The sequence below is a fragment of the Pseudoalteromonas sp. SG43-3 genome (assembly GCF_014164385.1).
GTDB lineage: Bacteria > Pseudomonadota > Gammaproteobacteria > Enterobacterales > Alteromonadaceae > Pseudoalteromonas > Pseudoalteromonas distincta.
Map to the genome: position 1 here is coordinate 1 of NZ_JACJFC010000028.1, position 51,681 is coordinate 51,681.

Genomic DNA, 51,681 nt, shown 5'->3' on the forward strand with positions numbered 1-51,681 from the left:
TAGCGTTTTGGACCCACCTGACTCCATGCCGAACTCAGTAGTGAAACGAAACAGCGCCGATGATAGTGTAGCATTTGCTATGTGAAAGTAGGACATTACCAGGCTTCAAATTGTAGAAAGCCCGAATCTAACGATTCGGGCTTTTTTACGTCTGCAGAAAAGTAAAATGTGCGCAATTATCATCCACTCACAGCAACACCCATCTCGTAGGCCGGGCGAGCGCAGCGACTCAAGACACAAAGAGAGTGTAGCATTTCACTGTGACTCTCCACCGCTGTGGGCACTACGACATCCCGCACCGACTTCAAATTGTAGAGAGCCCGACTAGAAATAGTCGGGCTTTTTTACGTCTGAAGAAAAGTGAAATGCGCGCAATTAACACACATTCACATCAACACCATCACGTAGGTCGGGTGAGCTTAGCGACTCCTGAAGTTAATTTAATCTTTTTTATTTTTTATAAAAGCTAATTACTCTCATTTCCTTAGATAACAAATTTAATTTTGCTTTGTTACTGTCTTTGATTTAGGATCAAATCAGTTTAAAACCAAGAACTAACAGCCTGTGTATAGATTATTAATTAGCGCCATATCCATTTTATTTTGTTTTTCTGTGTCGGCAGTTGAAGTAACTGATCTATATCAAGATATTTTAAAAGTGGATGACAAAACACGAGATACTCGATTAGCTGCGAGTCGAAAAGCTTTGCTTAATGTTTTAGTGAAAGTAAGCGGTGATGAAACTGCGGATCAAAATAAGTTAGCGCAGCAACGTACTAAAGATATTTCTGATTATATGCTTAAGTTTGAATATGACGAGAGAGCAAATGGACAATTGAAACTCGTTGTTAAATTTGAAGCTCGAAAGATCAACGCGCTAATCAAAGAGTTAAACTTACCTTTATGGGGAGTACAACGTCCATTAGTCGCAATATGGTTAGGTATTGAAGACAATTGGCGCAGAGAATTAGTAACACAAGAAAGTTACCCGCAGTTAGAGCAGTTAATTTATGACAAAGCAGGGCGTCGTGGTTTACCTGTCGTTGTTCCATTACTTGATTTACAAGATCGACGTCTAGTAGGTATTCCTGAGGTATGGGGTAACTTTTCTGAACCAGTAGAAGAGGCCTCTAGACGCTACAGTGCTGAGCGAAGTATTACAGCAAGAATGTATAAAGAAGCTGATAGCGAAAATTGGATTTTAGATTGGCGTTTTACTAATGATGATCAATTTGATTCAAATAGATTAACGGGCGATAAGCAGCAAATAGTTAGCCAGATGATTGACACCTTAGCTCGAGGCCTTGCAAGTGAGTATGCAATTGACCCAAATGCTTATTATGAACAAGCAACTGCTACGCTCACGCTAAAAGGCACACAAAGTTTTGTTGATATAGAATTAGCGAAACGAAGATTATTGAGCATAAGTGTTGTTACGCAAGTCAAAATTGTTCGTAAAACACCGGAATTTGTTGAATTTAAATTAAATCATACTGGTAACTTGAGTGATCTTAAAAAAGGGTTAGGGTTAGACTCTTCATTTAAAGATTATGAGGATCCACGCGCATTTTATCATGTTGTTGATAAAAATAGCTTAGAGTATCAATGGGTAACACCATAATGCTAATGTCTGAGCCGATGCAAATGGCACTACCGGTTACTTTACCGGATGACGAAACATTTGCATCGTATTTTGGGGGAGAAGACTCTTTGGAGGTTAATCACCTAAAAGATAGCTTTTCCAAATTAGCAAAAACGTTTCAGTATACATACCTATGTGGTTTAGGTGATTCGGGCAAGTCTCATCTTTTATATGCAACCTGCATAAAAGCACAAGAGCGTGGCTTATCTAATATGTTGCTGTCTATGCGCGAAGTAATTGACTTTGGACCCATGGTATTAGACGGTTTAGAAGCGCTTGATGTTCTATGTATTGATGACGTGCATTTAGTTGCAGGGAATGATGCGTGGGAAAAAGCACTATTTAACTTCTTTAACCGGTTTAACGAACCCGGTAAAATGTTAGTAGTAACTGCTGATTTACTTCCTAGCATGCTCAATATATCTCTGCCTGACTTAGAGTCTCGTCTAACGTGGGGAACAACCTTTCAAATTCGTTCTATGAGTGATGACGATAAAGCACAAGCGCTTGTTAAGCGCGCTCACATGCGCGGCCTTGAATTAAGTGATGAGTGTGCACGCTTTTTATTAACCCGTTTAAGCCGTGATATGCGAGCTTTATTAGATGTACTCGACGAATTAGATCATGCATCTATGGCTGCACAGCGAAAATTAACTATTCCTTTTATAAAATCAACGTTAAAGCTGTAGTAGGTCTAGAATCTAGACCCTGCTTTCAGTTATCATAAGCTATTATCAGAGCGTGTTTACCTTTCCTGATTGGAATTTGTTTAATTTAAGAGTGCTTTAATCGCGTCGTGAGGGCTTTAGCGTAGTATTTATATGCGAAACCCGAACAACAAAGAACGTAGCCTCCGAGATAAACACTTCAAACTGCATGTGTTTGGTCTTTATTTAGCGTTATTGCATCACTTATGTAGGAAACTACAGTCCAATGCTTAACCTTATTTAATAACCAACCACACTGTTGTAAAGCAATCTTGAAAGGCCAACACGCTCTTAAGCAATCACCTTCTGTGAAAGATCAGGTATCGAATGAACTTAGAAAACATATTAGCGCAAGCACTTGAGGCGGTAGCCAGTGCCAGTGAAATAGCGCAGTTAGAAGATATCAGGGTTAATTACCTTGGTAAAAAAGGCGAAATCACTAGCTTACTTAAAACGTTAGGTAAAATAGCACCTGAAGAACGTAAAGAAGCAGGCCAAGTTATAAACCAAGCTAAACAAGATGTGCAAGTTGCTATTAACGAAAAGCGTGAATTGCTTGCAAGTAAAGCACTTGAAGAAAAGCTAGCTGCTGAAACTATAGATGTAACTCTGCCAGGACGTGTTATGCCTACCGGCGGTTTACACCCAGTTACGCGCACTATTGAGCGTATAGAAAGCTTTTTTGGTGAGTTAGGTTTTGAAGTTAAATCTGGTCCAGAAATCGAAGACGATTTTCATAACTTTGATGCGCTAAATATCCCTGAGCACCATCCAGCACGTGCTGATCATGATACCTTTTATTTCAATCCTAAATTAGTACTACGCACACAAACTAGTGGCGTGCAAATTCGTACTATGGAAACTGAGCAGCCACCACTGCGCATTATTTCACCTGGACGTGTATACCGTAACGATTACGACCAAACACATACACCAATGTTCCACCAGGTTGAAGGTTTAATGGTTGATACCGATGTTAGCTTTACGGAGTTAAAAGGTATTTTGCATGATTTTTTACGTAACTTCTTTGAAGAGGATATGGAAATTCGTTTCCGTCCTTCATTCTTCCCATTTACAGAACCTTCAGCTGAAGTAGATGTTATGGGTAAAGACGGTAAGTGGTTAGAAGTACTAGGCTGCGGCATGGTACATCCCAATGTACTTAAGTCTGTGGGCATTGACCCAGAAAAATACACCGGCTTTGCCTTTGGCATGGGTGTAGAGCGTTTAACAATGTTGCGCTATGGCGTAAACGATTTGCGTGCATTTTTCGAAAATGACTTAAAATTCCTGAACCAGTTCCGTTAAGAGTGAAACAATAAAATGAAATTTAGTGAAAAGTGGTTAAGAGAGTGGGTTAATCCTGCTATTGATACGCAAGCTCTTTCGGAACAGCTTTCAATGGCTGGTCTAGAAGTTGATGGTGTTGAGCCTGCTGCTGCCAAATTTAATGGCGTAGTTGTTGGTGAAGTTGTTGAATGTGGTCAACACCCTGATGCAGATAAACTTCGTGTTACCAAAATTAACGTAGGTGGCGATGAGCTACTTGATATCGTGTGTGGTGCACCAAATTGTCGTTTAGGTATTAAAGTTGCTGTTGCAACTGTGGGCGCTGTACTTCCTGGTGACTTTAAAATTAAAAAAGCCAAACTACGCGGCCAACCTTCAAACGGAATGCTATGTGCTTTTGTTGAGCTAGGTATTAGCGAAGAAGGCGACGGCATTATGGAATTGCCAAGTGATGCACCAGTAGGCACTGATTTACGTGACTACCTAGGTCTTGATGACAATATTATAGATGTTGATTTAACACCAAACCGTGGTGATTGTTTAGGTATTAAAGGCCTTGCTCGTGAAGTAGGTGTTTTAAATAGCATTGACGTAAATGTATTAGGTATCCCAGCGGTTACGCCAACAATTGATGACAAAGTATCAATTGAGCTAGTTAACGAAGATGCATGTCCTCGTTACCTTGGCCGTGTGATAAAGGGCATTAACCTTGGTGCTGAAACACCACTTTGGATGGTTGAAAAATTACGTCGTAGTGGCGTACGTTCTATCGATCCTGTAGTTGATGTTACTAACTATGTATTACTTGAACTTGGTCACCCAATGCACGCGTTTGATTTAAATGCGATTGAAGGTGGTATTAAAGTTCGTAGTGCAAACGCAGGCGAAGAACTTGTTTTATTAGACGGTAATACCGCTAAATTAAACGACACAACACTTGTGATAGCCGATCATAATAAAGCACTTGCAATTGCGGGTATTTTTGGTGGGGAGCAATCAGGTGTTACAGATAAAACATCTGATATATTACTTGAAAGCGCATTTTTTAATCCTGTAGCAATTGCAGGACAAGCACGTAGCTACGGTTTACACACTGATGCTTCACACCGTTATGAACGCGGTGTTGATTTTGCTCTACAACACGATGCAATGGAACGTGCAACAGCACTTCTTCTCGAGATTGTAGGTGGTCAAGCAGGCCCTGTAGTTGAAGCTGTTGCGGCTGATAAACTACCAAAAGTGACTGAAGTACGTCTTCGTCGTGCACGTTTAGACCGTGTTATTGGTCATCATATTGAAGATGCTAAAGTAACAGATATTCTTACGCGTTTAGGTCTTGATGTTAAAGTAGAAAATGAAAGCTGGAGTGCGGACGTACCAAGCTACCGTTTTGATATTCGCATCGAAGAAGATTTAATTGAAGAAGTAGCACGTGTTTACGGTTACAACAGCATTCCAAATGTTGCACCAACTGCAAAACTTAAAATGACGACACATAACGAAGCAACTATTGCGCTTAGCAAGTTCCGCAATACGTTAGTGACTCGTGGTTACCAAGAAGCAATTACGTACAGCTTTGTAGACCCTAAAGCACAAGCTATTTTACACCCAGAGTGTAAAGCAATGGTATTACCGCATCCTATTTCAATTGAAATGTCAGCAATGCGTGTAAGTTTAATGCCGGGTTTATTAGCGTCTGTAGCGTATAACCAAAATCGCCAACAGCCTCGTATTCGTTTATTCGAACATGGTCTTAAATTTATAAGCGACGAAAGTGCAGAAAATGGTGTTTACCAAGTACCGGTTATTGGCGGTGTTATTACGGGTCTTGTAAATGGTGAACATTGGGTTGAAGAAAAACGCAATGTTGATTTTTACGATTTAAAAGGTGATGTTGAAGCCTTACTTGCAATTACCAATGACATTACTCGCTTTGAAATTAAAGCCGAGCAGTCAGATGGACTTCACCCTGGTCAATCAGCAGTAATATATGTTGATGGTAAAAAGGTTGGTTTTTTTGGTGCTTTACATCCTCAAGCTCAAAAGTCGTTAGATATCAACAACGCAACTTTTGTTTTTGAAATTGAAATGTCAGCAATAGAAAAAAGAAATTTACCGCAAGCCGAAGGGGTGTCTAAATTCCCTTCAAATCGCCGCGACATCGCGATTTTAGTGGCAGACAGCGTTAAATCTGGCGACATTTTAAGCGTGATCGAAAAAGTTGGCGGAAATCAATTGGTTGACCTAAACTTATTCGATGTGTATAAGGGCAAAGGTATTGAGCCAAATTATAAGAGTTTGGCGATTGCTCTAACACTGCAAGCGGTTGATAGAACACTCGAAGAGAAAGATATCAATCTAGTAGTTGATAACGTGGTGGCCGAATTGGCCGAACAGTTTAATGCATCGTTGAGGGACTAGATATGGCGCTTACTAAAGCCGACATAGCTGAACACCTATTTGAAAAGCTCGGGATCAATAAAAAAGATGCCAAAGATTTAGTTGAAGCGTTTTTTGAAGAAATCCGCTCAGCGCTAGAAAAAGGCGAGCAGGTTAAGCTCTCTGGATTTGGTAACTTTGATCTTCGAGACAAAAAAGAAAGACCAGGCCGCAACCCGAAAACAGGCGAAGATATTCCTATTTCGGCACGTCGCGTGGTGACTTTTCGACCAGGTCAAAAGCTTAAAACCCGCGTAGAAGTGGGCACAAGCAAAGCAAAATAAAAAAAGGCAGCGTAAGCTGCCTTTTTATTTGCCTGAATAACCTAGTTATTAAATTATACCAACCTGCATAAATCTTTGATCAATTTAACGAATTAAATAACACTATAACGTCGTTAAAATATTTTTATCTAGAACAACTAGATACAAAATTTTTGCCTAGTTCTAGTGTAATTTCCTTAACGTTAAATAGACCCCATACATAAGCAGATTGGTATTAGGTTATTTTTGCGATTATAAATTAAAACTCTCGAGGAGATACAAAATCACCTGCCATTATTTGCTGAAATGTTTGCTCTACAAGTACATCTAGGCTATCTAAGCTTTTACCATTTGCGACTAATTTCTGCTCAATTTCAAATACATCAATATTTTCAATCCCCGACATTTGCGCTACTTTAGAAAATATATATGCGTGCTTAAACTTATCATGTTTATAAAAAAGACTAATAAGTGATGTATACACTTCCGGATTCGGTATGTTGTCTTTTTTATTGAGCTCTAGAGTTTTATAAAGTAAATCAATGGTTTTTTCATCATCAAATTTAATATAGTACGATGCTAAAAAAAATTGCATTTCGGCACTTTGCGTTACACTTTTATCATTTTCTATAGCCAATAATTTAGTCAACGCACTTTGGTTGTTATTTCGTGACCATTGGTAGTAGAGCAAACCTGGGTGGTTTGTATTTTGGGTATCTTGATATAACCGAGTCATTTCTTTAATACTCGTTAATTGACCATCAATACGTGACGTTTTTTTAGCTTTTAACTTAATATGTTCAATTTTAGCGGCCAAAGTTATGCATTGGTTATAAGATTCAAAGTCCTTGAGTAATTGATATTTATTTTCATCAGTAGGGTCTTTGTATTCTATGTAGCGTTTGATAATTACATCAGAACGCTCATCCTTGCAGTGACTGTCTTTGTTTAAGTCGCTACAAAAGCCAGGTGTTTCTTTGCACACTTGTGCGAGTGTTAACGGCTCTTCACACCCTGCCAATGTTAGCAAACCCAATAGTACACTTGCTTTTTTAAGCATTCCTTAACCCCAAATGAATATTTACTTTGTTATTCTAACGCAATCATTTAATGCCTAACAGTAGAGAATAACTTCAGTTTAAATTAGAATAGCCCTGCCTGAAGTGCATTACTCTCAAAATATAGTGCATTTTTAAAGGCTATCCGTTCAAAATGATAAACTTAGGTAAATAAAATGACCTCATCTCACGAGTTAGAATACACAAATAGTTGGCAAGAGCGCCAAGATTACGCAGAAAGCATGCAACCAATTATTGGTAAGCTTTACCGTAATCGTGGTATCGAAATCGCTGTATATGGCCGTCCTCTCGTAAATGCCAGTACTATCGATATTATCAAATCTCACAAAACCGTTGCTCAGTTTGAAGGCACTAAATTACGTTTGCGCGAAAGCTTCCCATTTTTAGAAGCTATCAGCAAAATGGAATTAAACTCAGCACGTATTGATATTGGTAAGCTTGCATATAGTTATTTGTTCACTGAAGCCGCAAAAGGTCGTTCAGTAGAAGAGTTTGTAAAAGATGAACTTGCAGAAATAACAGACTCACCAGCGAAAGAGCCACGCGATGTAGTATTGTATGGTTTTGGTCGTATCGGTCGTTTATTAGCGCGTTTATTAATTGAAAAATCAGGTCCATATTCAGATTTACGTTTGCGCGCTATTGTTGTGCGTGGTGGTAAAGATGGGGATCTTGAAAAGCGTGCAAGCTTACTGCGTCGTGATTCAATTCACGGTCCATTCAATGGCTCAATCACGATTGATAAAGAACGCAATGCAATTAAAGCTAACGGTAGCTACATTCAAGTTATTTACGCTAACTCTCCTAGCGAAATTGATTACACTCAATACGGTATCGACAATGCATTAATTGTTGATAACACCGGTATTTGGAAAGACGAAGCGGGCCTTGGCCAGCACCTAGAGTGTAAGGGCGCTGCAAAAGTATTATTAACAGCTCCTGCAAAAGGCAATATCAAAAACATCGTATATGGTGTTAATAACAAAGATATTTTACCTGAAGATAAAATTGTTTGTGCAGCAAGCTGTACAACCAATGCAATTACACCAACGCTTAAAGCATTAAATGATAAGTTTGGTATCAATAATGGCCATGTTGAAACTGTACACTCGTACACGAACGATCAAAACCTTATTGATAACTACCACAAAGCAGAGCGCCGTGGCCGTGCCGCAGCACTCAATATGGTAATTACTGAAACAGGTGCTGCAAAAGCGGTTTCAAAAGCATTACCAGAGCTTGAAGGCAAGTTAACAGGTAACGCAATCCGCGTACCTACACCTAATGTGTCGCTAGCTATTTTAAATCTTAACTTAGCAACAAGCACATCAGTTGAAGAGCTAAACGCATTTTTACGCGATACAGCACTTCATTCAGACTTACGTGATCAAATTGATTACACTGCATCAACGGAAATTGTATCTACCGATTTAGTAGGTAGCCGTTACGCAGGTGTTGTTGATTCACAAGCAACAATTGTTGAAGATAACCGTATTGTTTTATATGTATGGTACGACAATGAGTTTGGTTACAGCTGCCAAGTAGTTCGTTGTATGCGCGATATGGCCGAAGTGTCATTCCCAAGCTTACCTCGCTAATTTATTTGCAGTGACTTAAAAGCCAGCATGTTGCTGGCTTTTTTGGTCGTGTATTATTTTTAAAGCGTATGCCTTGTGATAGGCTTTAATTAAGAAGATGCACATTCGTTTTACTATTTATAAAATAATGTCAGTTCTGTGAATTAATAAGCAGATAAACTTATTCAACCTAAAGGTTTTTTCATGAAAATCAGCAGCAATTTCGACAGTGGTAATATCAAAGTTATTGAAGCCACCGATCCTTTAAATATTCAATTAGAAATTAATAAAGATCACCAGTCTGAATTTTATCAGTGGTTTCACTTTCGTCTTGAAACAACACCTTACCAATTGCATAAGTTAAATATTAATGAGCTTGATAAATCAGCTTACCCAGATGGTTGGGAAGGGTACCAAGCCGTTGCATCATATGACCGCCAAACATGGTTTCGTGTACCATCAAGCTATGAAAATGGCACATTAAGCTTTGAAATTGAACCAGAGTGCGGCAGCGTATATTTTGCTTACTTTGCGCCATACAGTTACGACCGCCATTTAGATTTATTATCTTGGGCACAAAGCCAAGGCGCTTGCCAATTAATAACGCTTGGTGAAACACTCGATGGCCGCGATATGAGTGTGCTTAAAATTGGTGAGCCAAGTGAAGACAAGAAAACCATTTGGATCACAGCACGTCAACACCCAGGTGAAACAATGGCGCAGTGGTATGTTGAAGGTCTACTGCACAAACTTCTTGATGACGAAGACCCACATGCAGCTGCGCTTCTATCAAAAGCAGTTTTTTACGTTGTGCCTAATATGAATCCAGACGGTAGCGCACGCGGACATCTTCGTACTAACGCTAAAGGTGTTAACTTAAACCGTGAATGGCAAACACCAAGCATGGAAAATAGCCCTGAGGTTTACTTAGTGCTTAATAAAATGCGCGAAGCTGGCTTAGATATGCACTTAGACATACACGGCGATGAAGCTATCCCATATAACTTTGTGGCAGGCAGTGAAGGTATTCCAAGTTACGATGAACGCTTAAAAGGTTTAGAAGATAGCTTTAAAGCTGCGCTTTTAACTATTACACCTGAGTTTCAAGATGAGCATGGCTATCCAAAAGATGAGCCAGGTCAAGCTAACCTAACGGTAGGTTCATCAGCTACGGCTGAAGAATTCAAAGCATTAACGTACACAATTGAAATGCCATTTAAAGACAACAACGATTTACCTGATCCAGATTACGGCTGGTCAGATCGTCGTTCGTATCAATTTGGTCAAGATACATTAGCGGCTATTGTTAATGTTGTTGATGATTTAAGATAAAACGTTTATCTAAAAGGGTATCAATGTTTTGATACCCTTTTTGCTTTTAATAAAACCCCTTGTATAAAAAAATAATAATCATATAGCAGCTTTATTCTTAAAACGTTTTCAACGCTTCTTCGCTGCGTATCATCACCGTATCGGTACAAATCAATCTACTTTCATTTAAATACTACAGATGTAGTGCCTTTCGCCAAGCGTGTAATTATATATTTTGAAAATTAAGTGTTAACAAAGTTAGGTTACTTAAGTTAAGATTAATTAAATCATGAGTCGGGACGGGAGAGGTAAAACCTTATTTCGTAAAGCTTATGTAGCGTAGTAGCTAAAGCAGAGTCTCGTAATTAAAAATAATAAATATAACTATAGAGGATATCCATGGAAGCTTTTGTAAGTGCTGTTAATGATGTTGTTTGGAGTAATGCACTCATCTATTTATGCCTAGGCGCAGGCTTGTTTTATTCAGTATTAACTCGATTTGCTCAAGTTAGACATTTTAAAGAAATGTGTAAGTTATTATTTAGTCCTAACACGTCTGATAAAGGTATCTCATCTTTTCAAGCCCTTGCAGTATCGTTGTCTGGACGAGTAGGCGTTGGTAATATCGCTGGCGTTGCTGCCGCTATCGGCTTTGGTGGGCCAGGCGCAATTTTTTGGATGTGGGTTGTTGCATTTTTAGGTGCAAGCACTGCATACGCAGAGTCTACTTTAGGCCAAATTTATAAAACAGAAGAAGATGGGCAATACCGTGGTGGCCCAGCGTACTATTTTGACCGTTGTTTAGGGCAAAAGTGGCTAGCTGTTTTATTTGCTGTTTCGGCGATTATTGCCTGTGGTGTTTTTCTACCTGGTGTACAAGCAAATGCAGTAGGTAATGCGTTTACCCAAGTGTTTGGCAGTGGCAACATGGTTACTACTAGCTTTGGTGACGTAGGTAGCTTTAAGTTAGTCGCTTTAGCAATCATCCTTATTGTTTTAGCGTTTATTATTTTTGGCGGTATAAAGCGTATTGCAAACTTTACGCAAGTAGTAGTGCCATTTATGGCACTGGGTTACATAGTACTGGCATTAATCGTGGTATTTTTAAATTTAGATAAAGTAGCTGATATATTCTATTTAATTATTAGTGATGCATTTACTGCACAGGCTGGTTTTGGTGCCGCTATTGGTTGGGGCGTAAAGCGTGGTATATATTCTAATGAAGCTGGCCAAGGTAGTGGGCCTCATGCTGCAGCCGCTGCAGAGGTTGATCACCCAGCTCAACAGGGTTTAGTACAAGCTTTTTCGGTTTATGTTGATACCATTTTTGTGTGTACTGCAACAGCATTAATGATTTTAATAACGCAGCAATATAATGTTGTGGGTGATTTACCAGCAGGACAGTTTATTGTACAAAATGTCGATGCAGCGACTGAAGTTGGCTCAGCAGCCTTTACTCAAATGGCTTTATTTAGTGTATTTGGCAGCTTTGGACAAGCATTTGTCGGTATTGCATTATTCTTCTTTGCCTTTACCACAATACTTGCTTATTACTTCATTGCAGAGACAAATATTGCTTACTTAAATCGTTACTTTAAAGGCAATATCCCGCTTGTCCTTGTGAAATTTGTGATTATGTTCATGGTTGCATACGGTATGGTTAATAATTCAGGTTATATCTGGACTATTGGAGATATTGGCGTTGGCTTAATGGCTTGGATTAACATATTGGGTATTTTAGCTATTTTCTTTGTAGCTAAGCCAGCTTTGTTATGTTTGAGCGATTATGAGGATCAGAAGAAAAAAGGCGGAAAAATCACATTTGACCCAGTTAAATTAGGGATTAAAAACGCCTCGTTTTGGGAAAAGCGTTTAGAGAAACAGTCAAAAGACGCTGAGTAATTAAACTTAGTGGGCAACTTAGAAAATTATAGCCCCTAAATCAGTTGTTGGTTTGAATTCAAAAAAGACAACGAGAAATAAAACAAGTACAATAAAGGCGCCGAAAGGCGCTTTTTTTATGCGTAGTATGGAGAGAAGTATGGCGATTATTCGTTGCCCAAAATGTGCAAAATCAATTTCAGATAAACATAAGCAATGTCCGCATTGCGAAAGCAACATTGCAGAGCTAAACGACGAGCAAGTTTTACAACTTCAGCGCGAACAGCGAATTAAAAAAAAGCAGATGTTTATAAATCACTCCTTTTTGGCGCTTATCTTATTTTTAGGTGGTTTTTTCTGCTTGTACTTTTTACAACCGCAAGAAGAAACACTTCAGTGGTATGCTTACACTGCCGCAATAGGCATAGGCTGTATCTGGTACCTTATAAATCGTATTATTTTAGTGACTCTAAAAAAGAAAAAATGACATGAACATCGACAATCTTGTACAAAATATTACTCCCGAATTATTCGAACGCTTACAATACGGTGCTTCTACTGGCAAGTGGCCAGACGGTACCGTTTTATCAGATGAACAAAAGCAACAAACAGTGCAGTTGGTTATGTTGTATCAAGCAAAGGTGGCTCAATCAAACGAGCAATTTACGATTGGTGCTAATGGTGAAATGATCCAAAAGACAAAAGCTCAACTACAAAAAGAATTCAAATCAGACAACGAAATAGCTAGGTTTAGTGAACATGATCTTTAAGCACCTTTTTACACCTAAGTGGAAACACCCAAAGCAACAAGTACGTCTTGATGCTATCGAAAAATTAGACATTGAACGTGATGCAACCATATTAAACACGTTAGCACTTGAAGATAGCTCAGCTGAAATTCGCCGTAAAGCGCTGCAAAAGGTAAACAATTTGCCGCTATGGTGGAAAGCATATAAACAAGATCAAGCATTAAAAGATATAGCAGAGCTGCAAATATCTAATGCTGTTTTAAATAGCGAAAGTACACTAACAGCGCAAATCAAAAGTGAATACATAGAGCGTTTTGCACCTGTTAAAACACTCGAAAAGTTAGCATTTGCAGAAAAAGAACTGCAAGTACGCGTTAAATTATTAAAACGTTTAGCAAATCCAAAATTAGTAGAAAAAGCATTTAAAGAAGGTAGCGAAGAGCTACAAACTCAGTTAGTTGAACTTGTTATTACCCATCAATTAATTAAGCCATTAGTAAAACATGCAAAAGGTGATGCAAAAGCAGCACTTGAAACGCATATTGAAAATGAGCGTTTAGCAATTGAAATGCCACTTCAGGTTGAAAGTGCAACACGTGTTATTTTAGCTAAGTTAAATGCTTTACGTGAAAAAACAGATTTTGGTGTTGTAAATTCACAAGCCGGCGAATTAATGGCCCAGTGGCAAGCACTTGAGCTCAAATGGTTAAGTGATGAACGTGTAAAGCTTCTTGATGAAAAATATATTTCTATTACTACTAAGTTAGATGCACACATTGAACAGCTAAAAGCAGTACATGACAAAGAGCAGCAGCAATTAGCGCAACAACAGCGTCAATTATTAGCACTTGCAACACTTGAAGCTTTAGGTGAAGAAATTGAAAATGCCTTACAGCTTGGTCTTGAAACTCCAGAGCAAATTCAACAAGATTGGCTTGATGCAAAAGTAGCGCAAGCTAAGCAAGCTATTAGCGAAACAGAACTTGCTAATAATGCACAATCAAAACTCGCTGTAAGCAAGTTAGAAAAACTATTTACTCAAGTTGCTAAATTACCCGAGCTAACAACGGCTATTAAAGAGTACAAACTCGCTTTTGCAGCATTATGCGAAATTAAGCCAGCAGAAGATTTAGCACAATACGATGCAACTCTAACTAAATTTAATAATGGCTTTAAAGCAGCGCGTAATCATTTGAATGTTTTAGATGGCGCACTGCAAAGTACCTTTAAAACACAGTTAAATGGGCATAAAAAGCAATTTTTAGCACCAATGAATGAGCTAGTTAAGCCACTTGAAAAAAACCAAAGTCAAGCAAAGCGCAAAGCTCGTGATGTTAAGCGCCTAATTGAAGAAGGTCGTTTTAATGTTGCTTTTGGCGTGTTTAAAGGCTTTGAAGAGTTATTTAATACACTTACTGAGCAATATCAGCAGCCACTTGTAAACATAAAAGCAGACCTTGAAGCGCAACTTGCAGATGCGAAAGATTGGCAAAAATACGCTGCAGCACCAAAGCGTAAAGCTTTATTAGAAGAAGTAAGTGCATTAGTAAGCGAAGAGTGTACAGACCCACAACAACGCTCAGAGCAAGTAAAAGCACTACGTAAACGTTGGAATGAGTTAGGTCGTTTAGACACAGATGAAGAAAAGCTAGAAGGTGTGCAGTTTGATGAACAAATCGAGTTGTTATTTGCGCCTTGCCGTAGTTACTTCGCAGAGCAAGAAGTGCAACGCGAAGCATCAAAAGCACAGCGTGAAAGTATTATTAACGACATGCATGCGCTCCATTTACAGCCAACTGCTGAGGATGATTTTGATTGGAAACATTATGAAAGCCAATACAATCGTTTAAATAAAGCGTGGCGCAGTGTGGGTAAAGTTGACCCTAAAACATACCGTACACTAAACGATCGTTATAAAAATGAGCAACAACAAGTACTGGCTTTATTAAACGCATTTCATAAAAGTAATGCAGCACTTAAAAATGAGTTAGTAGAAAAAGCGCAGCAATTATCACAAAGCGATGATTTAGCCGCTGCCTGCCAAGAGTTGAAGCAAATGCAGCAGCAATGGCAAACCATTGGCTTTGCTGGTTTAAAAGCTGAAAATGCGTTATGGCAAAAGTTTCGTCAGTATAACGATGAAACATTTACTAAGCGTAGTAGTGAGTTTGAGCAGCAAAAACTCGAGCAAAACGAGTCAGATAAACAAGTAATTGCAGAACTTGCTGAGCTTGAAGCAGCACTTAGTGATGTTAATCAAAGAGCGCAGTTGCACGACCTAGAAACAAAAGTGAAAGGGTACACGCAATTTAGATCGTTAGCGCCAAAGGTTACAAAGCTACTAGCTGCTATTGAAGATAAACTTGCATTGCTTACAAGTAAATCTGAGCAAGCTAATTTAGATGTATTAATTACTGCACTTGAAAACAATGAAGCGTTACCAAGTCAGTATCAAGCACCGCTTAAAACAACATTAAGTAAAGAGCAACTTATTACTCGCATGGAAATACTAGCGAACGTAAGTTCAACCGATAAGTCACTTAGAATGGCAGAACAAGTAGCCATGCTAGATGACAAACATCGTGGCGATCATGCTGATTTAAACTATTATTTAAAACAGTTATTAGCGCTCAGTGACGGTTCAGTTGAACCTGACACACTAACGCGACTTAAAGCGACACTTGCAGCTTAATACACTAGGGGGTGTTGACCTTTCGAGGTTGAATTTGCAGCAGACTGTTTGGTATTTAGGCAAGGCAGAGTCTATGTAGTGTGGTTATTCCCCATAAATAGGCGATAACGCAGCATAAATGCCAAACATGCGCTGCCCTTTGGGTTCTTTCTAGGGACGATTAACTCTTTGTTGCTCGGTTTTGACTTAGCCCGCTAGGTTACAAACCTCACGCCGCGATTAAATCGACCCTAGATTGAACAAATTTCAATCCACAAAGGTCAACACTCCCTAGAACCAGCACAATATGTGCTGGTTACTATTTTACTAAGCCGCTTTAATAGCGGCTTTTTTATGTACCACTAATTTATAAACAAAAGGGTTCTCATGAGAATTTTAGTTATTATTGCAGCGTTATTTTTAACCGCCTGTAATACCACGCAAGGCATATCAGTATATTCATTTACTAACTCTGAGGTTGAGTCTGTACTGGGTAAGCAATTACCAAAGTTAAGTGAAAAAGTAAGCTTAATGGGTTTGCCGGTTCAGTTTGATGTAAACGACTTAAGTGTAAATATTGGGCCTGATAACCGCGACGTTGTTGTTCTTGGTGCTGATTCAAGCGCTGAAATTAATGCATTCGCACTTAAATACCCAGTGCGTTTAAAGCTACAAATTGAAGGTAGCCCATTTTACGACAGTGAGAAAAAAGCGGTGTTTTTACGTAATATTAAATTACTTGATTCGAGTGTTGATGCCGGTGGTTTCAAAGGTAATTTAGGTGCACTTGATAGCCAAGCAATGGATGTGATTAATGCTTTTTTAGCGGTTAACCCTGTTTATACTCTAAATATGGATGACCCTAAAATGATGCTACTTAGTAAGCTTCCACTTGATATGAAAGTGGTTGAAGGTGCAATTAAGCTAGTACCTCGTCTATAAGTAGATCTACCTACTTACAATATACGTATTGATTAGCCTGACTTTCAGGCTAATTAGGTTTTAATATTATGGCGGCTCCTCGTACTGTTCCCACTTCTAGGCTTTCTCGCTTTGCAAAATTAGGCTCACTTGCCACAGGTGTTGCTACCAACATGTTAGTTGATGGCGCTAAGAGCGCGCTAACAGGTAAAGGTTGGGACAATAAAAGCTTACTGCTACAACCTAAAAACATTGAAAAACTAGCCACACAGCTATCACATTTACGTGGTGCAGCAATGAAACTGGGGCAATTGCTTTCAATGGATGCGGGTGATCTACTTAGTCCTGAATTAGCTCAGTTACTTGCTTTACTGCGCTCAGACGCGAATCCAATGCCTCATAAGCAGCTTGTTGAAGTGTTAAAAGAGCAATGGGGGGATGAGTGGCTAGCGCGTTTTTCTCACATTGAGCTAAGGCCTTTTGCAGCGGCTTCTATAGGGCAAGTTCATTTAGCTTATAAAGAAAATGGCGATCAGCTTGCTGTTAAAATTCAATATCCTGGTATTGCAAAAAGTGTAGTAAGTGATGTCGATAACGTTATTTCGTTATTAACGATTTCTCGATTATTGCCAAAAGATCTTAATATTAAACCACTTATTGGTGAGGCTAAGGCACAGTTATTAGCTGAGGCTGATTATAAACGTGAGGCTCAGTACTTAATACGTTATAAAAATGCATTAGCAACTAATCCCCATTTTAAAGTACCCAACGTATATCCAGAGCACAGCACACAACAAGTGCTAACTATGGAGTATATAAAAGCAGAACCTATTGAGAGCATTACAGAGCTACCAGATAGTCAAAAAAGCTTTGTTGCAGAGCAACTGATTGATTTGTTTTTTAAAGAAATGTTTGAATTTAAATTAATTCAAACCGACCCTAACTTTGCCAACTTTCATTATCAGCTTGATACACAAAAAATTGTTTTATTTGATTTTGGTGCAACGCGAGAAATATCAACCGAGCTTAGCTTAGCGTACTTAGCCTTATTTAAAGCGGGTAGCGAAAACAACCGAGAAGGTGTACTTAAAGCGGCATCACACATAGGTTATTTTAAAAATGACTTAGTTGACGAGTATAAAAACAACGTCATTGATTTATTTTTAATGGCGTGCGAGCCGCTAAGAGCAGAAGGGGAATTTGATTTTAAAAATAGCGAACTCGCGCTCAAAATTAAAAATGCAGGGCTTGCCCTTAGTGCGCAATCTCAACAATGGCATACACCGCCCGTTGATGCGCTATTTATCCACCGAAAACTTGCAGGACTTTATTTAATAGCCGCAAGGCTAGGTGTAAAAATAGATGTAAAAACGTTATTTAAGCACTATTTATAGCGTTTTAACTTACGCGTAAGTGCACTTAGCGTATAAAATTGCCATAATGCTCGCGATATTTCGCGAGGTGTATTTATGATAAAACAATTTTTAAACGATCCTAAATTATTGCTAAACGCAGTAGGTGAGGGCATATACGGTTTTGACCTATCGGGTAATGCGGTATTTGTTAATCCTGCCGCTGAGCGCATGACAGGTTGGTGCGCTGAGGAACTATTAGGTAAAAAAATACACCAATATCATCACCATACTCATGCTGATGGCACACCTTATCCCGCTGATGAATGCCAAATTTACTGCACCATGTTTGATGGAAAACGTCGTGAAGTTAAAAATGAAGTTTTTTGGCGTAAAGACGGTAGCTCATTTGCAGTTCAATACACTTCAACACCGGTTTATCAAAATGATAAGTTAATTGGTGCTGTAGCGGTATTTCGCGATATATCACTGCAACAGCAAACACAAAATGCACTGCAAGAGGCACTTGAGCAAGTAAAGCATTTAAGTGAGCAGCTAAAAGATGAAAATAACTACTTAATTGCAGAACTTAACGAAGATTGGCAAGACTCAGGGCTAGTTGGACAAAGCCATATATTTCAAACCATGTTAGATCAAATAAAACTGGTGAGTGAAACCGACAGCACAGTGCTTATACTTGGCGAAAATGGCACGGGTAAAGAGTTGGTAGCCCGTAACTTGTATAGGCTAAGCAAACGTAGTGAACAAGCCTTTATAAAAGTAAATTGCGCTGCATTTACACCGAGCTTGCTAGAGTCGGAATTGTTTGGCCATGAAAAGGGCGCGTTTACAGGTGCCAATGACCGCCGTAAAGGGCGCTTTGAACTTGCTGATAAAGGCACCTTGTTTTTAGATGAAATAGCAGAGCTTCCACTTGAGGCGCAAAGTAAATTACTGAGAGTCCTGCAAGAACAAGAGTTTGAGCGTGTGGGTGGCAGCAACACGCTAAAAGTAAACATTAGAGTAATTGCAGCGACTAATCGCGACCTGTGGGAAATGGTACAAAAAGGCACGTTTAGAATTGATTTGTATTATCGGCTCAATGTATTTCCTATAAAAGTACCTGCCCTTAAAGATCGAAAAGAAGATATTCCTTATTTATGCGCTAATTTGATTGCGCAGCTAAATAAACGGCTCGGGAAAAATTTAAAAGGGCTAAGTAAAAAAGCAATTACGCAGCTGCAGGCTTACGATTGGCCAGGCAATATTAGAGAGCTGCAAAATGTACTTGAACGCGAAGCTATTTTATCTAATCAAGCGGTACTTCAGCTAAGTCAGCCTTTGCAAGCGGGTGGTGAAGTAGTTATTAATCCTTCACTTACGCTCGATGAAGCGCAAAAGCAGCATATAACCTCTGTTCTTGTGTTATCGCACTGGCAAATATCAGGTGATAAAGGAGCGGCAGTTAAATTGGGCTTACCTGAGAGTACACTACGCTCAAAAATGCGAAAGTTAGGGATTGCTAAAGATTCGTGATATATCGCGAAGTGCGTTTAATGTCGCGAATTTTATTTTATTGCTTTGAAATAAACCGTTTAATATCAATAATATAAATAAATTTTCAGCTTGGTCTGAAAGTTGCAAATGCTTGCGTAATACCCGTCATTATGAAGCAAGTACTATGAAGTTTGATATTAAAGAAGAAGACATGATCATTAAGCCCTATAACACCGAAGGGCCAATTTATATCCGCGAGCAAAAAGGATTTTTTCAGCGCATACGCCGTAATTTAGGTTGGCTGTTAATGCTAACTTTTATTGCAATACCGTGGATCCAATATAACGGTCAACAAGCTGTGCTGCTTGATGTGGCAACGCAAACCTTTACTATTTTTGGTTTAACACTCCTTCCTCAAGATTTTATGATTTTAGCCTTGCTATTCATGGTGGGGGCTTTTGCGTTATTTTTTGTAACCAACTGGCTTGGTCGGGTTTGGTGTGGATACACGTGCCCGCAAACAATATGGATGCTCATGTTTTCGTGGGTAGAGCAGCGCATAGAAGGCACGCGAAATCAGCGAATTAAATTAGATAAATCTCAGTGGACGCTAAGTACTTGGCGCAAAAAAATAACTAAGCACAGTGCGTGGATTATTATTTCAGTTTTAACCGCCACCTCGTTTATGGCGTATTTTATTCCAGCAAAAAGTTTGTATATGGAAATGCTTACATTTGAATGGTCAGGTATTACGAGCTTTTGGGTGTTTTTATTCGCTTTTTGTACTTACGGTAATGCAGGGTTTTTACGCGAAAAAATGTGCACGATTGCTTGCCCGTATTCTCGTTTTCAGGCTGTTATGTTTGATAAAGATACGTTGCTTGTTACCTATGATAGCAAGCGCGGTGAAAGTCGTGGACCGCGTAAACGCAAAGCCGATCCAAAAGAGCTTAACTTAGGTGACTGTGTAGACTGTAACTTATGTGTAGAGGTTTGCCCTGCAGGAATAGACATTCGAAATGGCTTACAATATGAATGTATAAACTGTGGCTTATGTATTGATGCTTGCGACGATACCATGGAGAAATTTGGTTATCAAAAAGGCTTAATTAAATACGCCAGCGAAAAACAAATGGAAGGCAAAAAAACCAATCCATTTAGATTAAAACTAATAGGATACGGCGCATTAACGGCTTTGTTAATCATTTCTATGTTTGCATGGATGCTGCAACGCACACCAATAGAAGCCTCAGTACTACGCGATAGGAATGCGCTTTATAGAGTGAACTACGAGGGCCTGGTAGAAAACCCTTATACACTTACTATTATTAATAAAACGCAGCAAGCACTGCATTACAGTATTGCCATAGAGGGCTTGCCAGAAGCAACACTCTCAAGTCCAAGTTCTACACTTATACAGCCAGGTGCAATGAAAAGAGTCCCCGTTACTGTAACAGCCGATGGTTACAATATTGCGCACAAAGTGAGTAAGTTACAATTTATAGTAACAGCGCAAGAAGATGCCAGCATTACTATAACCAAAGACAGCCAATTTTATAAAAATTAGTACAGTATATAAGCTCTATATAAACAACGACTTGAGCTCTACCTAGCTCAAGTCATTGTTTAATTCATTTAAAATAAAATGCTTTGCAGATTCTAGATTATCAAAAAGACAATCTTTGAAAGTAACGTCTCTTTTGGCGTTTTGCATTATTCGTTGCATTTGGCTTATAGCAATAGGTGATGTAAGCACAAACGCGCTAATTAAACAGTTGTTTTGCTGCATGCTGTGGCTTATGGCTACCATTTCTTGCTCGGCCTGTGGGGTTGCAGCTACAACGTTTGATGAGTCACTTATATAACCCCATTTTTCGCCTTTAAATGATTGAATGGTTTCAAAAAGCGCTGTTTTAAAATTACTTAAAAGCTCAAGTTCTAGGTTTCCGCTAAATTGTGCAATAACTATATTATTTTCAAGCGATAAATTAACGTGTCCGTTTTCATTTTTGTATTCCATTAATACCTCCTAAATTAGCTTTTTATCTAAATTTAGTTTAGCAGCCAATAGGGTACAAGCGGCTGCAAACTTATTAAAGTGCTTTAATATAGTTAAGGGCGCTTTTAATAACCGCTACTTGCGCCAAAATACATTCTTCATCTGTGGCTGTTGGACTATCAGGGTATACCTCTGTTGTGGTTACATAGGGTGCATCTGTAAAGCCCATACACAAACCTAAATCGCGTGCTGCGTAATTAATAACGCCAAATTGCTCTTGAGGGACGCCTATTAGCTGGTTGTTTTCATCGCTCGGGGCAATGTGCGTGACCTTTGCCACATCTTCGATAATTACTTTTTGAAATTCAGGCTCAGGCTTATTGGTATCGGCCACTAAATAAAACCCATCAGGTATGTTCCAATTAGTGTTTGTTGTGCCTTCACGGGCAGCAAGTGCGGGTCTAAATTCACTGTTATCGCTGTCGGTTGTTTCGTGTAAATCAATATGAGCAACTAAGTCTACATTGAGTGATTTTACAAACGCCATAATAGCTGCTGACTCTTGTGCTGGGCTGCCTTCGTAAAATGAGCGGTTAGGATCAATAGCATCAGGGTTCCAGCGGTTTATAGTTTCATATCCCCAAGGGCTAATGCAGGGCGCAACAACAATATTAAACTGCTCAGAGTGTTGCATAGCGGATGTTTTAGCAAATCTAAGTGCGCCATGTACGCCACTGGTTTCGTAGCCATGTACACCACCGGTGATTAAAACAGTTGGCTTATTGGCATTAAAGTTAGGCGTTTTTAATATATATAATGGGTAAGTACCAGCGGCGTAATTAAGCTCGCCGTATTGCTCTATATCTAAGGTGCTTTTAAGGTCATTAATTAGCGTTACGACTTCGTTTTGGTAACTGCGTTTAATGTTTTGGCGTGCTAACCACTGGGCTTTATCGTTGTTATTCCATTTTTTGCCTGGTGTGCCAATAGGGTATGTGCTGTTAGTCATAATAAACCTTTATATCAACTGTTATTTGTTCTCCTATAAATAAGGAGGGCAATTACAATTGGTAAAATTACTTAATAAAGGCGTAGCTTAACGCTGAGTAAATTAGCGTGCAAATTAAAACGTTAAAGTCATATTTTTAATAGCGCGTGATTGCTGGGCGTTAATATAACTTTGGTTTGCGAACTCACCCGAAATACTACCTAGTCGTTCACGCTTTACACTAACTGTTAAACTACACGTTTTACTTTGATCTACTTGCGAGCTGCTAAACATATCTAAGCTTTGCAAATCTATTTCAAGGCGCGAAGTACTAAGCGCAAAAAGCATTGATTGTAAAAGTGTTTCATTATTATTGTTAGTGCAGCTACTGCTAAGTTCTACTTGACTAGTACTATTGGGATCAGTGCCATCTAACTGAACTGTAAGGGGACTATTAATACTAAAAGTTTGGTTGTTACTCGGGGTTAAAATAATAAAATTTAAAGGTAGTTCCACACCTGAATTCGCATTTATGCCATCGTCTCGTTTAAATTTTATATCAAACTGTTGGTTATCATCAGTAGCATTTATATACGCTTGGTAATCAACGTCTAAAAAGTCGGTATCTTTTGTAAGTACAATAGCAGTGTTATTAACAACAGCTTGCAATGAGTCGCTATCGCTTAAAATAATGTTTGAGCCATTAGCATCTCCCGCATTTAGCTCTGCGTTAACACGCGTGCGGTTACCGTCAGAAATCAGTTCAAAGCCTGCCCAAATTCCTTTTGTTTTTACTAAATTCGACTCTGTTTCTGTTGTACAGGCGCATAATAATAAAATTAAAGCAGTTGTGGTAATGCACTTTTTAAGCATGTTAGCTCCTTTTAACCACTGAATTAGCTATAAGTAATTGTTTAATTGCGGATATACCTGGTAAATATATTAAGTGTATTTGTGCATTGTTACACAACACACTATCTGTAAATGTTTAAAATTGTTAATGGTTGTGAGTAAAATGATAACATTAAGTTTTAAAAGTCAGCCTGCTAAGAGGTTGCTTGATAAATGACTACTATTTAGCGTTAAATGTAATATAAAAGAGTATGTTACAATCAAGCCAAAGCATATCTTCATATTGAGTATTATGGCGCAGTATATTGCTACTCCAAGTTGGCTAGGCCGTTTTTTTACCCGTATTAAACACGTAACTATTGAACAAGAGCGCCTTGTTGTGCATTTTAGAAGTGCTCCCGCACGGACATTTTTAATTAAAGACTTTGATAATTACTCAATACTTAAAAATCGTTTATTTAGCGCCAAAATTAATTTGTGCGATAGTAGCAATACATCAATTAGCTTTTTAAACAAAGCACAAGCTAAGTCTTTAAATACCGCCCTTAATACGCAATTTTCAGCCATGCTTGAGCAAAAAGTAAATAACGCCAAGGCTTTGCTAAAGCGTTATGCTTTAGATGAGTTTTTACGTGATAGTTCCATGAAAATACTTAATAACGAAGTATTTTTACTTGCTAAACAATACGCTCAAAGTACAAATACATGGCAACAACACTTATCGCCAAGCAGTATTAAATTTTTAAATATACTGAGCTCCACACCCAATACTCACGATGCAATCGCACAGCTGCGCCATAAATATGAAAAAAAACAGCTAACTCTTAAAAATGACTTTTTTAATCAAGTAGAGTCAAATCCATTAACAACAGAGCAGCGCTTAGCGGTTATACGCGATAACGATAAAAACCTAGTATTAGCGGCAGCAGGCACAGGTAAAACATCTGTGATGGTCGCAAAATCGTTAGATCTAATAGCGTGTGATATTGCCAAACCTGAGCAAATTTTGGTGCTGGCCTATAATAAAACAGCAGCAAATGAGCTTAAAGAGCGCTTTATTAAACGCGCCACGTATGCAAAATTGCATACCAAAGCACCCACTATTTTAACGTTTCATGCGCTTGGGCTTAAATTATTACAAAGTGCTAAAAAGCCAATCGAATTGTCAAAATTTGCAACCGACCCAGTTCAATTAAATAGTTGGTTAACTGGGTGGGTAAGTAAAAAAATACAAACCGAGCCACAGTTTTTAAAAGCATTTGTAGATTTACTCCATGAGCCGATTGATATATTTAGCTTTAAAGATAATGCACAGTACGAGCGGTACGTACGCGATAACGAATACCGTAGCCTTGCGGGTCATAAAGTAAAAAGTTATCAGGAAGTGCTTATTTCAAACTGGCTACATTTGAATTGCGTGGCGCACAGTTATGAGGTGAATTATCACTTTAATCAAGGCGCAGAGCTAAGTGGGCAATACCAACCAGACTTTTATATACCTCAATACGATATTTACTTAGAGCACTTTGGCATTGATAGGCAAGGGAATACTCGTGCCGATATAGATAAAAAACACTATAACGAGCAAATTGCATTTAAGCGTAAGTTACATAAACAAAATGGCACCACTTTACTCGAAACCTTTCATTACAACTGGGTAGAAGGAAAGCTAGAGCAAACTCTCGCTAAACAATTAAAGCAGCATAATGTTGAATTAACACCTTTAAGTAACGACGAAATATTTCATACTTTAAATAACTCAGGACAGTTACAGCAAGGCATTGATAAGTACATAAAATGCTTACAAGCTATTCGAGTGGAGGAACTAAGTAATAAGCAAATAGCGCAGCGCATCAAGCAAAGTGGTATTAAAAACTATCAACAATATGCAAACTTGTTAGTGCAAATTCATGACGCTTATATAAATGAACTAAGCACGCAAAATGCCATTGATTTTGACGACATGATTATTCAAGCAACAAAGGCGATAGTAAGCGGAGATTTTAATATTCCATGGAGCCACATTTTAGTTGATGAGTTTCAAGATATATCAAGTGCGCGTATGGTTTTTTTAAATGCCACATTAAAATATGGCAAAGGAATACGCTTTACTGCGGTAGGTGATGACTGGCAAGCAATTTATCGGTTCTCGGGTGGTAATTTAGCGCTTACTACACGCTTTAATGAATTAGTGGGCAGCCACTCACTTACTATGTTGCAAAAAACATTTAGATATAACAATAGTATTAGTGATGTAGCGGGGCGCTTTGTAATGCAAAACCCTGAGCAATATAAAAAGCAGATCAGCACACATACGCAAGTAACCACACCACAAGTTATTTTGTTAGACGATTTATACCAAGGCACTAAATCGATAGAAATAAAAGTACAGCAGAGCATAAGCACTATTCAAAAAAACGATGCATCAGCGAGCATTGCCATACTTAGTCGATACCGATACATGTTAAATAGCGTGCAGCAGCATTTAAAAGATAAAAAGCATACAAACCCTCTTTATTTTTGGACATTCCATAGCGCTAAGGGGCTTGAAGCCGATTACTGTATTATTATTGGTTTTGAACAAGGTAAATTAGGGTTTCCTAGCGATAATCAAAATAACGTCCTGGTGGAGTCGTTATTACCAGTGCAAGATGAATTCACTCACTCAGAAGAAAGGCGTTTGCTTTATGTAGGTATTACGCGCGCAAAACATAAAGCGTATTTAATTGCAGACCCTTATGCATGCTCAGCGTTTGTAAAAGAACTAGTAAATGACGATTATCCTATTCAAATCGGCTCCACGTTGTTTAACAAGTCGCAACTAAAGCAAAGAGAGTGTAATACGTGCAGCGACGGATTAATTGTGCCAAAAACGGGTCAGTATGGTGATTATTATAGCTGTACTAATACGCAGATTTGCGAAACTAAACTACGAGTGTGTAAAAGCTGTAGTAGCCCATCAGTTGATAAAAGCACGTATTCACAATGTGTGAATACAGAGTGTAAAACGCAGCATCCAATTTGTGAAAAGTGTGGTCGCGAAATGCGTAAACGTAAATCTAAGCACGGTGAATTTTTAGGGTGCAGTGGTTTCGCGCTTAAAGAGGATAACTGTAAAAACACTCGAAAAATGAATGTTTAATGGCTAACGAGCAGGTTTACACCTGTCTATTTTATAGAACAATGTAAATAGAAATTATATTCATTTGATTGATTTTAACAAGTTATCAATGTCTAATAGAAGAATGAGCTTTAACTGTTGTTTATTATGCATTTTTTCAATAGGTTCTTTTTATTAAACGATCACTATTCAGCCCCTGATCAGGTTGCTAATTGGCGAGTAAGTGCACTGCGCATTATTCTATCATTAGTAATGGTGTTATGTTTTGCTGTGGTGTGCCACACGTACGCAAGCGCTATTGAGTTTAACTTAATTTATATTGTTGTATTAACAAGCAGTTTTTTTGCGACTGTATGCGGTTTGCTTATAGCAAGTAAGCGTTTTTATCACTTCAGCGCTCATGTACTTTTAGTAGCCATTGTAGCTGCTAGCGTGTCAATGAACTTATTTTTAACAGACCTAGAGCTTGCTAAAGTGGGCTCTATGTATATGTATTCCTGCCCAATAATAGCACTTATGCTACTTGGTTATAGAACAGCCCTTGCTTATGGCGTATTAAATATTGTACCGTTTTATATGATCATCAATAACGTTGATGTATCGGGCTTAACTGGCATTGCTCAGCAACTTCCCGATGCCAGCTTATACATTACAGGGCTAATATTCTTATTTTTTAACATTTGTATTCCCCTTGCTGTGGCACGCACAATTGTGGCTGCTAAGCGTTTAAACAAAACAATGATAAGCGCTAATACACACCTTAAAGATAAAAATGAGCTTTATCGAAGCCTGTTCACCGAATCAAATAAAGCCAAAATTATTGTTGACGAAAATCTTGTCATTACTGATTTTAATCAACACGCTATTGATATGTTTGGTATAAAAAAAGAATTAAAAGAAGAATGCGTTAACCTTTCTCATTTATTTCCTACTTTAGTTTTTGACGCCCCTAATGCTCAAAATAAAATTGTGAAGTACAAAAAAAGCTATTTTAAAGCCTGCTACCAACAAATAACAATGAGTACTAACTACCGTGTATACGACTTTTACGATTGCACGCAAGAACAGCTCATTAAACAAAATTTATCGATGATGGAACAAGAAAATAAACGTTTACGCTTTAGAGACTCGCAAACAAAACTACCTAATAGAGAATGGTTTGAGCTGCAATGCGACAGATTAACAAGCAAATACCAAAAAGGTTTTTTTATCGTTGTTACCCAAAGTGCAAATAGTGAATACTTAAATTTAAAGCTCACTAAAGCCGACTCTCAAGCATTACTTATTAACGCGTACAAGCGTTTAAAGGCGATGGCAGATGGGCCGTTGTTGTGTGCCCATATAGGAGTAGGAAAGCTTGCTTTTATAATTGGCGCAAACTCGCAAAACGAGCTTGAAGATAAGCTATTAATGCAAATAAAAAATACATTAGATAAAACTTATAATGTGTTTGGCACTAAGTGTCAGCAATCATTTTTATTTGGTTTTGCAAAGTATCCTGATCACGGAAAAAACAGCACAACAGTACTTAGCAATGCGTGCGAAGCACTTAAAGTTGCAAACTGTAATATGCCTCTAAGTGGTTATAACGAAAAACAATCACAAGCTTTTATCGAAAAATACGAAATTTCGATGTTGCTAGACGAAGCGCTTCAGCAGGGCGATTTGTCGGTACACTATCAACCTAAAGTAGATGCAACGGGTCAATGTATTGGGCTTGAAGCTTTAGCGCGTTGGAACAGTCCAATACTAGGTAATGTGTCGCCAGTGGTATTTATTCCTATTGCTGAAGAATACAGAATGGTTAGTAGGTTAACCGATCTGATTATTCAAAAAGTCTGCGCTCAAATTGCCAATTGGACTAAGGCGGGTTTACCGAGTGTGCCCGTGGCAATAAATATATCTCTAATTGATTTTAGCCAAACCGATTTTATGTCAAAACTGGTTAAATACCTTGCCGACTTCAACGTAAAGCCACCTCAAATAGAGTTAGAACTGACCGAAACCTCTCTTGAGGCAAACCAAGCGCATTCGCTAAAGCTTATGCAAACACTGCAATCGTGGGGTTTTACTATTTCGGTTGATGATTTTGGAGTGGGGTATTCTAATATTGCACGCCTTGCCGATTACCCTATTAACAAACTTAAGTTGGATCGCTCATTAATCAGCCAAGTAACGAGCTCTACGCGTCAAAAAAGTTTAGTTAAAGCGGTGCACGTTATGTGTGAAGAGCTTGATATTAAGTGTGTAGCCGAAGGAGTAGAAACCCAAGAGCAAGTAGCAATAATGGCGCAAATGGGGTGTAAAGAATTTCAGGGCTTTTACTTTGCGAAACCAATGCCAGCCGAAAATTTTGCAGAGCATGTTAGCCGCCATGGCTTAGTGTTTAACCCCAAAGAGATGACGGCTCAACTTTAAATGTATAGTGGGTATTTTATTACCTAATTACAGAGCTGTTGGGCGTTTATAGTTATTTCGCACTGATGAATAACTCCTGCTCCCCAATGCTGTATATCTGATTGAGCAGTACAGCCTGCATCTTCAATTAAAGCCGTATTGGCATCACATAAAAGTAGCACTGCGTTATCATCTTGTACGTTTACAATAAGCGTGTATTCCCCAAAAGGTGCAAGTTTGCTTAAATCGTTATTAACAGCGGCTTTTAATAACTCATCAGTTGTTGAATAGGATGTTTCACTAAATTTTAGTGTGCCATCAACGGCTGTAGCAATATCTTTTAATTGTGAGGCTAAGTCGGCCATCACTTCTGGATTGTTTTTTTTAGGAGTGTAGCAACCGCTAAGTAATACTATGAGGCTTATATAAAGTAAGTGTTTCATTTTATTTGCTCCATACCGTCATCGTGTTGTGTTCATCGTAGCCTGTATCTAGGTTCCAATTTTTAATTGCACTGTAATCAGGATCTAAAAATACGGCATTGGCAATAATGGTTATGTAGTGCTGAATGTTACTAACGGCAAAGTCAAAAATATCGTTGTAATGCATAGGCTCGTGCGGCGTTTTTAGATGTTCAATAAAAGTGGGGTCTACTTCGTTTGGGCGAGGATAAAACAAGCCTAAATCAGCAGCAACATGGCGTGCACAGGCAAATAATCGATAGCTTTCTTCAACATTATTTACTACAAGCTGAAAACCGTTATGCCATGAATTAAAGTTAGGAGCGTGTTGTGCTGCGTAGCTTGGGTGAACCGTTAATAAAGCATGTCGCCAAATTTTTGCAATATCGGTATCAAAATTATCGTCTTTGTTAGTACAAGATCCAATATTTTGTTGCACGCGGTCAGCATAACCTAACTCACCTAAGTTTAAACGTTGCCAAATAAACGCGTCTTGATTCATTTCGCAGGTACGGTGCGCCGTTTGGTTTTGCGCGTAAGGGCCTACTTTTAATTCAACAACCGGATGCACTGTTATATCTGCAGCAACATGGGCCATATAACCGCATAACCAGGAAAAACACTTTTCAAATGCTTCACCTTCAAGTGTTTTACAGTATTCAATCATTGCTTTAAGTAAATCGCCTGTGTGCTCATAGTGCATTAGGTCGGCCCACGCATTTTGGCTAGGCTGCGCTACAGCTAAGTAAGGATAATCGGGGGCTACACAGCCTAGTTCAAGGTATGCTTGGCGTTGGCTTAAAATAAGCTTTGCTTTTTTAGGCATATCCATTTTAGCGAGTGACTTGGTTTGCGTTGCAATATTAACAGCAGTGATGTGCGCAAAAGCACCTGGCATTGTCATATCCTTATGATTTATTAATAAGGGTACAGATTAACATTGAGAGGGGGTTAAATAAAGCCAACTAAATGCAAGTATAGCGGGGTAAACACCTATTAAATTAGCTGCTCAACTAATTGGCCATTCTCGTATAATTTAGCATGTTGACGCTTATGTTCTTCAAATAGGTAAGCTCTTAGTTGCTCTTGACCGCTATGAATTTGCGTTATTTTAGCGGCTATACCTTGCGTGCTTTGCCTTACGGGTTCTATTTCCATCGAAATACTTTGTTTGTTAGGTAAAATAAACTCCATGTGCTGTGATTTATTTAAATGGTTACCTTTTCTGAGGGGTTTTAAAAACATCCCCGTGTTTGATATTGATTCAATTTTAAACCCTTGGCTTTTAATATTTAGCTCACTCCAGCGCCAACTGCGCAGTGTGCCTTGTGTGTCTATTACTTCGGGGGCGGTTAAAATCGGTTTGATTATACCGGCGCTATCAATTTTCAAGTCCAACGGAAACCATAACTGATAGTGTGCAACCTCTGCGAGCAGGGTTAAATTAGCGCTACTAAGTAAGTGAGCAATATTGGCTGGTACTGAACTTTGTAACGTTAAAACGTGACTGTTGTGAGCATGTGACTTTGTATTGGGCTTAAATAACTCAGCAAAAAAATTTATCTCTTCATTAGAAAAGTCCATATTTCATCCCAGTTACATAAAATAATTCACCACCGTAATTTAAACAATGAAATTGGTCAATAAATGCTCCGTTTAAATTTGTTTAGATAATATTTACAAAGACAGAGGGGCAAACTAAACAATGTATTTAAATGCAGTGCTTAACCCGAACGTTTTTCAGAGACTTGAATTATTTAACATTTATAAAAATATATTTAGGCGCAAGTGGCTAGCTGTTAAACTACAACACATTAGTTTTATTATTTATATTAGAGTTTACATTATGATATGTGCATTTTTACGTGAACAACAGCCGAAGTTACTGGGTATGGTAGTGGCATTGTTCGGTGCCGGTTTTTCAATAAATGCAGTGGCTCAAGAGCAAAGCCAAACTTTAATTTTAGTGGGGTCAGAGCTTACTACCTGTACTAGCGCCAAGCTTAATAATTGCCAAAAAGAGGCTGTTATTGATGGTAAGTCACATAATTTATATACACTTAGCAGCTCTCAAATAAAAAACATCGCGCAGCATTGGCCTAATAATAATGTTGAGGCAAAAACGGCTGTATTAAAAACACTTAAAACCATACAAAGTAAATCGTCAAATAGCGTATCAAAAACAGATTTACTCTGGCAGTGGCGCGATATAAATAATCAGCAATTAGAAAGTCTAACTCAGCAAGAGTACAACTTTGTATTTGATATGCTAGAAGTACCGCTACTTAATAAAAACGGTGAGCGTTTAAAAGAGCAAGTAAATACCGATTTTAATAATGAGGTTGCGACTAATAATATTTTACAATTTGTGTCGGGCAGTTTAAAAGTTAATAACCCAAAACCAACCATGCTTGCTATTACGGCTTCGAGCCGCGACCCTTATGAGTCGGCAGATGTAGCGCAAAGTCTTTTGGCACAATCAAATATAAACACTCAATGGTTAGCACTAACGCCAGCGCTTGCTAAAGCGATTACGAGTAACTCGTGCGATGAATTACCAGCGCTTAGAAATACATTAATGAATGTGTATAACCGTGAAGTGATTTATCCCGATCGCACAAAGGCCGAATACGCTTTATGTAAAAATGGCACTAATGCACTTGTATCACTTATTAAAAATAGTACCGGTGTGATGTTTAATAGCGGTAATGCAGCATTAACTCATAAGGTATTATTTGATCAAAACAATAACCCATACCCGTGGACTCAAGCATTGCAAACTCGCCCAGTAATTGTAGGTGAAGGAGCGGGCGCAGCAATCCAAAGTAAAGTGACGCGCATGCTTACAAATACGACAAGCCTTGAGGCACTTCGTAAAAGTGAAAATAACACTAATGCTGGTGGGCTGGGCAGTTTTAACTTTGGTGTACTAGATACTCAATTTAGCGAACAAAACCGTACATTTAGGCTTGCAGCAGCGCTAAATAAAAACGAAGTGAAAAATACTAAAACAGAGATTCGACATGGTTTTGGTATTGATGAAAATACAGCCTTAGTTGTTATTAAATCGCCAGAAGGTAGCTTAATAACCGTAATAGGCAAAAGTGGTGTAGTGCATTTGGCTAACCAAGGTAAAGCCCAACCTGGGAGTAAGAGCTATAGCTATTCGTACTGGCCTACAAGCAGTGTAATTGAAATTACCAATAATACGTTTACATTAAGCGCACGCACAATAGATGAAGCTTTACCCGCTATAAAAATACCTCCACTGCCAGTGCAGCGTTTTGGCTCAATTTTAACAAATTCAAAACTGCGTTCACTTACTCAAGCGATGTGCCTAAGCCAAGAGCAAAGTGCGGTAGCCCAACAAGACGAGTTTATAATTAGCCTTACAGCAACGAGTGACACGCAGTATCATCGCGTAAATGCAAAAGAGTTTGGTTGTGCGCTAAGCAATTTAGAGTTAGCTATAAAATCGATTTAGTGACTAACCTGAGCCAAGGGTTTAAGTTTTTGGCTCTTCTATATAAAATAGCCACCATAATGATTTAAAAGCCTTACTAAAAGAGTGTTAAAATGAATAAAGAAAATGATGTAATTTCTAGTCTAGCCGAATTAGAAAGCTTTTTATTAAATGTAGAAAACGGCGGTCTTGGCCTTAAGGGTGTTTCGGGCGTTGGTATGGCAACAAACAATAGTGATGGTAGTCGTTTTGTAGCCGTGTTTGACGACCAACAAAAGCTGCTTTTAGCGCGCAGTATTACAGAAGATGTATTCCAAACAGGGCAAGATATGGTACGTAATGGTGTAGGGCGCAAGCACTAGTACTTTAATAAAAAAGCGCTTAGAGCGCTTTTTTATTTTAATTTCAATAAATTGAAATCAAATGCCTTCATATAGATTCCACAAAGGCCACTTCAAGTTAATAACAATTAAATACAACCCCCATCAAAAACCACAAAACTAGCCAGCTAAACTCAGTTTTATTAAGTGCGCTTAGTTAAATAAGATAGTGCTACGGATAAATTGTAGAATCAAAACAGATGGATTTTGGCTATATTTTGAAGAGAAGTTTAACTTATTGATATAGGTGTAGTTAATTGGTCGGTATGGAGAGATTCGAACTCTCGACCCCTGCCACCCCATAGAAGTTATGATTAGATTTAAGTAGAAGTAAGTAGCTACAAGTAAAACTGATTCTTAATTCAACTGTTTGTTATAAATGGTTTAAATTTAATTTATTAGTGTGGGTTAGCTCTAAGTAGAATTAAGTAATTGAATACGGGCGGTGCTACATATATGCTGCATGTACTTTATGTTTAATATTTGGTGCTACATATGTCTGTCGTGAAAATGTTATTAACTGATTCGTTATTAAGCTCAGTTCCTGAACCTATTAAACGGATAAATGACACAAAGTTAAGTGGATTTCATGCACGTGTAGGTAAAACACAAAATGATAAAAAGCGTAAAATTGCACTTTACTTAAATTATCGTTTTGGTGGCATCAAAGGTAAACAGCGTAATTACCATTTAGGGTACTTTGGTGAGTGCGATTTAAAAGATGTGCGCAAGGAAGTTGAAAGTCTAAAAGGGCGAGTTGCTTTAGGTGAAGACGTATACGAAACAAAGCAGCTATCACTAAAGCGGCAGTTTATCGAAGATATATCACCTACTGTTGAAGAGCTTGCTAAAGAGTTTATTGAAAGAGACATTAAAGTTAATCGGAAAGACGTAGATCCTGTAATTAGAATGTTCAAAAAAGACATTTTGCCCTTTATAGGCAACTATAAGCTCAAAGAAATAACTCGACGTGACATTCTCAATAAGGTACTTGACCCAATAAAAGATCGGGGCTCAAATACCCAAGCAAATAAAACACTCTCTATTTTAAAACAAATGTTCGACTTCGGTGTTGAGCGAGACCTTATGCAGGGCAATCCTGTAAGTACGGTTAAAAAGAAAAGCGTGGGGGGCCTTGAAAAGTCGCGAACCAGAGCACTAGAGTTTGACGAAGTTATTCAAGTATTTGACCGCCTGCCAAAGCTAGGTATAAGCCAGCAAGTTATTTACGCACTAAAGTGTATAACTTTAACAGGTTGTCGGCCAATAGAGGTTACAGGCGCACAGTGGCAAGAATTTGATTTTGATAAAATGATATGGACAATCCCAGCCGAGCGCGTAAAACAAAATAAAGATGGCGAAAGAACCCATAAAGTACCGATTACCCCAAATATGGTTATTTTGCTTGATGAGCTGCGCGCAGCATTTGGCTATCTCAATTCTAAGTATGTGTTCCCGAGTACAACAACTAATAAATCAGGCCCAGGTGAGCAGCCGATTGACAGGCACTCACTGTCACGCTCCATAAGCCGTAAATTAGAGCAATTAGGAATCCCTAAGTTTGTGCCTCATGATTTAAGAAGGACAGTCGCTACCCGTTTAGGAGATGCTGATATTGGAACAGATCCAATAGTGATTGAGAAGATTTTGAATCATCAATTACAAGGGGTGCAGGGGGTTTATAATATGCAAGATTACATGAAGAAAAGAAGGCTTGCTTTAATATCTTGGGGTGAAAAGCTACTCAATTAGGTTTTAGTAAGCTATATTTTATGTACCAAGGAGTTGTGATTTATGGAACTTCATAGTTTTGAGATTGTCCACACTAATACGCAACTTTTTACTGTTTCAATTTTTTACTTGTTCTGTAGAATTGCGCCCAACAGTAATATTTTAGTTTATTTTATACTAACTGTGCTGCTAGACAGCATATAAAATAAAGTTTACAATTTTACACAGGTAAAGCGCTATGTTTTTAGAGTTTTTCATTTGTAACCAAGGATAATCGTGGAACAACTTAGTAACCATATTTCATTTCATATCTTTTCGGATAATACGGATATTGAAGTAAATCCAAAATCAATTGCTGTTTTATTAGAAGCCTTTTCAGAATTTGGACTTATACCTAATATTGGTCAGCAAGTTAATGCTCTTACTGGCGAGAAGAAAAAAATAATTAGGATGGTTTCAGAGAATGGTGACTCTTTCATCGAGTTCCTCCCTAATAGAATTATTATATCTCTAACAAAACAGGACGATATAGAATTAACGCGATTCAAAAAAGATGCTATGAAAATGCTAAACAATCTACAAAAAATAGACTTTACAAAAAAGGCCAGTAGATTGTCTGTTATAACTAATAAAACTTTCAAGTTAGCATCTTTAAATGAGTCCAGAGATATTTTTGACAAAGTTTTCTCAAAAGAGCCTGAAGATTTAATAGAGTGGGAATTTAGAAAAGCTATTCGATCGGATGTTCTTGGTCAAAAAGTTAATAACGTGCTGCGAGTTCATTCAGGTGAAGGAATGAACCCTGAGGAAAATAATGGTAAGTTTTTTAACTTTTTGAGTGTTGAAGTTGATACAAATACACTATCAGAAAACAGTGGATTCCTCTTCCCTGTAGAAGATTCAGAAAAATATTTTGACGGGCTAATAGAAAAAAATAATGCCTTGAGCCAAAGTTTATCTATCTTAGGAGAATCGTTATGAAGTTCGCAAGTCATGACAATGATACAAAGTGGATGAATGACTCTGTTTCAGAGTTTAACTGGGCAAATGCAGCTTTCGTTACTCATTTTGGCGCTTCGAGTAAGTTAACTCAACAAGAACGCCATGTTAGTAAAGATTTTAAAGCCTCAGAAATTTGTAGGTTTGTAAAAAACGAGAATTGTGTCGATGGTGAGATAACCCGCACTCAGTTATATTTAGAAAAGTTATATGGTGAAGATTCTGATGTTTTCAGAGAGAGTTTCCAGAAGGCTTGGCTCAGTTTATACAAAGAAGAAAGACACATTACTTCCTTTTTAAATATAGTATCCATGATGGAATATGAAATGTTTGGGGATTTTGGCGATAGTATGGTGGTAGGAACTTTCTCTCATGAATCCTCACTAGTGCGAGAAGCTAGTGTAAAGGTTATCGAGGCATGGGAGCAAAATACATATATCGATTACTTGGAATCAATGCGTGCTTTTGATGAAGAGTGGCTAGAAGAATATAGACAAGAAGTCTTGAGCACATTAAAGGAATAAAAGTGAGTTCGCTAATACGCAAAGTATCCAAACAGAAATGGATTAACGTTATAACAGATGAGAATGCAATTGTAGAGGCTGATGCTATCACCGGTTGTACGAGAACATCCAGTAATACGCTGTCTGTGTGGTTAACAGACGATGAAGATTTTGATAGTGAGAATAATAAAAAGCTTATTGCTGCATTAGCATCTAGCGCAGATAAGCCATCTACATTAGACGTTGTTTTATTATGTCAATCTAGCTTGGAAGAAGCTGGTGTTTTTGTTAAAGATACGCCAGGGGGGTCGCCTTACACAGAGGTAAATGATAGACACCGAGATTTAATAAACTTAAACTATACCAAGCTAGGTGTTGTAAGTGACCACATTGGGGAGCGTTTGCGTTCTGATAAGTCCAGAAGATTGACCCGAAAAAAAGTCATTGAGCTGGTTAGAACTTATGTAAACAATGGGATAGAATTTGAAGCACTTTCAGAAGGTTGGAAAAAAGAAATAGCAAAGTAAAATCCCTTATAGCCTAATTTCATTCTTAGTTCCCTAAAGATACCTCATTAATCTCTGCTCTAAAATTGTACACTCTCTTGTTAAATGGTCTCTAAGGCCGTTTTACGTATGAAGTCATGTACGTCAGTCGAAAAGGTTAGAGGGCGTTTAGGGCACACAATTGATATATTTAATGGAAACCTAGATAGTTTCAGTGCAAAAAGTTAAGCTTTTTAAAGTTATTACGTTAACGTATCCTAATACATTATTTTCCGATCTCATTCAAAATAATGCCTTTTGATTTAGCGATTAAGTAATTATTTATCAATAACAATCTCCAAATTTCTATTTAAAGCTACACTCATAAGTGAGGGACTTCCTCTTAATTAAAAGGATAACGATTATGGGTCTTAAACCTGGACCAAAACCAATTGCTGATTCAACTGGCAAACCTGATAAACGTAGACGTGATAACAAAAATACTCCAGGGAACACCCCTGGATTAAAACCTAGTAAATCTTCAAAGAAATAGATAAGACTTGAAATTAAGGCTATCTTCACGGTAGCTTTTATATTTAACGCAAATAAACTTCAGTTATTTCAGGTCTAAAATGCCCCATCTCTTGTGAAACTGTCTCTAATGCTATTTGATATGGATATTGATTAAGTATCAGCTCTAATAGCCTTTCTTGTGCGTAGCTATGCCTAAGGCCGTGAGCACCGTTGGAAAATGAAAGCGTACGGTTTGATGCTTTATTAAATGAATCAGACCACTTTTTACCGCCTCCTATATCGTAGCGCTGTAAGTAGTTTATTTTTCTATCAACAACAGTGGCAGGTTGTTTAAGTTTACGAAGTTCTAATTTAGCTGATAAATCGTGAGGTATTAGTACTTCGCGTGTTAAGCCTCCTTTGCCTGTCACGGTATATAGCACACCGTTTCTACCAGACCATTTTGAATCAAAAGCTGGCCGTTTATCTGCTTTGCGCTCTTCAACTTTGGCTATGGTCAATAATTCATGCGCACGAAGCCCCGAAGAGAGTGCTATTTGTGTTGATAATGAATATTTAGATGTTTGGTGCTTACTTATTATTTGTACTTGCTCTGTGGTGTAGGCGCGTGATTTAAGAATTTGCTGATTAATTGATTTAATAACAGGAAGCGTTTGTTTGTCTTTAAGTTTGCCGTTTAGCCTCATCATTGCTTGTATAGCTTGGCGCTCCATATCCAGTGACTTTTGACCCACTATTTCTTTACGGTAATCTAAATAATTGAGTGCTTGCTCGATGGTCATTGCCTGAATACCGTTTATGCCAATATCTTTAGCCCAAGAGGCAACGGTGTTAAGTGATTGCTCGTAGTTTCTGGCAGTTCCAAGAGACTTTATAAGCTTACTTTTTGTAAGTCCTTTTATGACATTGTGTGCTTGAGTTTTTGGTTTCGCAAATTTAGCCATGTTTTTTAATCCATCTTTGAATTGTTGACCAATGAGCATTTATACCTTTACGCTTTAGCCAGCGCTGAAGCTCGACAATGTTTGACCCTTGCTTGTAAATTTCTATTAGCTCGAATTTATGTTTATCAAGCTTAGATGCTTTTTTACGGCTTCCAGCGATTAACTTACTTTCAAATTTTAGTTTTTGGACTTCGATTAGTGCATCGAATTTCATGGTGTGACTCCAGTCGTATTAAGGTTGTAAGATTGACTGGCAATAAAGCTCAGCGGCACTTAAGCCTATTCGCCCCTGTTTTTCGCATATGCGAAAGGCTCGGACTGATCTCGCCTGATTATTAACCTCATTTCTACGTGTTGTCAGCAGCTGGAGTGCGCCGTTTTTGATTGGTTACTACCTTTAAAAAGATAGTATTTACCTCGTTACTACGTGTTGAAGGCAGCAGAATAGCGCCTGTTTTTTTCTGGCTCGTTAGAGCTTCAGTAGCAATAAGGTTACCACTTTAGAAATATTTTTCAATCTGCAAATAAAACCTGCGTATAAGGGTATGAATGTGTTGTCCCCCGCTATGTGTAAGCCGATTTTCGGCTTCGACATAGCGGGGGACAGGGGCGAAGCCCCAATGTTTAAAGAGAGGCTATTGCTCATGATGCCTCTCTTTAAAAATGAATTTGCTATATGTTGTTAGAAAATAAAGCTTTGGTATTCTTAGAGGTATTTTAAAGCATGCTATTTGAAACTATGATGAGAATAACTAATATAATAATTACTCCATATATGGCGTGGATTCGATATGTTATTTTTCTCAGTTTATCTATGCTACATATTAGCTCTTCTATTTTTTCTGTTTTATCAATAACAACTTTTTCGATCTTTTTATTCTTACTTTCTGTTTCTGAATGAGAAGCTATAATGCTGCCGCCAGCGCCGGTACAAGAAAAAAGAGCTAAATTTTTGAAAATTTCAAATTGTTGGGCAAAGTATCCATTCATATACTCACTGAATACCTCTGGGATTACTGCACCCCAAAAAATCCCATATAAAATTAAAAATATCCCTTTTAGAAACTTCTCAATATCATGCTCTAAAAGTAATATGAAAGGTATTGTAAAGCCTATTAAAAGGGATGGATATGCAATAAATATCCATCCTTTGAACAAGCTAAATGGGAAGATAATTAAGCCGATAAATAGTGAAATATACAAAATCAATTTAACTCTTACTGCTTTTTTCATAAATATCCGTTCGGTTAGTTTATTTTTTAAAGTGCAGAATTAAATCTACTAGTGCATCCTCTTCACAATAAAAAAATGCTGTTGGCACTTCTAATACTTTAGCTAACGCGCGCACTGTTTGAAAGTCGGGTGAGTGTACGCCTTTTTCGTATTGATTCATTCTAGGCGACGCCGCGAACTGATCCATACCTGCCAGTATTCCTAGTTTTTTTTGCGAAAGTCCTTTTGCTAGTCTTGCCTCTTTTAGCCGTTTTGGAAACGGTGAACCATCATTCGTTTTCATTATATTAAATTCTTAACTTGAAAACTAAGAGTTTCTTAGCTTTAATGTGTTCACGATACTAAGGAATACTTAGATGGAAGCGAGTGAAGCAAATGTTCTGGAAAGCAGTTAAGTTTATAGGGGCCGTTACGGTTGATATTTTGCTGGATGTTGATGATAAGTCTGAGCAGGATAAGTTCATTGATGAATACAATGATGGAACTGGAAATGTCGATCATTGCGGTGATAGCTACACAGAGCAAGAAGCGCGAGACACTCATAGTCGTGGTGAGTTCTACAAATAGTTTTGACAGTTGCTTTGTTAAGTGCAATTGTTAAGTGGGTTTTTACACAAAATACAGGCTACGCAGTTGAAAAGCTGCGTAGTTTTTTATGATTAATTTTAACGTTTATGCATTTTTACCCGCGATTGATTTTTTATTTATCAGACTGCAAGGTCAGGATAATAGCCGTGATAAGTTATTATCGATTAGAAATAACCTAAGTAAGCTTAATGAAGCACAAGTGCTTAGTGAGTTACTTACCTTAGACTTCATGTTTTACGATTATAGTAACGAGCAATCAGAGGTTTGGGATATACAACTAGAGTCTTTTTCATCGTTTTATAATCGATCAGAAAAAGTGAAGAAGTTTGATAATTACTACCCTGAGGCACATGTTCAATCAGTGTTTAAGTGGATGCTTATGCTTTGTGATGATTGCAGTGATAGTTTGAAAATCCAGCCTTCAGTAATTCATTAAACGGCACAAACAAAATTTAAAGGGATTTATTATGAAAAGAATTGGCGATTTAGAAATTTACGTAGGTACTAAAGAAGAATATGAGCTTGCCAAATCAAAGGGCATGAAAATTGTTTGTGCTTTAAACAGAGCAAATGGTCATGTAACTCACCAATCTGTTGTTGGTTGGAGTGGCAGGGGATGCAACAAAGATAACCCTTACTACTTATTTAAAGAAACGGAGGAAGCGATTTATTTAAACATGATTGATGGTGATAACCCTGCATATGTAAGTAATGAAATGATCGATCCTGCGTTAGGCTTTATAAAAAGAGCTTTAGACAATGAAGAAAAAGTATTTATCTATTGCAGCTTAGGTGAATCTCGAAGCCCATCTATTGCTTTAATGTATTTGCTTGAAAATGGTTTAATAGATAGGGAAGACGCGGATAAAGTATTTCGTGAAAACTACTACAGTGAATATAAACCTAAATTTGGAAATTTGGGCTACATTCAACAACGTTGGTTATAAAGAGGGCGTTATAAAGTTCAAACCCGTTAGAGGCTAAATTGCTTGATTTATACTCCTAAGTAATTTAAATTTATAAATAAGCATATGTTATATGCTTATTTATAACGCGAAGAAATTTCCCTATTTAATTAAGTTCAGAACATTCTACTTATCACTTTCACAGTGAAAAAACAGGCGCTTACGGGCTGCCTTCAATACGTAACGAGGTACATACACGTTTGTGTATGAAATTAAGCCATATCTATGTGGCGCATTTCTTCGCTTCTTTAACGTATTGGAGATTGTTATGCCTGGATATATTACCGCTCAACAAGCAGCTGCTTATTTAAGCTGTTCTACTCAACATATTTATAATATTCGTAATAAAAGTAAAGCCGCTTTAAAAGCGGGGGATCACCAGTTAGCTAAAAAACTTTCGCCTGAAAGTATTAAGTTAGGTAACAAATTACTATTTGAAAAGTCGACTTTAGATACTTGGCTTCGCAAATATGGTGACCGCACATAGCTTGCTAGTATGGCAGGCATAGCAAATTAAACTTCTTGCCTGCCATGTTGATTACTTTTGACATAGGTATTTTTATTATGAATTCAGCAGTACAGCCATTAATGGTTGAGAATAAGTGTGCTCAGTTGCTTTTAACACAACGATTATTTCAAACCACACCACCTAGAACACTTAGTGCAGATATAAAACATGAAGCACGTTATCGGTATGGTGATTTAGCGTTAAAAACTCATAAATATATTCAGATAAACCCTAAAAACATCGTGTTCTGGTTGGTTTTTGACATTGATGATGAAAACACTTTTAGCTGGGAAGATAAGTTATTACCGCCTCCAAATATAATTGTAAGTGGCTTAGACCGAGCTGATAGCTCTAAAGTAGTTGGTGGCGCGCATCTATTTTATGCAGTTCAATTTGTACCTTCATCAAATGCATCGTGTGAAAAACCAGTCAGATTTTTAGATGATGTAAGAAAGGGGATGACATTGCAATTAGGCGCTGATACATCCTATTACGGCCCTTTGAGTAAAAACCCTTTAAATTCGAGTTGGAATACATCTTTCCTTCATGCACATGAATATAGTCTAAATGAATTAAATAATTATTTAACAAAGGTGACAAAAAAACGCCGATATGACTTTGATTGGTCTTTAGTCGCTGAGTCGCGAAACTGTATGGTATTTCATGAGCTTAGATTCATAGCATACGAACGTATTAATTATGCGAAAGAGAATTGGACATATGAACAATGGGAAAGTCATTTATTTAATATTGCTCAGTCTTGTAATGAGTTCAGTTCGTCAGACCTTCCTAAAACCCACCCATTAAACCACTCCGAATTGAAAGGGATTGTTAAGAGTGTGGCTAATTTCACTTGGTTCAAATATAGCTCGTCAAATAACCGTGGGAGAGCCGGACTATTTTTACTGCAAATTAAGATCGTAACTAAAAAACTTGCTCAACAGCAGGGAGCTAAGTTTACACACAAAGCACGTAGAACAAACACAGAGGAAAAAATTACTAGAGCAATAACGAAGATACAAAGTGAAGGGAAAAAGCCTTCACAGGTACTTATAGCCAACGAAATAGGAATGACTCGACAAGCTGTTGCTAAATATAAACATCTACTAGAAATATGTTAATTATGCTGCACATCAGGGTATTAGGAAATAAGATAGGACATGATGTTACATATTAAAGTTATCTAATAACTACATATGAACGAGCTGAATTAGCTGTAAGTAGTGAAGCTACATATATGCTACATGTATTAATAATATTTAGTGTACGTGTAGCAGTATGTATTTTATTTAAATTATAAGTACTTAATATTTAAATAAATTAAATGGTCGGTATGGAGAGATTCGAACTCTCGACCCCTGCCACCCCATGACAGTGCGCTACCAAGCTGCGCTACATACCGACGTTGTTTGCAATAGTACGTGTATTTTTTTAAAAATCAATAAGCGATTGTTTGTTTGGGTGTTTATTGCGCAAGAGGCCTAAAAAGGCGCCCTTGCGGTGTATTAATTAGCTAGTCTTTATTTAGCCACTTTTTGATCGAGTCATACATCTCATCTCGTATTAATGGCTGAGCTTTTTTGTTAGGGTGTAAACTATCGTTTTGCATTAGCTCAGGTTGGCTGGCAATATCGAGCATAAAAAAGTTCATTAAATGCGCATTTGTTTCTTCGCTAACGCGCGAAAAAGTGTCAGTAAACATTTTACTGTAACGCGGGCCGTAATTAGGGGGAATGTAAATCTCCATTAAGGCGGTCATCGCATTAGCTGCTTGGCTTTTTTGAATAAGAGACGTTAAGTTAGTTTGCATTTTTTTAACGGGGAAACCACGTAAACCGTCATTAGCGCCTAGCTCAATAAGTACATGAGTGGGTTCGTATTGCTCAAGCAATGCATCTAAACGGCGTAGGGCTCCACCAGATGTTTCGCCACTAATACTGGCGTTGATAAGTTCAATGTCGGCTTGTTCGTCATCGTATTTATCTTGTAACAATTTTACCCAGCCTTCTTCTTGTTGAAGTCCGTAGGCTGCGCTTAAACTGTCACCGAGTATTAAAATCGTGTTGTCGGCTGCTGCGCTCAGCGGTTTGATAACTAAAAATAAAATGAATACTAAACGAAGGATTGAATGAGTCATATGTCAGCGCTTTCTCAATTAAATATAATTCAGGTTAATGGTTTGTCTAAAATAGTTTCTACCTTTGAAGGTGAGCTGCCCATCCTCAGCGACATCAGCTTTAATGTCAAGCATGGTGAGTCTGTTGCTATTGTTGGCACGTCGGGCTCTGGTAAATCAACGTTACTCAGTTTATTAGCGGGGCTGGATACCGCAAGCAGCGGCGAAATATTTTTAGATGGTGAACCATTACACAATTTAGATGAAGAAGAGCGTGCTGCACTGCGCGCGGCTAAAATTGGATTTGTGTTTCAATCGTTTATGTTAGTACAAAGCTTAACGGCACTAGAAAACGTTATGCTACCAGCAGAGCTCGCTGGTGAAAGTGATGCAAAAGAGCAAGCAATTGCTTTGCTTGAAAAAGTAGGCTTGAGCCATCGAATTGATCATTACCCGTCGCAACTCTCTGGCGGTGAACAGCAGCGTGTTGCTATTGCGCGAGCATTTATTGGTACACCTAAAATACTATTTGCTGATGAGCCTTCGGCTAATTTAGACAGCAAAAACGGTAAAATGATTGAATCCTTATTATTTGATTTAAATACTCAGCACGGTACTACGCTTATTTTGGTAACTCACGATGAAGGGCTTGCACAAAAATGTGAGCACATTATTCAAATAGAAGCGGGTTTACTGGTAAAAAGCCAAGTAGAGGACGTTGCTAATGTGGGTTAAGTTAGCGCTTAAGTTATTTTCGCGAGAATTTCGCCGTGGTGAGCTCACGGTTATAAGCGCAGCTATCGCCCTTGCTGTTTTAACCGTGCTTACACTGTCGATGGTTACTGAGCGAATAGGGCAAAGTATTGCGCAAAAAAGCAGTGCTTTTATTGCAGCAGACCGTGTACTTGCAAGCGACCATGTTCTGGACACCGCTTTTATTACTCAAGCACAGAGCCAAAATTTAAAAACGGCGCAAATGGTGTATTTCGACACTATGTTGTTTGCCGATGATGAAATGCAGTTTAGCTCAGTAAAAGCGGCATCTAATGCGTACCCGCTAAAAGGGCAGTTAAAAGTTAAAGATACCCTAACCGGTGAAACTAAAGTTGCTAATAGCGGGCCAACGCCGGGTAATGTGTGGCTAAGTGAGTCGGTATTTTACAGTTTAAATATTGATATAGGCGCGCAAGTAGAGCTTGGCGCGGCATTATTTAATGTTTCAAAAGTTATTGTAGAAGAGCCAGACGCGCCATTTAATGTATTTTCAAGTAGCCGTCGTGTGCTTATTAATATTGACGATGTTGCAAAAACTGAAGTTGTGCAGCCGGGTAGTCGAGTTTATTACCGCCAACTTTATGCAGGTAGTGAGGCCGACATAAATAGCTTTTACGAGTGGCTTAAACCACAAATGAAAGAAAACCAACAATGGTATGGCGTTAAAGACCGCCAATCACCCATTTCAAACAGCTTAAACCGCGCTGAGAGCTTTTTATTACTTGCTGGTTTACTGGGCATTATTTTAGCCGCAGTGGCTATAGCTGTTTCAGCAAAACGTTATTGTGAACGCCAATACGACCCAGTAGCGATGATGAAAACGCTAGGCGGTAGCCGTTCAATGATCCGCAAAATATACATGCTCCATTTATTGCTTGTATGTGCAATGGCGGTAAGTATTGGGCTGTTAATTGGTTATGGCTTGCAAGAAATAGCAACAAGTTACTTATCAAAAAGTATGGGCACAGAGCTGCCTTTAGGTGGCTTTAAACCTTGGCTGGTAGCTATAAGCACTGGCGTAATTTGTGCCGTTATGTTTTCTATTAAACCGTTATTTGATTTATTTGATATTCCACCGCTTAGAGTACTGCGCCGTAACTTAGGTGACAAGTTGGCTGTAAGTCGTGTGCATTTAGGTATGAGTGCGCTAACTGTGTTTTTATTAATGTGGTTATTTAGTAACAACATAAAAATAACGCTTATTTTGTTTATATCAACACTTGCGCTAATTGGTGTGCTGTTTTTAGTATCTAAATTAATATTTGGTGGTGGTCGAAAGCTAGGATTAAAGCCAGGTAATAGTTGGTCGCTTGCAATTGCATCTATCCAAAAGCGTGCCAATGTGAACGCGGTACAGTTAATTAGTTTTTCGTTAGCAATTAAATTACTGCTGTTTTTAGTGGTACTTAAAAACGACATGATATCTGATTGGCAGTCGCAGCTTCCAAACGACGCGCCTAATGCGTTTTTGGTTAATATTACGCAAAATGAGCTTGAGCCAATTAATGAATATTTAGCTCAAAAAGATATTCAGGTATCAGAGTTTTATCCCACTATTCGTGGGCGCGTAAATGCGGTAAACGGCGAGCTGGTAGCACGTTCTGTATCGCTGCAAGACAACGAGAAAAAAGACGAAGAAGCACGTGCAGGTATTGGTCGTGAGCTAAACCTTACATGGCTTAAAGATGTGCCTGACCAAAATGAAGTAACACAAGGCACGTGGTTTGGTGAAAATGCGATGGCTGAGGCTTCAGTAGAGGAGTCGATGCTTGAGCGTTTAGATGTTGAGATAGGCGATACGCTAACATTTTTAATTGGTTCGCAGTCGTTCGATGCTAAAATCACCAGTGTGCGCAAAGTTAATTGGGCCACGCTTAAACCTAACTTTTTTATTATTTTAAGCCCAGATGTACTTGCAGATTTTCCCGCAACGTATATTTCGTCGGTACGTATAAACCCAGACCAAAAGCGTGATTTTAGCCAGTTATTACGTACTTACCCTACTATTACAGCTATTGATATTGATAACTTTGTTAAGCAAATACAAACTACTATTTCGCAAGTATCGCTCGCCATTGGCTTCGTACTTGCAATTGTAGTGCTGTGTGGCGCGCTTGTACTTATATCGCAAGTGCAAGCTAGTTTAGGTGAGCGTATGCAAGAAATTGTAATACTGCGAACGCTTGGGGCTAAAAGCCGATTAATTAAAAACGCGACCCTGTATGAGTTTTTATTACTGGGCGGTTTAGCTGGTTTAGTGGCTGCATTTTTTAGTGATATAGCGCTTTTGATTGTGCAGCAACAAATGTTTGATTTAGCAGGTAAGTTACACCCACATATATGGATTATAGGTCCGGTAGCTGGCGGCGTATTTGTGGCAGGTTTAGGTTATTTAATGATTGCCCGAACACTTAAACAAAATACCCAAGGATTAGTGCGTGCCCTAGGGTAAGCTTAAACTAACATGCTCTGTAAATGCCCACCTAGTACGTGGGCATTTTTGTTTTTCTTTGTACTGGTAATTTATACAGTGCTCTGGCATTATTAGCTTAATTTAAAAATAATAACAATGGAGCGCTGTTTGGCCATCATTTTAGGGATCGATCCTGGTTCACGTTTGACCGGATATGGTGTTGTTGCCCATCAAGGTTCTAAATTTACATACTTAGGCAGTGGCTGTATTAAGTTAGCCGATCATCCTTTTCCGGTTAGGCTTAAAATGATCTACCAAGGCATTACACAGCTTATTGAGCAGTTTTCGCCAGAAACCTTTGCCATTGAAAAAGTATTTATGGCGCACAACCCCGATTCAGCTTTAAAACTTGGCCAAGCTAGAGGCGCTGCTATTGTAGGTGCTGCAATGGCCGACTTGCCCGTATTTGAATATTCAGCTAGGCAAATTAAGCAAGCAGTAGTAGGTAACGGTGGCGCTGATAAAACTCAAGTGCAACACATGGTAAAAAATATTTTAAAACTACCTGGTACGCCACAAGCCGATGCAGCTGATGCACTCGCTATTGCGATTTGCCACGCTCACTCAGAACAAAATTTAATTAAACTAGCGGGCAGCGCAAGCAAAACCGTTAGAGGACGTTTAAGGAAATAATTATGATAGGCCGCTTAAATGGTATTTTAGTCGAAAAACAGCCACCAGAAATATTACTCGAAGTAAGTGGTGTAGGTTACGAAGTACAAATGCCAATGACCTGTTTTTACGATTTACCAAAAATTGGTGAAAATGCGATTGTTTACACTCACTTTGTAGTGCGTGAAGATGCTCAACTATTATTTGGTTTTAATAATAAAGTTGAACGTGCTTTGTTTAGAGAGCTATTAAAAGCAAATGGCGTAGGGCCAAAACTTGGCTTAGCTATTTTATCGGGCATGTCGGCAAAACAATTTGTAAGTTGTGTAAATAACGAAGACTCAACATCGCTTGTTAAATTACCCGGTGTAGGTAAAAAAACAGCCGAGCGTTTAGTACTCGAAATGAAAGACAGGCTAAAAGATTGGGGTAATGATTTATTTACGCCATTTAGTGACAGCGCAGTAATAGAGCCAATGAGCGATGCGACAATTGCTAATAATGCAGCGGATGATGCCGTATCGGCACTGCTTGCATTAGGTTATAAATTGCCACAAGCTCAAAAAGCAGTAAAATCGATAAGTAAACCCGATATGTCTACTGAGGTTCTTATTAGAGAATCTTTAAAATCTATGTTGTGAGTAACCCATGATTGAAGCGGATCGCTTAATTGATGCGACTGAAAAAACAAATGAAGACTCTATAGATCGTGCAATAAGACCAAAACTTTTAGCCGACTACAGAGGCCAGCCTCATGTTAAGCAGCAAATGGAAATTTTTATTGAAGCTGCCCGAACCCGTGGTGAAGCGCTTGATCATTTATTAATATTTGGCCCACCTGGGCTTGGTAAAACCACGCTTGCAAATATTGTAGCCAATGAGTTACACGTAAGTATTAAAACAACATCAGGCCCTGTACTTGAAAAAGCAGGCGATTTAGCTGCTCTACTTACTAATTTAGAAGAGGGCGATGTACTGTTTATCGATGAAATACACAGGCTAAGCCCGCAAGTTGAAGAAATACTGTATCCCGCAATGGAAGACTACCAGCTTGATATAATGATTGGTGAAGGCCCAGCTGCGCGTTCTATTAAATTAGACTTACCTGCATTTACACTCATTGGTGCAACCACACGAGCAGGATCGCTTACATCGCCACTGCGTGACCGTTTTGGAATTGTGCAGCGATTAGAGTTTTATTCTGTAGAAGATTTATCGCACATAGTAGGGCGCTCTGCACATTATCTTGGTTTAGAAATGTGTGACGATGGCGCTACCGAAATTGCCCAGCGCTCGCGCGGCACACCACGTATTGCAAACCGCTTATTGCGCCGTGTACGCGATTACACTCAAGTAAAATCTGACGGCACAGTAAACGCCGATGTAGCTAAGCAAGCCCTTGATATGATTGACGTAGATAAAAGTGGTTTTGATTATATGGACCGCAAATATTTACTCGCCATAATCGAAAAATTTATGGGCGGCCCAGTAGGGCTCGACAATGTAGCGGCTGCTATTGGTGAAGAGCGCGAAACAATAGAAGATGTAATAGAGCCATTTTTAATCCAGCAAGGATTTATTCAGCGTACTCCACGCGGGCGCATAGTGTCTGACAGTGCATACCATCACTTTGGTTTACCTCCTAAAAAAGACTAGCCTATATACTTTACTTGCTGTGGTTTATAGCGCAGCAGGTAATTGTTTCAGTATCCCTTTGTTTCAAATTATTATACTCAAAACCTCAACACACTGTTGCAAATGTTATTTCAAAATACTAATACGCTTTATAGTTAACTGTTAATTCACAGGGCGTTAAGACTCGCGAGGCTATCCTGCGTACCATTCAAACTAGTAAGCGAATTACTTATTGTAAATTAGGTAGGGCAATTATTAGTTTATAAATAAAATATGTAGCGCGCTAAATTGCAGGCAAAAAAAAGCCCGCAAAAAATGCGGGCAAACAACAAGTTGAAGGAAGTAATCCAGGGGAACTACGTTTTACTAAATTTGGTTTTATCCAGAAAGAGTAAAACAATGTAATACGATAAAATATCCTATTACTAAGAACTTGGCTTAATGAAACTATCTCATTCAGTGCGCTAGCTCGGTATGGGAGAATAATACGTAAGTTTACTTTTTTGTTCAAACTAGAAAATTTGTATTTTCAGATTAGAAAAACTAATTTAGTGAATTTTATTGTTGTTTGAATCTTGTGCGTTAATTAATCGTTAAATTTATAAGTTTATGAAATTTATAACTTAAGTAATTTATTTCGTTATAGCTCGGTATTAGTTTTACTATTACGTGCAGGTGAGGCTTATAGGTTTTGAGTGTTTATGCTCTTATTTTGAATAAACGGCGCATTTTATGACGTTTCATGTATATATTTACGCATATTTATAGTTAGCGAGTTTGTTTTAAAGTTTAAATAAAATACTGAGGCAAAGGGAAATGCTAACTAAAGCTGTTTTTTTAACGTTTTTTGTTGCCTATTCATAGCAATACCGTTGTCAGCTTGAAATGGACTAGATACACTAGATGCAACTTTTGGCCGTGTAAGCGGTCATATTTACACAAATTAACCAATTTGCCGTATTTTGAAATTATTTAGGAGTTTAACGTGGGATCAGGGCTTAATTTTTTAGATCTAATTTTAGAAGCAAGTTTGCTTGTTCAATTAGTAATGTTAGGGCTAGTTGCCATGTCTGTAATGTCGTGGACAATTATATTTCAACGTAAAAAAGCAATATCGGATGCGCTAATAAATGCTAAGAAATTTGAGCAAAAGTTTTGGTCGGGTATCGATTTAAGCAAATTATATAACGAGATATCGTCACGCAGCGGTCAGTCTCAAGGCATTGAAGCTTTGTTTACTTCGGGCTTTAAAGAGTTTGCTCGCCATAAAAAGAATACATTTCAAAGTGCGAGTATTGTTATGGAAGGAACGCACCGCTCTATGCGTGTTGCGCTTTCTCGTGAAATTGAAAAAATGGAATCTAGCCTATCGTTTTTAGCAACAGTAGGTTCTATAAGTCCGTACATCGGTTTGTTTGGTACAGTGTGGGGTATAATGAATGCCTTTATTGCACTAGGTGAAGTTAAGCAAGCTACATTACAAATGGTAGCACCAGGTATTGCAGAGGCACTTATTGCGACTGCTATGGGTTTATTTGCGGCGATCCCTGCTGTTATTGCTTATAACCGTTTTTCAAACAGTGTTGAAAAGCTTGAGTCTCACTATATTAACTTTATGGAAGAGTTTGCTAATATTTTACACCGTCAAGCAGCTACACAAATAGAGGCACAAGCGAATGTATCAGCGTAAAAAGCGCCGTCCGGTCGCAGAGATTAATGTAGTACCTTACATTGATGTAATGTTGGTGCTACTTATAATATTTATGGCTACAGCACCGCTTATTACGCATGGTGTAAAAGTTGATTTACCTAAAATGGAAGAGTCTGATTTAGTTGATACTAAAGATACTCCGCCTATTATTGCCTCAATAGATGCACAAGGTAAATATTACGTGAGTGTAGGTACTGATCCTGAAGAGCCTATGGAAGCACTTGATGTGGCTGCGGTTATAAAATTACAGCTAATGAAAAACCCTGACGTGCCGGTAATGATTAAAGGCTCGGGTAAGGTGTCGTATCAAGAAGTATTATTACTAATGGATTTTTTGAAAAATGCAGGCGTACCATCAGTAGGATTAATGACTGAATCCTTTGAGGGGAAGTAGCTGTATGAATAGTTCAGTAGTAAAATCAATAGTACTTCATTTAGGGATTGGTGGATTTTTGTATGCTTCTGCAAATATTCATCCGCCAACACCTAAAGTAATGGAAGTAACGCTTAATTCGGCTATACCTACGCCAGATAAAGCGGTATCAGCCGTTACAGTTGATCAAAAACAAGTTGAGCAAAAAATTGCTGAGCTTCAAAAGAAAGAACAAGATAAAAAAAGTGCTGAAGATAAACGTATCCGTGATTTAGAACGCAGAGCGGCCAATGCACGCAAGCAACGCGAATCAGAAGCACGTAATATTAAAAAGCTAGAACAAGAGCGTAAAGCTAAAGAGAAAGAAAAAGCGCAAGCCGAGGCAGAAGCTAAAAAAGCACGTGCCATTGAGCAAAAAGAGCGTGCTAAAGCTAAGCAAGCCGAAAAGCAAAAGCAAG

48 protein-coding genes, 1 tRNA gene and 1 rRNA gene are annotated in these 51,681 nt (G+C 38.3%); 37 read left to right on the forward strand and 13 right to left on the reverse strand.

Features of this window, described 5'->3' with window-relative positions; all coding sequences use genetic code 11:
* The 6 genes from rrf to ihfA all read left to right on the forward strand — a co-directional run.
* Window positions 1–104, forward strand: a 5S ribosomal RNA gene (gene rrf / locus H5157_RS18645); the annotation flags it as partial.
* 460 nt (window positions 105–564) lie between these two features.
* Window positions 565–1,620, forward strand: a complete 1,056-nt coding sequence (locus H5157_RS18650) for a DUF2066 domain-containing protein (protein ID WP_182696243.1) — start codon at window positions 565–567, stop codon at window positions 1,618–1,620.
* The gene (hda, locus tag H5157_RS18655; RefSeq protein WP_182712929.1) at window positions 1,620–2,330 is read left to right on the forward strand and encodes a DnaA regulatory inactivator Hda; all 711 of its coding nucleotides are present in this window, start codon (window positions 1,620–1,622) and stop codon (window positions 2,328–2,330) included. The genes H5157_RS18650 and hda overlap by 1 nt, the downstream gene beginning before the upstream one ends.
* Before the next feature lie 345 nt (window positions 2,331–2,675).
* Window positions 2,676–3,656 carry a phenylalanine--tRNA ligase subunit alpha gene (gene pheS / locus H5157_RS18660; RefSeq protein WP_039486289.1) on the forward strand — a complete coding sequence of 327 codons (981 nt, stop codon included), beginning with the start codon at window positions 2,676–2,678 and terminating at the stop codon, window positions 3,654–3,656.
* Between the two features lie 15 nt (window positions 3,657–3,671).
* On the forward strand, window positions 3,672–6,059 hold the full coding sequence (gene pheT, locus H5157_RS18665) for a phenylalanine--tRNA ligase subunit beta (RefSeq protein ID WP_182725263.1): 2,388 nt from the start codon (window positions 3,672–3,674) through the stop codon (window positions 6,057–6,059).
* 2 nt (window positions 6,060–6,061) lie between these two features.
* Window positions 6,062–6,361 carry an integration host factor subunit alpha gene (ihfA, locus tag H5157_RS18670; protein ID WP_002960690.1) on the forward strand — a complete coding sequence of 100 codons (300 nt, stop codon included), beginning with the start codon at window positions 6,062–6,064 and terminating at the stop codon, window positions 6,359–6,361.
* A 238-nt stretch (window positions 6,362–6,599) separates the two neighbouring features.
* On the opposite strand, the gene H5157_RS18675 is transcribed toward ihfA, so the two are convergent.
* Window positions 6,600–7,400, reverse strand: coding sequence for a DUF2989 domain-containing protein (locus tag H5157_RS18675; protein ID WP_182725264.1), 801 nt, complete (start codon window positions 7,398–7,400; stop codon window positions 6,600–6,602).
* A gap of 174 nt (window positions 7,401–7,574) precedes the next feature.
* On the opposite strand from H5157_RS18675, the gene H5157_RS18680 reads away from it, so the two are divergent.
* From H5157_RS18680 to ccoG, 10 genes are all read left to right on the forward strand, one after another.
* Entirely contained in the window at window positions 7,575–9,017 is a 1,443-nt protein-coding gene (locus H5157_RS18680) for a glyceraldehyde-3-phosphate dehydrogenase (RefSeq protein WP_002960684.1), read from the forward strand.
* 183 nt (window positions 9,018–9,200) lie between these two features.
* The gene (locus H5157_RS18685) at window positions 9,201–10,328 is read left to right on the forward strand and encodes a M14-type cytosolic carboxypeptidase (RefSeq protein ID WP_002960683.1); all 1,128 of its coding nucleotides are present in this window, start codon (window positions 9,201–9,203) and stop codon (window positions 10,326–10,328) included.
* 378 nt (window positions 10,329–10,706) lie between these two features.
* Window positions 10,707–12,209, forward strand: a complete 1,503-nt coding sequence (locus H5157_RS18690; protein WP_002960681.1) for a sodium:alanine symporter family protein — start codon at window positions 10,707–10,709, stop codon at window positions 12,207–12,209.
* Between the two features lie 139 nt (window positions 12,210–12,348).
* Window positions 12,349–12,675: a hypothetical protein gene (locus H5157_RS18695; protein ID WP_002960680.1), complete on the forward strand. Its 327-nt coding sequence runs from the start codon at window positions 12,349–12,351 to the stop codon at window positions 12,673–12,675.
* A gap of 1 nt (window position 12,676) precedes the next feature.
* Window positions 12,677–12,958 (forward strand): YeaC family protein, encoded by a 282-nt coding sequence (locus H5157_RS18700; protein WP_007378333.1) that lies wholly within the window; start codon window positions 12,677–12,679, stop codon window positions 12,956–12,958.
* Window positions 12,948–15,629 carry a DUF349 domain-containing protein gene (locus H5157_RS18705; RefSeq protein WP_182725265.1) on the forward strand — a complete coding sequence of 894 codons (2,682 nt, stop codon included), beginning with the start codon at window positions 12,948–12,950 and terminating at the stop codon, window positions 15,627–15,629. The genes H5157_RS18700 and H5157_RS18705 overlap by 11 nt, the downstream gene beginning before the upstream one ends.
* Window positions 15,630–15,995: 366 nt before the next feature.
* The gene (locus H5157_RS18710; protein ID WP_002960677.1) at window positions 15,996–16,550 is read left to right on the forward strand and encodes a DUF1439 domain-containing protein; all 555 of its coding nucleotides are present in this window, start codon (window positions 15,996–15,998) and stop codon (window positions 16,548–16,550) included.
* 68 nt (window positions 16,551–16,618) lie between these two features.
* Window positions 16,619–17,923 carry an AarF/ABC1/UbiB kinase family protein gene (locus H5157_RS18715; protein ID WP_182725266.1) on the forward strand — a complete coding sequence of 435 codons (1,305 nt, stop codon included), beginning with the start codon at window positions 16,619–16,621 and terminating at the stop codon, window positions 17,921–17,923.
* A 75-nt stretch (window positions 17,924–17,998) separates the two neighbouring features.
* Complete coding sequence (locus H5157_RS18720) at window positions 17,999–19,417, forward strand: sigma-54-dependent Fis family transcriptional regulator (protein WP_182693059.1); 1,419 nt, start codon at window positions 17,999–18,001, stop codon at window positions 19,415–19,417.
* Window positions 19,418–19,562: 145 nt separating this feature from the next.
* The gene (gene ccoG / locus H5157_RS18725) at window positions 19,563–20,945 is read left to right on the forward strand and encodes a cytochrome c oxidase accessory protein CcoG (protein ID WP_182712924.1); all 1,383 of its coding nucleotides are present in this window, start codon (window positions 19,563–19,565) and stop codon (window positions 20,943–20,945) included.
* A gap of 42 nt (window positions 20,946–20,987) precedes the next feature.
* Here the strand turns inward: ccoG and H5157_RS18730 are convergent, their stop codons facing one another.
* The 3 genes from H5157_RS18730 to H5157_RS18740 all read right to left on the reverse strand — a co-directional run bounded on the left by H5157_RS18730 (window position 20,988) and on the right by H5157_RS18740 (window position 23,238).
* Window positions 20,988–21,398, reverse strand: a complete 411-nt coding sequence (locus H5157_RS18730; protein WP_182693656.1) for a hypothetical protein — start codon at window positions 21,396–21,398, stop codon at window positions 20,988–20,990.
* Window positions 21,399–21,471: 73 nt separating this feature from the next.
* Window positions 21,472–22,386 carry a M14 family metallocarboxypeptidase gene (locus H5157_RS18735; RefSeq protein ID WP_182671832.1) on the reverse strand — a complete coding sequence of 305 codons (915 nt, stop codon included), beginning with the start codon at window positions 22,384–22,386 and terminating at the stop codon, window positions 21,472–21,474.
* A 114-nt stretch (window positions 22,387–22,500) separates the two neighbouring features.
* The gene (locus H5157_RS18740) at window positions 22,501–23,238 is read right to left on the reverse strand and encodes a hypothetical protein (protein WP_182725267.1); all 738 of its coding nucleotides are present in this window, start codon (window positions 23,236–23,238) and stop codon (window positions 22,501–22,503) included.
* Window positions 23,239–23,509: 271 nt separating this feature from the next.
* Between H5157_RS18740 and H5157_RS18745 the strand changes: the two genes are divergently transcribed.
* Together H5157_RS18745 and H5157_RS18750 are read left to right on the forward strand one after the other, a co-directional pair.
* Window positions 23,510–26,359: a UvrD-helicase domain-containing protein gene (locus H5157_RS18745; protein ID WP_182725268.1), complete on the forward strand. Its 2,850-nt coding sequence runs from the start codon at window positions 23,510–23,512 to the stop codon at window positions 26,357–26,359.
* Between the two features lie 126 nt (window positions 26,360–26,485).
* Window positions 26,486–28,756 (forward strand): EAL domain-containing protein, encoded by a 2,271-nt coding sequence (locus H5157_RS18750; RefSeq protein ID WP_182725269.1) that lies wholly within the window; start codon window positions 26,486–26,488, stop codon window positions 28,754–28,756.
* 23 nt (window positions 28,757–28,779) lie between these two features.
* Here H5157_RS18750 and H5157_RS18755 read toward each other — a convergent pair whose 3' ends face one another.
* From H5157_RS18755 to H5157_RS18765, 3 genes are all read right to left on the reverse strand, one after another.
* A complete protein-coding gene (locus H5157_RS18755) occupies window positions 28,780–29,178 on the reverse strand; it encodes a hypothetical protein (RefSeq protein WP_002960664.1) in 399 nt (132 codons plus the stop codon).
* Window position 29,179: 1 nt separating this feature from the next.
* The gene (locus H5157_RS18760) at window positions 29,180–30,094 is read right to left on the reverse strand and encodes a zinc dependent phospholipase C family protein (RefSeq protein ID WP_182725270.1); all 915 of its coding nucleotides are present in this window, start codon (window positions 30,092–30,094) and stop codon (window positions 29,180–29,182) included.
* A gap of 98 nt (window positions 30,095–30,192) precedes the next feature.
* A complete protein-coding gene (locus H5157_RS18765; protein WP_024596834.1) occupies window positions 30,193–30,780 on the reverse strand; it encodes a hypothetical protein in 588 nt (195 codons plus the stop codon).
* 262 nt (window positions 30,781–31,042) lie between these two features.
* On the opposite strand from H5157_RS18765, the gene H5157_RS18770 reads away from it, so the two are divergent.
* The 6 genes from H5157_RS18770 (at window position 31,043) to H5157_RS18795 (ending at window position 36,799) form a co-directional block, all read left to right on the forward strand.
* Window positions 31,043–32,680 carry a cyanophycinase gene (locus tag H5157_RS18770; RefSeq protein WP_182725271.1) on the forward strand — a complete coding sequence of 546 codons (1,638 nt, stop codon included), beginning with the start codon at window positions 31,043–31,045 and terminating at the stop codon, window positions 32,678–32,680.
* Window positions 32,681–32,772: 92 nt separating this feature from the next.
* Window positions 32,773–33,021, forward strand: coding sequence for a hypothetical protein (locus H5157_RS18775; RefSeq protein WP_002960658.1), 249 nt, complete (start codon window positions 32,773–32,775; stop codon window positions 33,019–33,021).
* Window positions 33,022–33,534: 513 nt separating this feature from the next.
* Complete coding sequence (locus H5157_RS18780) at window positions 33,535–34,791, forward strand: tyrosine-type recombinase/integrase (RefSeq protein ID WP_182725272.1); 1,257 nt, start codon at window positions 33,535–33,537, stop codon at window positions 34,789–34,791.
* 255 nt (window positions 34,792–35,046) lie between these two features.
* Complete coding sequence (locus H5157_RS18785; RefSeq protein WP_182725273.1) at window positions 35,047–35,751, forward strand: hypothetical protein; 705 nt, start codon at window positions 35,047–35,049, stop codon at window positions 35,749–35,751.
* Entirely contained in the window at window positions 35,748–36,293 is a 546-nt protein-coding gene (locus H5157_RS18790) for a hypothetical protein (protein ID WP_182725274.1), read from the forward strand. Before H5157_RS18785 ends, H5157_RS18790 begins: the two co-directional genes overlap by 4 nt.
* Before the next feature lie 2 nt (window positions 36,294–36,295).
* Window positions 36,296–36,799 carry a hypothetical protein gene (locus H5157_RS18795; protein ID WP_182725275.1) on the forward strand — a complete coding sequence of 168 codons (504 nt, stop codon included), beginning with the start codon at window positions 36,296–36,298 and terminating at the stop codon, window positions 36,797–36,799.
* A gap of 554 nt (window positions 36,800–37,353) precedes the next feature.
* On the opposite strand, the gene H5157_RS18800 is transcribed toward H5157_RS18795, so the two are convergent.
* The 4 genes from H5157_RS18800 to H5157_RS18815 form a co-directional block, all read right to left on the reverse strand.
* On the reverse strand, window positions 37,354–38,235 hold the full coding sequence (locus tag H5157_RS18800; RefSeq protein WP_182725276.1) for a site-specific integrase: 882 nt from the start codon (window positions 38,233–38,235) through the stop codon (window positions 37,354–37,356).
* Window positions 38,228–38,449 carry a hypothetical protein gene (locus H5157_RS18805; protein ID WP_054206549.1) on the reverse strand — a complete coding sequence of 74 codons (222 nt, stop codon included), beginning with the start codon at window positions 38,447–38,449 and terminating at the stop codon, window positions 38,228–38,230. The genes H5157_RS18800 and H5157_RS18805 overlap by 8 nt, the downstream gene beginning before the upstream one ends.
* 503 nt (window positions 38,450–38,952) lie before the next feature.
* Window positions 38,953–39,468, reverse strand: coding sequence for a hypothetical protein (locus H5157_RS18810; RefSeq protein ID WP_008136220.1), 516 nt, complete (start codon window positions 39,466–39,468; stop codon window positions 38,953–38,955).
* Window positions 39,469–39,487: 19 nt separating this feature from the next.
* Window positions 39,488–39,751 carry a helix-turn-helix domain-containing protein gene (locus tag H5157_RS18815; RefSeq protein ID WP_165723918.1) on the reverse strand — a complete coding sequence of 88 codons (264 nt, stop codon included), beginning with the start codon at window positions 39,749–39,751 and terminating at the stop codon, window positions 39,488–39,490.
* Window positions 39,752–39,843: 92 nt separating this feature from the next.
* Here H5157_RS18815 and H5157_RS18820 point away from each other — a divergent pair, with 92 nt between their 5' ends.
* From H5157_RS18820 to H5157_RS18840, 5 genes are all read left to right on the forward strand, one after another.
* The gene (locus H5157_RS18820) at window positions 39,844–40,035 is read left to right on the forward strand and encodes a hypothetical protein (protein ID WP_182725282.1); all 192 of its coding nucleotides are present in this window, start codon (window positions 39,844–39,846) and stop codon (window positions 40,033–40,035) included.
* Window positions 40,036–40,123: 88 nt separating this feature from the next.
* Window positions 40,124–40,492 carry a hypothetical protein gene (locus H5157_RS18825; protein ID WP_182725277.1) on the forward strand — a complete coding sequence of 123 codons (369 nt, stop codon included), beginning with the start codon at window positions 40,124–40,126 and terminating at the stop codon, window positions 40,490–40,492.
* Window positions 40,493–40,523: 31 nt separating this feature from the next.
* Entirely contained in the window at window positions 40,524–41,003 is a 480-nt protein-coding gene (locus tag H5157_RS18830; RefSeq protein WP_182725278.1) for a dual specificity protein phosphatase family protein, read from the forward strand.
* A gap of 286 nt (window positions 41,004–41,289) precedes the next feature.
* Window positions 41,290–41,508: a helix-turn-helix domain-containing protein gene (locus H5157_RS18835; RefSeq protein WP_182725279.1), complete on the forward strand. Its 219-nt coding sequence runs from the start codon at window positions 41,290–41,292 to the stop codon at window positions 41,506–41,508.
* A 77-nt stretch (window positions 41,509–41,585) separates the two neighbouring features.
* Complete coding sequence (locus H5157_RS18840) at window positions 41,586–42,650, forward strand: replication initiation protein (RefSeq protein WP_182725280.1); 1,065 nt, start codon at window positions 41,586–41,588, stop codon at window positions 42,648–42,650.
* Window positions 42,651–42,854: 204 nt separating this feature from the next.
* Here H5157_RS18840 and H5157_RS18845 read toward each other — a convergent pair.
* Window positions 42,855–42,931, reverse strand: a tRNA-Pro gene (locus tag H5157_RS18845).
* A gap of 111 nt (window positions 42,932–43,042) precedes the next feature.
* Window positions 43,043–43,666: an arylesterase gene (locus H5157_RS18850; RefSeq protein ID WP_039490141.1), complete on the reverse strand. Its 624-nt coding sequence runs from the start codon at window positions 43,664–43,666 to the stop codon at window positions 43,043–43,045.
* On the opposite strand from H5157_RS18850, the gene H5157_RS18855 reads away from it, so the two are divergent.
* The 8 genes from H5157_RS18855 to tolA form a co-directional block, all read left to right on the forward strand.
* Window positions 43,667–44,380: an ABC transporter ATP-binding protein gene (locus H5157_RS18855; RefSeq protein WP_154903889.1), complete on the forward strand. Its 714-nt coding sequence runs from the start codon at window positions 43,667–43,669 to the stop codon at window positions 44,378–44,380.
* The gene (locus H5157_RS18860; protein WP_182671772.1) at window positions 44,370–46,871 is read left to right on the forward strand and encodes an ABC transporter permease; all 2,502 of its coding nucleotides are present in this window, start codon (window positions 44,370–44,372) and stop codon (window positions 46,869–46,871) included. Before H5157_RS18855 ends, H5157_RS18860 begins: the two co-directional genes overlap by 11 nt.
* Window positions 46,872–47,000: 129 nt before the next feature.
* Window positions 47,001–47,525: a crossover junction endodeoxyribonuclease RuvC gene (ruvC, locus tag H5157_RS18865; protein WP_002960649.1), complete on the forward strand. Its 525-nt coding sequence runs from the start codon at window positions 47,001–47,003 to the stop codon at window positions 47,523–47,525.
* A gap of 2 nt (window positions 47,526–47,527) precedes the next feature.
* Complete coding sequence (ruvA, locus tag H5157_RS18870; RefSeq protein ID WP_002960647.1) at window positions 47,528–48,145, forward strand: Holliday junction branch migration protein RuvA; 618 nt, start codon at window positions 47,528–47,530, stop codon at window positions 48,143–48,145.
* Between the two features lie 7 nt (window positions 48,146–48,152).
* Complete coding sequence (gene ruvB / locus H5157_RS18875) at window positions 48,153–49,160, forward strand: Holliday junction branch migration DNA helicase RuvB (protein ID WP_182721056.1); 1,008 nt, start codon at window positions 48,153–48,155, stop codon at window positions 49,158–49,160.
* A gap of 964 nt (window positions 49,161–50,124) precedes the next feature.
* On the forward strand, window positions 50,125–50,829 hold the full coding sequence (gene tolQ, locus H5157_RS18880; RefSeq protein ID WP_002960643.1) for a protein TolQ: 705 nt from the start codon (window positions 50,125–50,127) through the stop codon (window positions 50,827–50,829).
* Entirely contained in the window at window positions 50,816–51,244 is a 429-nt protein-coding gene (gene tolR, locus H5157_RS18885; protein ID WP_002960641.1) for a protein TolR, read from the forward strand. Before tolQ ends, tolR begins: the two co-directional genes overlap by 14 nt.
* Before the next feature lie 4 nt (window positions 51,245–51,248).
* On the forward strand, window positions 51,249–51,681 hold a 433-nt coding region (gene tolA, locus H5157_RS18890; protein WP_182725281.1), incomplete at its 3' end, for a cell envelope integrity protein TolA.

What these genes read in the sequence shown, in the direction of transcription:
- H5157_RS18680 (WP_002960684.1), top strand. Translation starts at nt 7,575, where the DNA reads ATGACCTCATCTCACGAGTTAGAATACACAAATAGTTGGCAAGAGCGC.
- H5157_RS18770 (WP_182725271.1), top strand. Translation starts at nt 31,043, where the DNA reads ATGATATGTGCATTTTTACGTGAACAACAGCCGAAGTTACTGGGTATG.
- hda (WP_182712929.1), top strand. Translation starts at nt 1,620, where the DNA reads ATGCTAATGTCTGAGCCGATGCAAATGGCACTACCGGTTACTTTACCG.
- H5157_RS18735 (WP_182671832.1), bottom strand. Translation starts at nt 22,386, where the DNA reads ATGACTAACAGCACATACCCTATTGGCACACCAGGCAAAAAATGGAAT.
- H5157_RS18745 (WP_182725268.1), top strand. Translation starts at nt 23,510, where the DNA reads ATGGCGCAGTATATTGCTACTCCAAGTTGGCTAGGCCGTTTTTTTACC.
- H5157_RS18730 (WP_182693656.1), bottom strand. Translation starts at nt 21,398, where the DNA reads ATGGAATACAAAAATGAAAACGGACACGTTAATTTATCGCTTGAAAAT.
- H5157_RS18860 (WP_182671772.1), top strand. Translation starts at nt 44,370, where the DNA reads ATGTGGGTTAAGTTAGCGCTTAAGTTATTTTCGCGAGAATTTCGCCGT.
- H5157_RS18835 (WP_182725279.1), top strand. Translation starts at nt 41,290, where the DNA reads ATGCCTGGATATATTACCGCTCAACAAGCAGCTGCTTATTTAAGCTGT.
- ruvA (WP_002960647.1), top strand. Translation starts at nt 47,528, where the DNA reads ATGATAGGCCGCTTAAATGGTATTTTAGTCGAAAAACAGCCACCAGAA.
- H5157_RS18695 (WP_002960680.1), top strand. Translation starts at nt 12,349, where the DNA reads ATGGCGATTATTCGTTGCCCAAAATGTGCAAAATCAATTTCAGATAAA.
- H5157_RS18800 (WP_182725276.1), bottom strand. Translation starts at nt 38,235, where the DNA reads ATGGCTAAATTTGCGAAACCAAAAACTCAAGCACACAATGTCATAAAA.
- H5157_RS18820 (WP_182725282.1), top strand. Translation starts at nt 39,844, where the DNA reads ATGTTCTGGAAAGCAGTTAAGTTTATAGGGGCCGTTACGGTTGATATT.
- H5157_RS18720 (WP_182693059.1), top strand. Translation starts at nt 17,999, where the DNA reads ATGATAAAACAATTTTTAAACGATCCTAAATTATTGCTAAACGCAGTA.
- H5157_RS18760 (WP_182725270.1), bottom strand. Translation starts at nt 30,094, where the DNA reads ATGCCAGGTGCTTTTGCGCACATCACTGCTGTTAATATTGCAACGCAA.
- ruvB (WP_182721056.1), top strand. Translation starts at nt 48,153, where the DNA reads ATGATTGAAGCGGATCGCTTAATTGATGCGACTGAAAAAACAAATGAA.
- tolR (WP_002960641.1), top strand. Translation starts at nt 50,816, where the DNA reads ATGTATCAGCGTAAAAAGCGCCGTCCGGTCGCAGAGATTAATGTAGTA.
- H5157_RS18755 (WP_002960664.1), bottom strand. Translation starts at nt 29,178, where the DNA reads ATGAAACACTTACTTTATATAAGCCTCATAGTATTACTTAGCGGTTGC.
- H5157_RS18780 (WP_182725272.1), top strand. Translation starts at nt 33,535, where the DNA reads ATGTCTGTCGTGAAAATGTTATTAACTGATTCGTTATTAAGCTCAGTT.
- H5157_RS18830 (WP_182725278.1), top strand. Translation starts at nt 40,524, where the DNA reads ATGAAAAGAATTGGCGATTTAGAAATTTACGTAGGTACTAAAGAAGAA.
- H5157_RS18815 (WP_165723918.1), bottom strand. Translation starts at nt 39,751, where the DNA reads ATGAAAACGAATGATGGTTCACCGTTTCCAAAACGGCTAAAAGAGGCA.
- H5157_RS18715 (WP_182725266.1), top strand. Translation starts at nt 16,619, where the DNA reads ATGGCGGCTCCTCGTACTGTTCCCACTTCTAGGCTTTCTCGCTTTGCA.
- H5157_RS18675 (WP_182725264.1), bottom strand. Translation starts at nt 7,400, where the DNA reads ATGCTTAAAAAAGCAAGTGTACTATTGGGTTTGCTAACATTGGCAGGG.
- H5157_RS18810 (WP_008136220.1), bottom strand. Translation starts at nt 39,468, where the DNA reads ATGAAAAAAGCAGTAAGAGTTAAATTGATTTTGTATATTTCACTATTT.
- ihfA (WP_002960690.1), top strand. Translation starts at nt 6,062, where the DNA reads ATGGCGCTTACTAAAGCCGACATAGCTGAACACCTATTTGAAAAGCTC.
- ccoG (WP_182712924.1), top strand. Translation starts at nt 19,563, where the DNA reads ATGAAGTTTGATATTAAAGAAGAAGACATGATCATTAAGCCCTATAAC.
- H5157_RS18710 (WP_002960677.1), top strand. Translation starts at nt 15,996, where the DNA reads ATGAGAATTTTAGTTATTATTGCAGCGTTATTTTTAACCGCCTGTAAT.
- H5157_RS18825 (WP_182725277.1), top strand. Translation starts at nt 40,124, where the DNA reads ATGATTAATTTTAACGTTTATGCATTTTTACCCGCGATTGATTTTTTA.
- H5157_RS18700 (WP_007378333.1), top strand. Translation starts at nt 12,677, where the DNA reads ATGAACATCGACAATCTTGTACAAAATATTACTCCCGAATTATTCGAA.
- pheT (WP_182725263.1), top strand. Translation starts at nt 3,672, where the DNA reads ATGAAATTTAGTGAAAAGTGGTTAAGAGAGTGGGTTAATCCTGCTATT.
- H5157_RS18775 (WP_002960658.1), top strand. Translation starts at nt 32,773, where the DNA reads ATGAATAAAGAAAATGATGTAATTTCTAGTCTAGCCGAATTAGAAAGC.
- H5157_RS18740 (WP_182725267.1), bottom strand. Translation starts at nt 23,238, where the DNA reads ATGCTTAAAAAGTGCATTACCACAACTGCTTTAATTTTATTATTATGC.
- H5157_RS18840 (WP_182725280.1), top strand. Translation starts at nt 41,586, where the DNA reads ATGAATTCAGCAGTACAGCCATTAATGGTTGAGAATAAGTGTGCTCAG.
- pheS (WP_039486289.1), top strand. Translation starts at nt 2,676, where the DNA reads ATGAACTTAGAAAACATATTAGCGCAAGCACTTGAGGCGGTAGCCAGT.
- H5157_RS18705 (WP_182725265.1), top strand. Translation starts at nt 12,948, where the DNA reads ATGATCTTTAAGCACCTTTTTACACCTAAGTGGAAACACCCAAAGCAA.
- H5157_RS18790 (WP_182725274.1), top strand. Translation starts at nt 35,748, where the DNA reads ATGAAGTTCGCAAGTCATGACAATGATACAAAGTGGATGAATGACTCT.
- H5157_RS18750 (WP_182725269.1), top strand. Translation starts at nt 26,486, where the DNA reads ATGCATTTTTTCAATAGGTTCTTTTTATTAAACGATCACTATTCAGCC.
- H5157_RS18685 (WP_002960683.1), top strand. Translation starts at nt 9,201, where the DNA reads ATGAAAATCAGCAGCAATTTCGACAGTGGTAATATCAAAGTTATTGAA.
- H5157_RS18805 (WP_054206549.1), bottom strand. Translation starts at nt 38,449, where the DNA reads ATGAAATTCGATGCACTAATCGAAGTCCAAAAACTAAAATTTGAAAGT.
- H5157_RS18850 (WP_039490141.1), bottom strand. Translation starts at nt 43,666, where the DNA reads ATGACTCATTCAATCCTTCGTTTAGTATTCATTTTATTTTTAGTTATC.
- H5157_RS18855 (WP_154903889.1), top strand. Translation starts at nt 43,667, where the DNA reads ATGTCAGCGCTTTCTCAATTAAATATAATTCAGGTTAATGGTTTGTCT.
- H5157_RS18765 (WP_024596834.1), bottom strand. Translation starts at nt 30,780, where the DNA reads ATGGACTTTTCTAATGAAGAGATAAATTTTTTTGCTGAGTTATTTAAG.
- H5157_RS18690 (WP_002960681.1), top strand. Translation starts at nt 10,707, where the DNA reads ATGGAAGCTTTTGTAAGTGCTGTTAATGATGTTGTTTGGAGTAATGCA.